The organism is Variovorax sp. Root434 (assembly GCF_001426595.1).
GTDB lineage: Bacteria > Pseudomonadota > Gammaproteobacteria > Burkholderiales > Burkholderiaceae_C > Variovorax.
Map to the genome: position 1 here is coordinate 56,931 of NZ_LMEK01000028.1, position 54,815 is coordinate 111,745.

Annotated in this window: 57 protein-coding genes (2 of these 57 cut by a window edge); 34 read left to right on the forward strand and 23 right to left on the reverse strand. The window is 67.6% G+C overall.

What is annotated here, in order from left to right; all coding sequences use genetic code 11:
* The 3 genes in view from ASD05_RS27775 to ASD05_RS27785 are tightly spaced (at most 15 nt apart) and all read right to left on the reverse strand, a layout consistent with a single transcriptional unit that may run on beyond the window.
* Positions 1-363: the 5' portion of a CaiB/BaiF CoA transferase family protein gene (locus ASD05_RS27775; protein ID WP_056599537.1), read on the reverse strand. Its footprint begins 819 nt before the window's first position; only the first 363 of its 1,182 coding nucleotides appear in the window; its start codon is at positions 361-363; the stop codon falls past the left edge of the window.
* Between the two features lie 15 nt (positions 364-378).
* Positions 379-1,275: an FAS1-like dehydratase domain-containing protein gene (locus tag ASD05_RS27780; RefSeq protein WP_056599540.1), complete on the reverse strand. Its 897-nt coding sequence runs from the start codon at positions 1,273-1,275 to the stop codon at positions 379-381.
* Between the two features lie 9 nt (positions 1,276-1,284).
* A complete protein-coding gene (locus tag ASD05_RS27785; RefSeq protein WP_056599543.1) occupies positions 1,285-2,265 on the reverse strand; it encodes a tripartite tricarboxylate transporter substrate binding protein in 981 nt (326 codons plus the stop codon).
* A gap of 130 nt (positions 2,266-2,395) precedes the next feature.
* On the opposite strand from ASD05_RS27785, the gene ASD05_RS27790 reads away from it, so the two are divergent.
* Positions 2,396-3,307, forward strand: coding sequence for a LysR family transcriptional regulator (locus tag ASD05_RS27790; RefSeq protein WP_056599545.1), 912 nt, complete (start codon positions 2,396-2,398; stop codon positions 3,305-3,307).
* Between the two features lie 456 nt (positions 3,308-3,763).
* Here ASD05_RS27790 and ASD05_RS27795 read toward each other — a convergent pair whose 3' ends face one another.
* Genes ASD05_RS27795 through yghU form a run of 3 tightly spaced genes read right to left on the reverse strand, consistent with a single transcriptional unit; the run spans position 3,764 to position 5,655 of the window.
* On the reverse strand, positions 3,764-4,177 hold the full coding sequence (locus ASD05_RS27795; protein ID WP_157610317.1) for a hypothetical protein: 414 nt from the start codon (positions 4,175-4,177) through the stop codon (positions 3,764-3,766).
* A 9-nt stretch (positions 4,178-4,186) separates the two neighbouring features.
* A complete protein-coding gene (locus ASD05_RS27800) occupies positions 4,187-4,777 on the reverse strand; it encodes an NADPH-dependent FMN reductase (RefSeq protein ID WP_056599551.1) in 591 nt (196 codons plus the stop codon).
* Positions 4,774-5,655: a glutathione-dependent disulfide-bond oxidoreductase gene (gene yghU / locus ASD05_RS27805; RefSeq protein ID WP_056599554.1), complete on the reverse strand. Its 882-nt coding sequence runs from the start codon at positions 5,653-5,655 to the stop codon at positions 4,774-4,776. Before yghU ends, ASD05_RS27800 begins: the two co-directional genes overlap by 4 nt.
* A gap of 31 nt (positions 5,656-5,686) precedes the next feature.
* On the opposite strand from yghU, the gene ASD05_RS27810 reads away from it, so the two are divergent.
* Positions 5,687-6,319, forward strand: a complete 633-nt coding sequence (locus ASD05_RS27810; protein WP_056599557.1) for a glutathione S-transferase family protein — start codon at positions 5,687-5,689, stop codon at positions 6,317-6,319.
* A 31-nt stretch (positions 6,320-6,350) separates the two neighbouring features.
* Here the strand turns inward: ASD05_RS27810 and ASD05_RS27815 are convergent, their stop codons facing one another.
* On the reverse strand, positions 6,351-7,529 hold the full coding sequence (locus ASD05_RS27815) for an acetyl-CoA C-acetyltransferase (RefSeq protein ID WP_007833100.1): 1,179 nt from the start codon (positions 7,527-7,529) through the stop codon (positions 6,351-6,353).
* A 43-nt stretch (positions 7,530-7,572) separates the two neighbouring features.
* On the reverse strand, positions 7,573-9,324 hold the full coding sequence (gene phaC / locus ASD05_RS27820; RefSeq protein ID WP_056599903.1) for a class I poly(R)-hydroxyalkanoic acid synthase: 1,752 nt from the start codon (positions 9,322-9,324) through the stop codon (positions 7,573-7,575).
* A 113-nt stretch (positions 9,325-9,437) separates the two neighbouring features.
* On the opposite strand from phaC, the gene ASD05_RS29860 reads away from it, so the two are divergent.
* A complete protein-coding gene (locus ASD05_RS29860) occupies positions 9,438-9,764 on the forward strand; it encodes a hypothetical protein (protein ID WP_082572444.1) in 327 nt (108 codons plus the stop codon).
* On the opposite strand, the gene pgeF is transcribed toward ASD05_RS29860, so the two are convergent.
* Together pgeF and maiA are read right to left on the reverse strand one after the other, a co-directional pair.
* Positions 9,693-10,454: a peptidoglycan editing factor PgeF gene (pgeF, locus tag ASD05_RS27825; RefSeq protein ID WP_056599560.1), complete on the reverse strand. Its 762-nt coding sequence runs from the start codon at positions 10,452-10,454 to the stop codon at positions 9,693-9,695. The genes ASD05_RS29860 and pgeF overlap by 72 nt on opposite strands.
* 5 nt (positions 10,455-10,459) lie before the next feature.
* On the reverse strand, positions 10,460-11,098 hold the full coding sequence (maiA, locus tag ASD05_RS27830; RefSeq protein ID WP_056599563.1) for a maleylacetoacetate isomerase: 639 nt from the start codon (positions 11,096-11,098) through the stop codon (positions 10,460-10,462).
* A 141-nt stretch (positions 11,099-11,239) separates the two neighbouring features.
* Between maiA and ASD05_RS27835 the strand changes: the two genes are divergently transcribed.
* From ASD05_RS27835 to ASD05_RS27850, 4 genes are all read left to right on the forward strand, one after another.
* Positions 11,240-11,941: a fumarylacetoacetate hydrolase family protein gene (locus ASD05_RS27835; RefSeq protein ID WP_056599566.1), complete on the forward strand. Its 702-nt coding sequence runs from the start codon at positions 11,240-11,242 to the stop codon at positions 11,939-11,941.
* Positions 11,942-11,958: 17 nt separating this feature from the next.
* Positions 11,959-12,510, forward strand: coding sequence for an NUDIX hydrolase (locus tag ASD05_RS27840; RefSeq protein WP_056599569.1), 552 nt, complete (start codon positions 11,959-11,961; stop codon positions 12,508-12,510).
* 14 nt (positions 12,511-12,524) lie between these two features.
* Complete coding sequence (locus ASD05_RS27845; RefSeq protein WP_056599572.1) at positions 12,525-13,007, forward strand: CreA family protein; 483 nt, start codon at positions 12,525-12,527, stop codon at positions 13,005-13,007.
* A 154-nt stretch (positions 13,008-13,161) separates the two neighbouring features.
* Positions 13,162-13,668, forward strand: a complete 507-nt coding sequence (locus ASD05_RS27850; RefSeq protein ID WP_007833081.1) for a murein hydrolase activator EnvC family protein — start codon at positions 13,162-13,164, stop codon at positions 13,666-13,668.
* Between the two features lie 88 nt (positions 13,669-13,756).
* On the opposite strand, the gene ASD05_RS27855 is transcribed toward ASD05_RS27850, so the two are convergent.
* Both ASD05_RS27855 and ASD05_RS27860 read right to left on the reverse strand, forming a co-directional pair.
* Positions 13,757-15,385: a phospholipase D family protein gene (locus ASD05_RS27855; RefSeq protein ID WP_056599575.1), complete on the reverse strand. Its 1,629-nt coding sequence runs from the start codon at positions 15,383-15,385 to the stop codon at positions 13,757-13,759.
* A 93-nt stretch (positions 15,386-15,478) separates the two neighbouring features.
* The gene (locus ASD05_RS27860; protein ID WP_042673331.1) at positions 15,479-15,709 is read right to left on the reverse strand and encodes a hypothetical protein; all 231 of its coding nucleotides are present in this window, start codon (positions 15,707-15,709) and stop codon (positions 15,479-15,481) included.
* A 160-nt stretch (positions 15,710-15,869) separates the two neighbouring features.
* Between ASD05_RS27860 and alkB the strand changes: the two genes are divergently transcribed.
* A complete protein-coding gene (gene alkB / locus ASD05_RS27865) occupies positions 15,870-16,553 on the forward strand; it encodes a DNA oxidative demethylase AlkB (RefSeq protein ID WP_056599578.1) in 684 nt (227 codons plus the stop codon).
* Between the two features lie 158 nt (positions 16,554-16,711).
* On the opposite strand, the gene ASD05_RS27870 is transcribed toward alkB, so the two are convergent.
* Complete coding sequence (locus ASD05_RS27870) at positions 16,712-17,776, reverse strand: LacI family DNA-binding transcriptional regulator (protein ID WP_056599581.1); 1,065 nt, start codon at positions 17,774-17,776, stop codon at positions 16,712-16,714.
* A 114-nt stretch (positions 17,777-17,890) separates the two neighbouring features.
* Here ASD05_RS27870 and ASD05_RS27875 point away from each other — a divergent pair, with 114 nt between their 5' ends.
* The 6 genes from ASD05_RS27875 (at position 17,891) to ASD05_RS27900 (ending at position 24,374) form a co-directional block, all read left to right on the forward strand.
* Positions 17,891-18,910 carry a TRAP transporter substrate-binding protein gene (locus tag ASD05_RS27875; RefSeq protein ID WP_056599585.1) on the forward strand — a complete coding sequence of 340 codons (1,020 nt, stop codon included), beginning with the start codon at positions 17,891-17,893 and terminating at the stop codon, positions 18,908-18,910.
* A gap of 6 nt (positions 18,911-18,916) precedes the next feature.
* Positions 18,917-20,812: a TRAP transporter large permease subunit gene (locus ASD05_RS27880; RefSeq protein ID WP_082572446.1), complete on the forward strand. Its 1,896-nt coding sequence runs from the start codon at positions 18,917-18,919 to the stop codon at positions 20,810-20,812.
* Positions 20,813-20,849: 37 nt separating this feature from the next.
* Positions 20,850-21,389 (forward strand): VOC family protein, encoded by a 540-nt coding sequence (locus tag ASD05_RS27885; RefSeq protein WP_056599589.1) that lies wholly within the window; start codon positions 20,850-20,852, stop codon positions 21,387-21,389.
* A gap of 5 nt (positions 21,390-21,394) precedes the next feature.
* A complete protein-coding gene (locus ASD05_RS27890) occupies positions 21,395-22,663 on the forward strand; it encodes a ribulose-bisphosphate carboxylase large subunit family protein (RefSeq protein ID WP_056599592.1) in 1,269 nt (422 codons plus the stop codon).
* Positions 22,660-24,003 carry a four-carbon acid sugar kinase family protein gene (locus ASD05_RS27895; RefSeq protein ID WP_056599595.1) on the forward strand — a complete coding sequence of 448 codons (1,344 nt, stop codon included), beginning with the start codon at positions 22,660-22,662 and terminating at the stop codon, positions 24,001-24,003. Before ASD05_RS27890 ends, ASD05_RS27895 begins: the two co-directional genes overlap by 4 nt.
* 164 nt (positions 24,004-24,167) lie before the next feature.
* Positions 24,168-24,374: a hypothetical protein gene (locus ASD05_RS27900; protein WP_200955512.1), complete on the forward strand. Its 207-nt coding sequence runs from the start codon at positions 24,168-24,170 to the stop codon at positions 24,372-24,374.
* 30 nt (positions 24,375-24,404) lie between these two features.
* Here the strand turns inward: ASD05_RS27900 and ASD05_RS30885 are convergent, their stop codons facing one another.
* Positions 24,405-24,869 carry a hypothetical protein gene (locus ASD05_RS30885; protein ID WP_235508132.1) on the reverse strand — a complete coding sequence of 155 codons (465 nt, stop codon included), beginning with the start codon at positions 24,867-24,869 and terminating at the stop codon, positions 24,405-24,407.
* 15 nt (positions 24,870-24,884) lie between these two features.
* On the opposite strand from ASD05_RS30885, the gene ASD05_RS27910 reads away from it, so the two are divergent.
* From ASD05_RS27910 to ASD05_RS27925, 4 genes are all read left to right on the forward strand, one after another.
* Positions 24,885-26,558, forward strand: a complete 1,674-nt coding sequence (locus ASD05_RS27910) for a hypothetical protein (protein WP_056599601.1) — start codon at positions 24,885-24,887, stop codon at positions 26,556-26,558.
* A gap of 105 nt (positions 26,559-26,663) precedes the next feature.
* Positions 26,664-27,620, forward strand: a complete 957-nt coding sequence (locus tag ASD05_RS27915) for a S1C family serine protease (RefSeq protein WP_056599603.1) — start codon at positions 26,664-26,666, stop codon at positions 27,618-27,620.
* Between the two features lie 65 nt (positions 27,621-27,685).
* A complete protein-coding gene (gene kdsA, locus ASD05_RS27920; protein WP_056599606.1) occupies positions 27,686-28,531 on the forward strand; it encodes a 3-deoxy-8-phosphooctulonate synthase in 846 nt (281 codons plus the stop codon).
* Between the two features lie 10 nt (positions 28,532-28,541).
* Complete coding sequence (locus tag ASD05_RS27925) at positions 28,542-29,375, forward strand: alpha/beta hydrolase (protein WP_235508133.1); 834 nt, start codon at positions 28,542-28,544, stop codon at positions 29,373-29,375.
* Positions 29,376-29,395: 20 nt separating this feature from the next.
* On the opposite strand, the gene ASD05_RS27930 is transcribed toward ASD05_RS27925, so the two are convergent.
* Positions 29,396-30,049 (reverse strand): alpha/beta fold hydrolase, encoded by a 654-nt coding sequence (locus tag ASD05_RS27930; protein WP_056599610.1) that lies wholly within the window; start codon positions 30,047-30,049, stop codon positions 29,396-29,398.
* A gap of 237 nt (positions 30,050-30,286) precedes the next feature.
* Between ASD05_RS27930 and ASD05_RS27935 the strand changes: the two genes are divergently transcribed.
* Together ASD05_RS27935 and fusA are read left to right on the forward strand one after the other, a co-directional pair.
* Positions 30,287-30,787 carry a GNAT family N-acetyltransferase gene (locus ASD05_RS27935; RefSeq protein ID WP_056599613.1) on the forward strand — a complete coding sequence of 167 codons (501 nt, stop codon included), beginning with the start codon at positions 30,287-30,289 and terminating at the stop codon, positions 30,785-30,787.
* 113 nt (positions 30,788-30,900) lie between these two features.
* The gene (gene fusA / locus ASD05_RS27940; protein ID WP_056599616.1) at positions 30,901-32,961 is read left to right on the forward strand and encodes an elongation factor G; all 2,061 of its coding nucleotides are present in this window, start codon (positions 30,901-30,903) and stop codon (positions 32,959-32,961) included.
* Positions 32,962-32,963: 2 nt separating this feature from the next.
* Here fusA and ASD05_RS27945 read toward each other — a convergent pair whose 3' ends face one another.
* From ASD05_RS27945 to ASD05_RS27965, 5 genes are all read right to left on the reverse strand, one after another.
* Positions 32,964-33,401: a CBS domain-containing protein gene (locus tag ASD05_RS27945; RefSeq protein ID WP_056599619.1), complete on the reverse strand. Its 438-nt coding sequence runs from the start codon at positions 33,399-33,401 to the stop codon at positions 32,964-32,966.
* Between the two features lie 45 nt (positions 33,402-33,446).
* Positions 33,447-34,502 (reverse strand): 2-oxoacid:ferredoxin oxidoreductase subunit beta, encoded by a 1,056-nt coding sequence (locus ASD05_RS27950; protein ID WP_056599622.1) that lies wholly within the window; start codon positions 34,500-34,502, stop codon positions 33,447-33,449.
* Positions 34,499-36,340 (reverse strand): 2-oxoacid:acceptor oxidoreductase subunit alpha, encoded by a 1,842-nt coding sequence (locus tag ASD05_RS27955; RefSeq protein WP_056599625.1) that lies wholly within the window; start codon positions 36,338-36,340, stop codon positions 34,499-34,501. The genes ASD05_RS27950 and ASD05_RS27955 overlap by 4 nt, the downstream gene beginning before the upstream one ends.
* Before the next feature lie 2 nt (positions 36,341-36,342).
* A complete protein-coding gene (locus ASD05_RS27960) occupies positions 36,343-38,142 on the reverse strand; it encodes an FAD-dependent oxidoreductase (protein ID WP_056599628.1) in 1,800 nt (599 codons plus the stop codon).
* 116 nt (positions 38,143-38,258) lie between these two features.
* On the reverse strand, positions 38,259-38,927 hold the full coding sequence (locus tag ASD05_RS27965) for a TetR/AcrR family transcriptional regulator (RefSeq protein ID WP_056599631.1): 669 nt from the start codon (positions 38,925-38,927) through the stop codon (positions 38,259-38,261).
* 134 nt (positions 38,928-39,061) lie between these two features.
* On the opposite strand from ASD05_RS27965, the gene ASD05_RS27970 reads away from it, so the two are divergent.
* A complete protein-coding gene (locus ASD05_RS27970) occupies positions 39,062-39,847 on the forward strand; it encodes an SDR family NAD(P)-dependent oxidoreductase (RefSeq protein WP_056599634.1) in 786 nt (261 codons plus the stop codon).
* A gap of 38 nt (positions 39,848-39,885) precedes the next feature.
* Here ASD05_RS27970 and ASD05_RS27975 read toward each other — a convergent pair whose 3' ends face one another.
* Positions 39,886-40,698, reverse strand: coding sequence for a class I SAM-dependent methyltransferase (locus ASD05_RS27975; RefSeq protein ID WP_056599638.1), 813 nt, complete (start codon positions 40,696-40,698; stop codon positions 39,886-39,888).
* A gap of 179 nt (positions 40,699-40,877) precedes the next feature.
* Between ASD05_RS27975 and ASD05_RS27980 the strand changes: the two genes are divergently transcribed.
* From ASD05_RS27980 to ASD05_RS27995, 4 genes are read left to right on the forward strand one after another with little or no spacing between them, the layout of a single operon-like run.
* Complete coding sequence (locus ASD05_RS27980; RefSeq protein ID WP_056599641.1) at positions 40,878-42,098, forward strand: HTH domain-containing protein; 1,221 nt, start codon at positions 40,878-40,880, stop codon at positions 42,096-42,098.
* A 43-nt stretch (positions 42,099-42,141) separates the two neighbouring features.
* Complete coding sequence (locus ASD05_RS27985) at positions 42,142-42,822, forward strand: PQQ-binding-like beta-propeller repeat protein (protein WP_056599644.1); 681 nt, start codon at positions 42,142-42,144, stop codon at positions 42,820-42,822.
* A 1-nt stretch (position 42,823) separates the two neighbouring features.
* The gene (locus ASD05_RS27990; protein WP_056599647.1) at positions 42,824-43,624 is read left to right on the forward strand and encodes a DUF899 domain-containing protein; all 801 of its coding nucleotides are present in this window, start codon (positions 42,824-42,826) and stop codon (positions 43,622-43,624) included.
* A gap of 34 nt (positions 43,625-43,658) precedes the next feature.
* On the forward strand, positions 43,659-44,282 hold the full coding sequence (locus ASD05_RS27995) for a hypothetical protein (protein ID WP_056599650.1): 624 nt from the start codon (positions 43,659-43,661) through the stop codon (positions 44,280-44,282).
* On the opposite strand, the gene ASD05_RS28000 is transcribed toward ASD05_RS27995, so the two are convergent.
* A complete protein-coding gene (locus tag ASD05_RS28000) occupies positions 44,279-45,184 on the reverse strand; it encodes a LysR family transcriptional regulator (protein WP_056599653.1) in 906 nt (301 codons plus the stop codon). The two genes, ASD05_RS27995 and ASD05_RS28000, sit on opposite strands and share 4 nt — an antisense overlap.
* A gap of 75 nt (positions 45,185-45,259) precedes the next feature.
* Here ASD05_RS28000 and ASD05_RS28005 point away from each other — a divergent pair, with 75 nt between their 5' ends.
* The 7 genes from ASD05_RS28005 to ASD05_RS30565 all read left to right on the forward strand — a co-directional run bounded on the left by ASD05_RS28005 (position 45,260) and on the right by ASD05_RS30565 (position 51,238).
* A complete protein-coding gene (locus ASD05_RS28005; RefSeq protein ID WP_056599656.1) occupies positions 45,260-46,129 on the forward strand; it encodes an HpcH/HpaI aldolase/citrate lyase family protein in 870 nt (289 codons plus the stop codon).
* 56 nt (positions 46,130-46,185) lie between these two features.
* Positions 46,186-47,160, forward strand: a complete 975-nt coding sequence (locus ASD05_RS28010) for a tripartite tricarboxylate transporter substrate binding protein (protein ID WP_056599659.1) — start codon at positions 46,186-46,188, stop codon at positions 47,158-47,160.
* 26 nt (positions 47,161-47,186) lie between these two features.
* Positions 47,187-48,380: a CoA transferase gene (locus ASD05_RS28015; protein WP_056599662.1), complete on the forward strand. Its 1,194-nt coding sequence runs from the start codon at positions 47,187-47,189 to the stop codon at positions 48,378-48,380.
* Positions 48,381-48,384: 4 nt separating this feature from the next.
* Entirely contained in the window at positions 48,385-49,257 is an 873-nt protein-coding gene (locus ASD05_RS28020; protein ID WP_082572448.1) for an amidohydrolase family protein, read from the forward strand.
* Positions 49,258-49,280: 23 nt separating this feature from the next.
* The gene (locus ASD05_RS28025; protein WP_056599664.1) at positions 49,281-50,243 is read left to right on the forward strand and encodes a tripartite tricarboxylate transporter substrate binding protein; all 963 of its coding nucleotides are present in this window, start codon (positions 49,281-49,283) and stop codon (positions 50,241-50,243) included.
* A 152-nt stretch (positions 50,244-50,395) separates the two neighbouring features.
* Complete coding sequence (locus ASD05_RS28030) at positions 50,396-50,959, forward strand: thioredoxin family protein (RefSeq protein WP_056599667.1); 564 nt, start codon at positions 50,396-50,398, stop codon at positions 50,957-50,959.
* 120 nt (positions 50,960-51,079) lie between these two features.
* Positions 51,080-51,238, forward strand: a complete 159-nt coding sequence (locus ASD05_RS30565; RefSeq protein ID WP_200955513.1) for a hypothetical protein — start codon at positions 51,080-51,082, stop codon at positions 51,236-51,238.
* On the opposite strand, the gene ASD05_RS28035 is transcribed toward ASD05_RS30565, so the two are convergent.
* Complete coding sequence (locus ASD05_RS28035) at positions 51,202-51,945, reverse strand: response regulator (RefSeq protein WP_056599669.1); 744 nt, start codon at positions 51,943-51,945, stop codon at positions 51,202-51,204. The genes ASD05_RS30565 and ASD05_RS28035 overlap by 37 nt on opposite strands.
* Positions 51,946-52,170: 225 nt before the next feature.
* Between ASD05_RS28035 and ASD05_RS28040 the strand changes: the two genes are divergently transcribed.
* A complete protein-coding gene (locus ASD05_RS28040; RefSeq protein WP_082572450.1) occupies positions 52,171-53,553 on the forward strand; it encodes an ATP-binding protein in 1,383 nt (460 codons plus the stop codon).
* A 150-nt stretch (positions 53,554-53,703) separates the two neighbouring features.
* Positions 53,704-54,815, forward strand: the 5' portion of a protein-coding gene (locus ASD05_RS28045; RefSeq protein ID WP_056599676.1) for a cytochrome c biogenesis protein DipZ. 622 nt of this gene lie beyond the right edge of the window; the window shows 1,112 of its 1,734 coding nt (coding positions 1-1,112); its start codon is at positions 53,704-53,706; the stop codon falls past the right edge of the window.

Genomic DNA, 54,815 nt, shown 5'->3' on the forward strand with positions numbered 1-54,815 from the left:
GCAGACGATGAGCCGCGGATGCTTCGCCTGCAGCGCCTCGGCGCCGAGCCCCATGCGCGCCGAGGCACCGGGCGCGAGGTTCTGCACCAGCACATCGGCATCGGCCAGCAGCTCCTGCAGCACCGCGAGCGCGGCGGGCTGCTTGAGGTCGAGCGTGAGGCTTTCCTTGGAGCGGTTCACCCACACGAAGTGCGAGGCCTCGCCGGCCACGCGGGCGTCGTAGGCCCGCGCGAAGTCGCCTACCTCGGGGCGCTCCACCTTGATGACCCGGGCGCCGAGGTCGGCCAGCTGGCGGGTGCAGAACGGTGCGGCAATCGCGTGTTCGAGCGAGATGACGGTGATGCCGTCCAGGGGTCTTGTCATGTGTTCCTTCTCCTGTCAGGCCAGCACGGCCGTGGCCTGCATCGTGAGCCAGCCGTCGGCGTCCTCGCCCCAGAGGCTGAATGTCTTTCCATCGGCGCCCGGCTTGCCGTGCACGCGGAACGGCGCGATGTCGAAGGTCGGGCGCACGGCGCGGAATTCGAAGCGCGCCAGCTGCGCGCCCGGCACGTTGCGGCGCAGCAGGTCGACCAGCAGCGTCGCAATCAGCGGGCCATGCACGATCAGGCCCGGGTAGCCTTCGACCTGCGTCACGTAGCGGCGGTCGTAGTGGATGCGGTGGCCGTTGAAGGTAAGCGCGGAATAGCGGAACAGCAACACGTCGTCGGGCGCGATGTCGCGGCTGAAGGCGGCATCTTTCGGCGCGGGCGTGGGCGGCGGGGCCTTCTCGCCAGGCGCGGCGGCGGCGCGGTAGACGATGTCGTGTTCCTCGGTCAGCGCGAGGCCGCGCTCGTTGTGCACCTCATGGCGCACGAGCACGAACACCAGTTCGCCGGTGCGGCCCGCCTTGTGCGCGACCGAGGCGATGGTCGAGGTGCGCTCCACCTTGTCGCCGACCTGCAGCGGATTGCCCGCCTCCCAATTGAGCCGACCGCCGGCCCACATGCGGCGCGGCAATGGCACGGGCGGCAGGAAACCGCCGCGCTTCGCATGGCCGTCGTCGCCGATCTCGGACTGGCGATGGTGCGGCAGGAAGTAGAGCCAGTGCCACAGCTCGGGCAGGCGCGTGCCGGCCTGCGGCAGCGGATCGTCGCGGTCGAGCGTCGCGGAGAGCGCGCGCACGGGTGCGGCCGTGATGTCGTCGACCAGCGTTTCGCTGCGGCCCTGCCAGGCTTGCAGCCTGGCCAGCGCCTCGCTGTCGATCATGGAAGGCGTCGCGTGGTTGTCGTTGCTCATGGGCTTCCTTCAGTCGACCGCGGCGCCGGAGGCCTTGACGATGCGCGCCCACTTGGCGAGATCGCCCTGCAGCAGCGCCGCGAACTGCTCGGGAGAAGTCGGCGCCGCGATCTCGACGCCCTGCTGTTCGAGCTTGTCGCGCAGGTCCTTCGAGGCGAGCGCCTTGCGCGTGGCTTCCTGCAGCGCCGCCAACACGTCGGCCGGCACGCCTGCGGGTGCGAACAGGCCGATCCACAACGTCCCGTTGTAGCCGGGCACCGCCTCGGCGATGGTGGGCACGTCGGGCAGCACGGCGGAGCGCTTGTCGCCGCTCACGGCCAGCGCGCGCAGCTTGCCGGCCTTGATGTGCGAAAGCGCCGAAGGCAGGCTCGCGAACACGATGGGCAGTTGCCCGCCCAGCACGTCGTTGAGCGCGGGCGCCACGCCCTTGTACGGCACATGCTGCAGCGAGATGCCGGCCATGCTGTTGAGCATTTCGCCGAGCAGGTGGTTGAGCGTGCCGTTGCCGGCCGAGGCGTACTGGTAGTTGGCGCCCTTCTGCCGCGCGAGCTTCAGGAACTCCGCGAAGTCCTTCGCCGGGAACGTGGGGTTGACCAGCAGCACGTTGGGCACCGCGCCGATCAGGCCGACGGGCCTGAAGTCCTTCACCGGGTCGAAACCCGGATTCCTGTACAGCGCCGGGTTGATCGCCTGGCTGCTGCTGATGGTCATGAGCAGCGTGTAGCCGTCCTTCGGACCCTTCGCAACCAGCTGCGTACCGATGTTGCCGCCCGCACCGGGACGGTTGTCGACCACCACGCTGGCGTTGTTCATCACCTCGCCGAGCTTCTGGCCCACGAGGCGCCCGATGATGTCGTTGGTGCCGCCGGCGGCCTGCGGCACGACCAATGTGATGGGGCGCGAGGGGTAAGGCTGGGCGCTCGCCGGGCCCGTCGGGATCAGAAGCGCTGCAGCAGCCAGCGACAGCAGCGCGCGTACGCGGAATCTCATGTGTGGTGTCTCCATGGCCGCATGGTCGTTCGCCCTCCTCCTGCGCGCAATCTGCGATTTCGGAACCCAGCCTTCTGCATTTCCGAAGGCTCGGCGCATAACACGAAGGCTCGGCGCATAACATCGCCTCATGCTTTTCGACCTCACCGACCTGCGGCTGTTCGTGGCCACGGCCGAACTCGGCAACCTCACGCGGGCCGCCGAGCGCCAGCACCTGTCGCTGGCCGCCGCGAGTGCGCGCATCAAGGCGCTGGAAACGCAGGCGGGCCTGCAGCTGCTGCAGCGAGAAGCCCGCGGCGTGCGGCTGCTGCCGCCGGGCGAAGCCTTCCTGCACCATGCGCGCCTCGTGCTGCACCAGACCGAGCAGCTGCGCGCCGACCTGCTCGAATACGGCGGCGGCCTGCGCGGCCACCTGCGCGTGTTCGCCAACACCACGGCGGTGACCGATTTCCTGCCCGAGATCCTGCCCGGCTTCCTCGCGCACAACCCGCGCATCAACGTCGACCTTCAGGAAAAACCGAATGCTCAGATCCCGCGTGGCGTGCTCGACGGCCGCGCCGACATCGGCATCGTCGCGGGCCGCGTTGACACGCTAGGCCTGGAGGCGATCCACTTCAGCACTGACCGGCTGGTGCTCGTCACATCGCGCAAGCACCGCTTCGCGAAGCGCCGCAGGATCGCCTTCGCCGAGACGCTCGACGAGGACGCCATCGGCATGCAGCAGGGCAGCACGCTGCAGACCTTCCTGGCGCAGATCACCGACAACCTCGGCAAGCGGCAGAAGCTACGCATCCAGCTCGGAAGCTTCGATGCGATGTGCCGGATGATCGGCAGCGGCGTGGGCATTGGCGTGGTGCCGGAGTCGGCGGCGCGGCGCAACCAGGAGAGCATGCAGCTCGCGCTGATCGACCTCAGCGACGCATGGTGCGTTCGCGAGCGGTATCTGCTGGTGCGCAACCGGGCGGCACTGCCGGTCTATGCGCAGGCGCTGGTCGAAACCTTGTGCCGGCACTACGCCGAACAGCAGGCCGAAGAAAACTGAGCGCGGCAACCCCGAAAAACAGGGACTTGCAGGCGATTGCCGAACAAACCGAGCCCGTCCCCATTTTCCGTGGACAACTTTGGGGGTAACTCACGAGGAGCCTTGCAAAACAGATTTAAGTCGTTGTTTTACAAGGGTATTCCTTAGTTTGCTCAAAATTTGGGCGGTGAACAACTTTGACCACCAAAACCGCTTCGCTGAGCCTGCGAACAGACGCTGGAACCACTTTTCACGGTTTTCCGTGAGCGAAAAAACGCTGTCAGGTCAGCAGCTTGCGGCCGGAATGTGGAAAACCGGCTTCTTCCCCATTTTCCGTGCACAACTTTGGGGATAACTCATGAGGAGCGTTGTAAAAGCAATGTAAGTCATTGTTTTATAAAGGCATTCCACACTTTGCCCAAAAAATGGGCGGTGAACAAGATGCCGTTGGCAGCAGGTGCCGGCGGCAGAAATCTGCTAGCGCAGGGAATAGACGCCGTTCGCCCAGAACGCGCCGGCGGCGGTCTGAAGCGAGACCGTCACTTTCCTTCTTTGCGGATCGACTTGCACATCACCGCCCGTGACCGGCACGACAGCGGAAGGGAACGGACTCTCATCGGTGAGAACGATCTGCCCAGCTTCATAGCGCGCGGCTGCGACCGGCCTTTCAGGCAGGCGAATCGATAGCGACGCGACCTCCCCATACAGGAAGCCGCTGTGGCCAGAGATCGCCCAGTTTCCGGTTGGCGCCTTCAATGAAATCAGGTGAACCGGCTCCCTGTCTGCGCGGCAACTGCAATCGAACGTGGCATACCGCGTCGGGAAGGAAATGCAACCCGACAGCAAGAGCAGGAACAAGAGAGCGGCGACGAACGGCCAGCGCACACTCACGGCCATCGATCAGTAAGGTGGCGCCTTGCGCGCCCGCTGCGCGCGCGCCGCCTCGGTCCACCAGGCCAGATCGTCGGCAAAACGGCCAAAGGAGCGCTGCAGCGACTCGCCCGCTGGCCCCGTCGGCTTGCCGGCGGCATCCAGCGTCTGCGAGATCGGCCCGACGGCCAGCGTGCTCGACACGACGACCATGCCCATCTCCGACAGGATCGAATGCCACACCGTGCCGGAGCGCACGCCCGAGAAACGCCCCGCCGAATAGCTCGCGATGGCCGCGGGCCGCCAGAACCACTCTTCGAGGAAGTGGTCGGTCAGGTTCTTCAGGCCCGGCTGCGGGCCCCAGTTGTATTCCCCCGTGACGAAGACGAAGGCATCGGCCGTGCGGATCTTTTCGGCCAGCGCTTCCATCGCCACCGGCGCGGTACCCTTGGGATATTCCTTGTACATGCGGTCGAGCATGGGCAGGTTCACCTCCTTCGCGTCCACCAACTCCACATCGTCGCCCCGCGCGCGAAGGCCGGAGACGATGTAGTCCGCCAGGCGCACGCCCATGCGATCGGAACGGTACGAACCGTAGAAGACCAGGATCCTGTCGCTCATCGCTGTTCCGTTTCGAGCTTGTCCTGGGTGCGGGTCCCGAAGTCGCCTGCGTCGTGGCGTTCATGCAGTTGGCTCGAAGGCTGGCCCCAAGCCCGATTGACCATGCGGCCGCGCTGCACCGCCGGGCGCTGCGCGATCTCGTCGGTCCAGCGCAGCACGTTCTTGTACTCGCCCACCTGGAGGAACTCGCCCGCCTCGTACAGCTGCCCCTTAGCGAGCGTGCCGTACCAGGGCCAGACGGCCATGTCGGCGATGGTGTACTCATTGCCCGCCAGGTAGCGGCTCTCGGCCAGCCGGCGGTCGAGCACGTCGAGCTGGCGCTTGGTCTCCATGGCGAAGCGGTCGATGGCGTATTCGATCTTCGTGGGAGCGTAGGCATAGAAATGCCCGAACCCGCCGCCCAGGTACGGCGCGCTGCCCATCTGCCAGAACAGCCACGACAGGCATTCGGCACGGGCCGCCCGCTCCGTCGGCAGGAAGGCATTGCCGAACTTCTCGGCCAGGTACTGCAGGATCGCGCCGGACTCGAACACCCGGATGGGCGTAGCGCCGCTGCGGTCCATCAGCGCGGGGATCTTGGAATTCGGGTTCACCGCCACGAAGCCGCTGCCGAACTGGTCGCCTTCGCTGATGCGGATCAGCCAGGCGTCGTACTCGGCGCCGGTGTGGCCCAGCGCCAGCAGTTCTTCGAGCATCACCGTCACTTTCACGCCATTGGGCGTTGCCAGCGAATAGAGTTGCAGCGGATGCTTCCCTACCGGCAGGTCTTTCTCATGGGTGGCACCCGCGATCGGGCGATTGATGTTCGCGAAGCGGCCGCCGCTTTCCTTGTTCCAGGACCAGACGGTGGGCGGCGTGTAGGCTGTCGTGCCATTCATGCGATGAGTTCCAAAGGAAGTTGGACAGACGATGATCATTCTCTACGACTGCGCCACCGCGCCGAGTCCGCGGCGCGCCCGCATCCTGCTTGCCGAAAAGGGCATTGCCCATGAGACGGTGCAGGTCGACCTGGCACATGGTGAGCAATTGGGCGCGGCCTACCGCGAGCTCAATCCGCAATGCACGGTGCCGGCGTTGCGCACCGAGGAAGACGGACTGCTGACCGACAACGCTGCCATCGCAGTCTGGCTGGAGGCCCGCTACCCGGAGCCACCGCTGATGGGCCGCACGCCGCAGGAAAAGGCCGAGATCGCCAGCTGGAACTGGCGCATCGAATTCGAAGGCCTGCTGGCCATTGCCGAGACGCTGCGCAACGGTTCGCCGGCCATGGCCAATCGGGCGCTGCCCGGCCCTGTGGACTACGCGCAGATTCCCGAACTGGCACAGCGCGGGCTGGCACGTGTGCAGCATTTCTTCGAGACGCTGAACTCGCGGCTGGCCGGCCGCGAGTTCGTCGCCACCGACCGGTTCAGCCTGGCCGACATCACCGCCGTGGTGGCGGTGGACTTCGCCCGCGTGGTGCGGGTCAAGCCCGGGGAACAGCACCCCGAGCTGCTGCGCTGGCGCGCTGCGATGGCGCAGCGCCCGTCGATGTCGCGCTGAGCGGCAACGACGGCGCGCCGGGCGCCGTGGATCAGCGCTCGATGGTCAGCGCCACGCCCATGCCGCCGCCGATGCACAGCGAGGCAATGCCCTTCTTGGCGTTCTGGCGCTGCATTTCGTGCAGCAGCGTCACCAGGATGCGGCAGCCCGACGCGCCGATGGGGTGGCCGATGGCGATGGCGCCGCCGTTCACGTTCACCTTGTTCACGTCCCAGCCCATTTCACGGTTCACGGCGCAGGCCTGCGCGGCGAAGGCTTCGTTGATCTCGAGCAGGTCGAGGTCGGCCGCCTTCCAGCCAGCGCGCTGCAGCGCCTTGGTCGATGCAGGCACCGGGCCCATGCCCATGATGGCCGGGTCGAGGCCGGCGGTGGCGTAGCTGGCGATGCGGCCCAGCGGCTTCAGGCCGAGTGCGGCGGCCTTCTTGGCCGTCATCACCATCACGGCGGCTGCCCCGTCGTTCAGGCCCGAGGCATTGCCCGCGGTCACGCCGCCGGCCTTGTCGAAGGCGGGACGCAGGCCGGCCAGGCCTTCGGCGTTGGTCTTGCGGTTGATGAATTCGTCCTTGTCGAAGACGACGGGGTCGCCCTTCTTCTGCGGAATGCTCACGCCGACGATTTCGTCCTTGAACTTGCCGGCGTCCTGCGCGGCGGCGGCCTTGGTCTGGCTGCCCAGCGCCAGCTCGTCCTGCGCGGCGCGGCTGATTTCGTACTTCTTGGCCACGTTCTCGGCCGTGATGCCCATGTGGTACTGGTTGTAGACGTCCCACAGGCCGTCCACGATCATGGTGTCGACCATCTTCCAGTCGCCCATGCGCTGGCCGTTGCGCGAGTTGGGCAGCACGTGGGGCGCTGCGCTCATGTTTTCCTGGCCGCCGGCGATGACGATCTCGCTGTCGCCCGTGGCCACGGCCTGCGCCGCCAGCATCACGGCCTTCAGGCCCGAGCCGCACACGGCGTTGATGGTGAGCGCCGGGGTTTCCTTGGCGCCGCCGCTCTTGAGCCATGCCTGGCGCGCGGGGTTCTGGCCGGCGCCGGCCGCCAGCACCTGGCCCATGATGGCCTCGCCGACCTGCTCGGCCGTGAGGTTCGCGCGGGCAATCACTTCCTTGATCACGAGGGCGCCCAGCTCGGTGGCGGGAATGCCGGCGAGCGAGCCGCCGAACTTGCCGACCGCCGTGCGTGCAGCCGAAACGATGACGATGTCTTCCATGAGGTTCTCCGTTGAAGTGATCTGAAATTCGAGGTGAGAGGGATCAGGCGCGAGCCTTGACGTAGCGGCCCGGCGCCGGCTCGATGGCTTTGTAAGCCTTGCCGTTGCCGTAAGCCTTGGGCGCGGGGATCTGTTTGCCCGCGTGGCCCTGGAGCCATTGTGCCCAGTCGGTCCACCAGCTGCCGGGATGCTCCTGCGCGCCGGTGAGCCATTCGGCCTGCGTCTTCGGGAACTTGCCGTCGTCGCGGATCCAGTGGCTGCGCTTTTTCTTGGCGGGCGGGTTGATCACGCCTGCGATGTGGCCCGAGGCGCCCATGACGAAGCGCTTCTTGCCCGGCAGCAGCTGCGTGGAGGCATATGCGCCGCCGATGGGAACGATGTGGTCTTCGCGCGAGCCGTAGATGTAGGCCGGGATGTCGATGTTGCCCAGGTCGATCTTCTGCCCGCATACCGTGAGCGCATTCGGCTTGGCCAGCTTGTTCTCGTGGTACGTGTTGCGCAGGTACCAGGCGTAGAACGGGCCCGGCAGGTTGGTCGCGTCGCTGTTCCAGTACAGCAGGTCGAAGGGCGGCGGGGTTTCGCCCTTCAGGTAGTTGCCGACCACGTAGTTCCACACGAGGTCGTTGGGCCGCAGGAAGCTGAAGGTCGAGGCCAGGTCGCCGCCCGGCAGCAGTCCGCCCTTGCCGAGCTGCATTTCGCGGTACGCCACCATCTGCTCGTCCACGAAGATGTCGAGGATGCCGGTGTCGCTGAAGTCGAGGAAGGTGGTCAGCAGCGTGACCGATGCGGCCGGCTTCTTGCCGCGCGCCGCGAGCACGGCCAGCGCGGTGCTCAGGATGGTGCCGCCCACGCAGAAGCCCAGCGTGTTGATCTGGTTGCTCCCGCTGATCTCCTGCACCGTGTGGATCGCCTTGATGGCGGCGTTCTCGATGTAGTCGTCCCAGGTGGCCTTGTCCATCGACTCGTCGGGGTTGCGCCAGCTCACCACGAACACGCGGTGGCCCTGCTCGTTCGCATAGCGGATCAGCGAGTTCTCGGGCTGCAGGTCGAGGATGTAGAACTTGTTGATGCACGGCGGCACCAGCAGGAACGGCCGCTCGTACACCTTGGCGGTGAGCGGCTTGTATTCGAGCAGCTGGAAGAACTCGTTCTCGAACACCACGGCGCCTTCGGTAGTGGCCACGTTGCGCCCCACCTCAAAGGCGCTCTCGTCGGTCATGCTGACGTAGCCCTGCTTCATGTCGTGCAGCAGGTTCTGGATACCCTTGGCGATGCTCTCGCCCTGCGTGTCGATGGCCTTCTTCTGCGCTTCGGCATTGAAGGCCAGCGAGTTGCTGGGCGACGAGGCGGCCATCCACTGCTCGACCGCGAAGCGCAGGCGCGCCTTGGTCTTTTCGTCGGCGTCGATGGCCTCGGCCATGCCGAGCATGGTGCGGCCATTGAGCAGGTACACGGCCGCCGAGAAGGCCGACAGCGGGTTGCTGCCCCAGGCGTCGCCGGCGAAGCGCTTGTCGCCTTCGGGCTTGGCGCCGAAGCCCTGGCGCCAGAGTTCGGTGGCTTCCGCCATGTACTGCTGCTGGATGGACTGGAGCTTTTCGGGGTCGATGGAGAATTTGGGCAGCTCGGGCATCTTCGCGGCCTGCGGCAATTGCCATAGCGGCGTGCCGCCGCCGTTGAAGGCCGAAGCCCCTTGCGCGGCGGACTGCCGGAAAGCTTCCAGCGCCTGGGTCCATCCCTCGGTCATTGCCTGCTGGAAGGGCGCGAACGCATCGGCCCCCGTGGCTTGTTGCTTCATCATGTCTCCTGGTCCTCGCCTGAGTCGAAACGGATGGCTTGCGTGTTTTGAGTATCCTGCATTTCACGGGGCCCTCACAACGCCGCTTCCTTGCTTACCAACTGAAACTACTTGTGTTTATCCATCTGATCGTCATCGGTTGGTTGTATGTCGCCCTGATGATGGCGGTGGCCGAGGCCACCAACACCACAGGCACGGTGCTGGGCGCCATCTTCACATTTCTTTTGTACGGATTGGTGCCGGTGGCACTGGTGGTTTACCTGATGGGCACTCCCGGTCGCCGCCGCGCAATGAGGCAACGCGAGGCCGAGGCACAGGAAGCCGCCCGGCGTGCCGCAGCCGAGAAAGCGGCGGCGCCGGCCGCAGGCTCAGGCCTTCTTCCAGACCAGGGCGGCGAAGCGGCCGCTGACGCTGTCCCGCCGGTGCGAAAAGAACCTTGAGGGATTGGCGACGGTGCACCAGCCGTCGCTCCCGTCGTTGCCATGGACGGCCTCGATACCCACTGCGCGCAACCGCTGGCGCGCCAGTGCGGGCAGGTCGGCCAGCCATTTCCCGGCGGCAGCCGCGGGCCTGAAGCAGGAGGCCGCTTCGGGCGCATGTGCCTCGAAGGCAGCCCTGACCTCGGGGCCGACCTCGAAGGCCCTGGGCCCGATGCACGGGCCCAGCCAGGCGATGACGCGGGCCGCGCCATCGGCCTCGAAGGCCTTGGCGGTCTGTTCGAGCACCCCGCCCGCAAGCCCGCGCCAGCCGGCATGCGCGGCCGCCACGCGGTGGCCCGCTTCATCGGTGAAAAGCACGGGCAGGCAATCGGCCACCATGATCGTGCAGGCCAGGCCGTCGGCAGTGGCCGTGCAGGCATCGCCAACGGTGCCGTCGCGCACCGCGTCCTGTGCGGCGTCGAGCGAGACGACGCCGGTGCCGTGCACCTGCTGCAAGAAGACCGGACGCGCTGCGATAGCCGCGCGCAAGCGGTTCCGGTTCTCCGCTACATGCGCGGGCTCGTCGCCCACGTGGTCGCCGAGGTTCAGGCTCTCATAGCGCCCCTGCGAAACCCCGCCGTCGCGCGTGGTGCACACGGCCCGCACGTTCGGCGGCGCGGGCCAGTCGGGTACGAGCCAGTGCTCGTTCATAGAGCTCAGGCTTCCGCGTCGGGCGCCTGCGAGGGCTGAGCGCGCTGGAACGCGTCGAGATCCATGCAGGCCTCGAAGGCGGCCATGGTGCGCGGCAGGCCGCTGAAGTCGCAGTCGAAGCGGCGGCCGTTGAAAATCTGCGGCACCAGGCAGCAGTCGGCCATGGTGGGCGTGTTGCCCCAGCAATAGATGCCGGCGGGGTGCTGCGCAAGCTGGCGTTCGAAGGCCAGCATGCCGTCGCGCACCCAGTGGCGGTACCAGGCGTTCTTGGCCGCGTCGTCGAGCTTCAGCTCTTTCACGAGGTACTTGAGCACGCGCAGGTTGTTGAGCGGATGGATCTCGCAGGCGATCGACTGCGACAGTGCGCGCACGTGGGCGCGGCCCACCGGATCGGTCGGCAGCAGCGCCGGCTCGGGGTGCACTTCGTCGAGGTATTCGATGATGGCCATCGATTGCGAGAAACGCTCGCCCTCGTCCTCCAGCAGGGGCACCAGCATGTCGGCCGAGATGGCGGAGTAAGGGCCGGTGCGGTGATCGCCGCGCGCGATGTGCACGGGGATGTACTCGTAATCGAGGCCCTTCAGGTTGAGGGCGATGCGCACGCGGAACGAGGAGGAGGAACGGAAGTAGTTGTGCAGCTTCATGATTCCCCAAGCATAGCGCTCCGTCACGGGCGCGGCATGGCCCTGCAGCGCGCCGTCCCGGCCGGCTTCTATTGTGGACCTCCCGCCTCTGGCACACTGCCGGTCTCCCGCTTAGGTTTCGCTGAAAAAGGACACGTCGCAATGGCTTCCGAGTTCATCTTCGCCCCGCCCGCCACCGTCTCGGTGCCGGTGGCCGGCCAGCCCGCCCGCTTCCCGGTGCACCGCATCTACTGCGTGGGCCGCAACTACGAAGATCACGCCAAGGAAATGGGCTTTACCGGCCGTGAGCCGCCCTTCTTCTTCATGAAGCCGGCCGATGCGCTGGTGGTGGTCGACGCGGGCCAGACCGGCACCATGGCCTACCCCTCGCTCACGAAGAACCTGCATCACGAGATCGAGCTGGTCGTGGCCATCGGCACGGGTGGCAAGAACATCCCGGCGGCCGATGCGCACAAGCACATCTACGGCTACGCCGTCGGCCTCGACATGACGCGCCGCGACCTGCAGAACGACATGAAGAAACAGGGCCGTCCCTGGGACATCGGCAAGAGCTTCGAGCAGAGCGCGCCCATCGGCCCGATCGTGCCCGTGGCGCAGGCCGGCAATGCGGAAAAGGCCGAGATCTCCCTGCAGGTGAACGGCACCGACCGCCAGCGCAGCAACGTGGGCAAGCTGATCTGGAACGTGGCCGAAACCATCGAGCACCTGTCGGCGGCGTGGGAGCTGCAGCCCGGCGACCTGATCTTCACGGGCACGCCCGAAGGCGTGGCCGCGGTGGTGGCCGGAGACACGCTCGTGGGCGAAGTCGCGGGCCTGCCCAAGCTGACCGTCAAGATCGCCTGAAGACGGCAGCCGGTTCCATGCTCCTGCGCGTACCCATCAAGCATTGCAAGAACTGCGGCACCGCGGTGGTCTACCGCGTGCCGGACGACGGCGACACCAAGCAGCGCGCCGTCTGCCCGGCCTGCCACACCATCCACTACGAGAACCCGCTGAACGTGGTGGGCACCATCCCGGTCCTGGGCGACAAGGTGTTGCTGTGCAAGCGCAACATCGAACCGCGCTGGGGCAAGTGGACGCTGCCGGCCGGCTTCATGGAGCTCGAGGAAACCACCGCCCAGGGCGCGGCCCGCGAGACCGACGAAGAGGCCGGCGCCAACTACGTGATGGAAGGTCTGTTCTCCGTCATCAGCGTGGTGCGCGTGGGCCAGGTGCACATGTTCTACCGGGCCCGGTTGCTCGACGACAGGTTCGACCCAGGCCACGAGACCATCGAGGCCAGGCTCTTCGCCGAAGAGGAGATTCCCTGGGACGAGATCGCCTTTCGCACCGTGCGCGAGACGCTCGAGCACTATTTCGAGGACCGGCGCCGCGGCAGCTTCGACCGCGTCCACACGTTCGACATCGTCTGAACCCGCAGCGCCCCATGACACTTCGCTCCACCCTGCTTCGCGCCGCGATCGGCCTCGGATTCATCCTGGCCGCGACGGCGCAGGCGGAAACCGTGGGCGATGTCGACACCGCCTTCAAGCTCATCGGCCCGGACCACAAGATCGTGATCGAGGCCTACGACGACCCCAAGGTCAGCGGCGTGACGTGCTACGTCTCGCGCGCCAAGACCGGCGGGCTGGCCGGCGCCTTCGGCGTGGCCGAGGACAAGGCCGAGGCCTCCATCGCCTGCCGCCAGGTCGGCCCGGTGAGCATCACGCAGCCGCTGCCCAAGCGCGAGGAGGTCTACAGCGAGCGGCTGTCGGTGCTCTTCAAGCGCCTGCGCGTGGTGCGCATGGTCGACCCGAAGCGCAACACACTGGTCTACCTGACCTACTCCGACCTGCTGATCGACGGTTCGCCCAAGAACAGCGTGACGGCGGTGCCCATCGACCGCGGCACACCGATCCCGCTCAAGTAGCGCCCGGGGCCGATGGCCCCTTCACAGCCGGTTGCTCTTTCGCGGGGCGCCGTCGCAGCAGTTTGCTAGCATCGCCCGCGTGGCCTCCCCCCGCGGGCCGCGGCGAGCCAGATCGCCGGAACCCTCCGCAACGAAACCGTTCCAACACAGCGCCATGCATCTTCAGACTTTTGTTTCCCGTATCGCCGCCCTGGCCCTGGTTGCCGCGAGCCTCGCGGCCTGTACCACCACCGACCTCAACGCGCCGCGGCCAGGCCCCTCGGTCACTCCCCCCGTGCAGAGACCCACCGCGATGTTCGTGCGCCCCGCCACCGGCGCGACGCTGGCGCGCTTCGACGGCGTGCGCACCAAGGGCATCGACATCGCCGGCAACCTGGGCGATCCGGTCGTCGCCTCGGCCGACGGCCGCGTGGTGTACGTGGGCGGCGAACTGCCGGCCTACGGCAACATGATCATCGTCAAGCACAACGAGACCTTCCTCACCGCCTACGCGCACCTGCAGACCATCCTGGTGAAAGAGAACCAGGTGGTCCGACAGGGCGAGAAGATCGGCGAGATGGGCAAGAGCAACGCCGACCGCGTGAAGCTGCGCTTCGAGATCCGCAAGAACGGCACCGCCGTGAACCCCGAGCCTTATCTCAACGGATTGCTTCAGCAATGACAGGCGGCGCCCGGCGCCCATGAAAAAAGCCCCTCGCGGGGCTTTTTTGCTTTCAGGGCGCGTCATGCCGAAGCCCTGGCCTCGCCGGCTAGAGCAGGCTCTCGGGCACCAGCGGCGCCAGCAACTCCAGCTTCCAGCGCGACCAGAAATCCGTTTCGGGCTCCTGGTGCAGGATGGTGTCGGCCGCGTCCCCCGTGGCCGGGCTCACCCACTCGATGGCGCCCGTCGGTCCCAGCTGCAGCTGATACGCGCCGTCCAGCCGGATGAAGCCGATCAGGCTGGTGAGCTGTTGGGCGATCTGCGGGCTGAAGATGAAGATGCCGACCTCGGTGTTGTGCAGCATCGAACGCGGATCGAAGTTCATCGAGCCGATGAACACGATCTTGCGGTCGATCACCGCCGACTTGCCGTGCAGCCGGCCGCTGGCCGAGCCGTACATGCCGAAGCGCTTGGTCTGCTCCACCCGCTTGGGGCTCAGTTCGTACAGCTCGACGCCCAGGCGCAGCATCTCCTCGCGGTAGCGGCGGTAGCCGATGTGCACCAGCGACTCGTCGGTGGCCGCCAGCGAGTTGGTGACGATGCTGTAGGCCACGCCGTTGCCGCGCACGAGGCGGATCGTTTCCATGCCGCCGCGGCCCGGAATAAGGTAAGGCGTGGTCTGCATGATCTCGTTCTCGGCGCCGCGCAGGTAGCGCCGCACGTTGTAGAGCACGCTGTCCTTCGATTCGTCGGCGGGCAGGCCGCGCGCTTCGTCCGTCGGCGCGAGCGCCTTGGCCGGCGCGTCGGCGTAGGCCTCGGCGCGCGCCCAGACCAGCTTGAGCGCGCCCGCGTCCAGGTCCTTGGCCAGCGGGTTGTTGCCCAGCAGGTCGGTGGAGGCGGGCTCCTCGGGGTGCAGCTGCTCGGGGCCGGTGGTCAGTTTGTCGAAGCGCTCGCGCAGCTGCTGCGGCGTTTCGCCCGTGGCGGGCACCAGCGATTCGATGGGGTAGACGTATGGGCTGCTCCAGTACATGTCGAACAGCGACGACAGCCTGGGCACCACGGCGCCGGCCACCAGCGTGTCGATGTCGATGAAGTTCGAGCCTCCGTCGCGCAGGAAATACTCGTTGGCCATGTTGCGCCCGCCCATGACGCCGATGACGTTGTCCACCACATAGAGCTTGTTGTGCATGCGGCGATGCACGCGGTCGAAGTCCAGTATCGACCAGGCCCAGCGCGTGCCGAAGCGGCCGCGCCCCGCGGGGAACGGGTTGAAGAACCGCACCTCGACGTTCGGATGCGAGGCGAAGCTGGCGAACAGCGGATCGGCGCCGGCCGTGTAGAGGTCGTCCACCAGCAGCCGCACGCGCACGCCGCGGTCGGCCGCATCGCGCAGGGCGCGCAGCAGGTAGCGGCCGGTCTCGTCGTTCTGCACGAGGTAGTACTGCACGTCGATGGAGCGCTGCGCGCGGCGTGCGAGCTCGATGCGCGCGTGCAGCGAAAACTGTGGCATGGGCAGCAGCCTGAATCCGCTCAGCGGCTCGCCGGGCGGGGCGGCCGCCTGCACGAGGCGGCCCAGTATGGTGTCCGCACCATCGCTGATTGCCACGGAGGGTTTGCGCTGCACGTCGGCAGGCAGTCCGGCGCAGCCGGCCATGCACAGCGCAACGATGCCAAGCAGCAGCCACGCCAGCCACCGGGCGCACGGTTCGTCGGCAGCCCGACAGGGGAAATTCGGCATGAAAAAGAGAGGTGGGTTGGAGCGTGGATCGAAAAGCTCGCGGTTTCTACCACGCGCCTGCCCAACGTGCTGCGCCGCCGATCGCGTTCGGGTTCAATGCCCGCGCGTCGGCTCCCATTGCCTGACGAAGTGATCCGCCCGCAGCGTGGCCCGCTCTACCGCCGCATCCCACGACAGCTGCTGGGTGATCACCAGGGCACAGCGCGGAATGCCGCCCAGGCTCAGCTCGCAGATGCCGGCGTAGGTGCCGCTGGGGGTGCGCATGAGCTCGATCCAACCCGTCCAGCCTTCTGGAACGCTGAGAGCGACTCGAGCGCTGGCCATGATCAATACACCCTACCCCTTTTGTAACGCAGTGCCAAGAATTGAAACCCTAAGCACTACAAATGTCCGACAGGCGGAGACTAAAGGCAGCACTGTCGAACAGCATCCCTCGAATATGGGGGCCGGCACATACCTCCGCTTTTCAGCAAAGATCGAGTGCATGAACACAAAGACGATTTCCGCAGCGGGCGGGCCGGCCACCCTCGCACTGTTCGACGACCCGCCGCGCGAGGGGCGCGAACGGCTCGGGCCCGGGGCCTTCGTGCTGCCCGGCTTCGCCCTGCCCTTCGTCGATGCGCTCCTGCCGGCCATCGAGGGGCTGGCGGAACGCGCGCCGTTCCGCCACCTCGTCACGCCCGGCGGCTTCACCATGTCCGTCGCGCTGACCAACTGCGGCGCCCTGGGCTGGACCAGCGACCGGCGCGGCTACCGCTACAGCGCCACCGATCCCGACACCGGCAAGCCGTGGCCCGCCATGCCCGAGCCATTCACGCGGCTGGCGCGCGAGGCGGCCTCGGCAGCCGGTTTCGACGGCTTCGCGCCCGACGCCTGCCTTGTCAACCGCTATGCGCCCGGCGCACGCCTGTCGCTGCACCAGGACAAGGACGAGCGCGACTACGGCGCCCCCATCGTCTCGGTGTCGCTCGGCATGCCCGCCGTGTTTCTGTTCGGTGGACTGGCGCGTGGCGACAAGGCGGTGCGCATTCCTCTGATGCATGGCGACGTGGTGGTCTGGGGCGGCGAAGACCGGCTGCGCTACCACGGCGTGCTGCCGTTGAAGGACGAACCGCATCCGCTGCTGGGCGCGATCCGCATCAACCTCACATTCCGCAAGGCGGGGTGACATGCATGCAGGCGACCGGCAAGACAGCAGAGGCACCGATGAGCTTGCTCGCGCACTTCGTACCGTCGTGCTGATGGAGGCCGGCCACGTGCTCGACCGTGGTCCGCGTGACAGGTGCTGGCGCGGCAGCCTCTGCTGCAGCGCACGACCGCGCCAGCCTAGGGCAGGTTCTCCCTGAAGATCACCTGGCTGCGCGTGGTCTCCACGCCGCTGAGCGCTTCGCGCTTGTCGCGCAGGTTGGTGAAGATGCGCACGCAGTTCATCAGCGTGGTGTGCGGGCTCTGCGTGATTACCGCGTCCATGCTGCCGTCGATCAGCAGCGCGCGCGTGTCGGGCGTGAGCCCATGGCCGATGAACACCACCTTCTGCTCGCGCCCCGCCTCCTTCAGCGCACGCGCCACGCCGTCGGATGCGCCGCCGATGTTGTAGATGCCGCCCATGTCGGGATGCTGCTCCAGCAGAGCGCGCGTCTGGCGATGGTTCTTGTCGGCGTCGTCCTGGCCTTCGCGCAGGCCCACCACTTCCAGCCGCGGAAACATCTCTTCGATGACGTGCAGGAAGCCGGCCTCGCGCTCCTCGTGCGCCTTGTAGCTCAGGCTGCCTGCAATGAGTGCGACCTTCGCGGCACGCGCGCCGATGAAGCGGCCGATGAGATAGCCCGCCGTGCGCCCGGCCGCACGGTTGTCCAGCCCCACGAAGGCCACTCGCTCCGAGTTCGACAGGTCCGAGATCAGCGTGACCACCGGCAGCCCGCGCGCCGCCAGCGCCGCCACCGCTTCGCGCACCGCGGGGTGCTCCAGCGCCATCATCGCGATGCCGTCGCAGCGCTGGCCATGGCGCCGCAGCGCTTCCGCCAACTCGTGCGGATTGAAGCTCTCGATGAACACCGTGCGGCACTGCACGTTGAACGGCGCCCAGTGCTCCTGCGAATAGCCCACCATGTCGCCCAGCATGCGGATGAAGCGGTTGGTGCCGGCCGGCAGCAGGAACACCAGCCTGAGAGGCGGCGGCGTGAGCGCGGCATAGAGCTCGGGGCCCGGCAGGTAGTCGAGCTCGCCCGCGGCCTTGAGCACGCGCTGCACCGTGGCATCGCGCACGCCGGGCCGGCGGTTAAGCACGCGGTCGACGGTGGCGGTCGACACCTGCGCCGCAAGGGCGATGTCGACCACGCGTGCACGGCGCGCATCCGCAGGTGCGGAAGAAGGCGAAGGGTTATCCCGCATACATCAAAAACCATCAATCTTAGGTTTGACCCGGATCATGCCTGCTTTTATCTTCGATGGACCCCGAATACAAGGATGCATCAAATTGCATCAATCGCTTCACGGAGACAAGACATGACATCGCTGACCCGCCGCAGTGCCCTGCGCACGCTTTCCGCCCTTCCCGCTGCCGGCATCGCCGCGGCGCTGCCGCGCATCGCGCGCGCCGCGGAGTTCTCGTACAAGTACGGCAACAACCTGCCGCTGACGCATCCGCTGAACATCCGCGCGCAGGAGGCGGTCGACCGCATCGCCAGGGAAACCCAGGGCCGGGTCGAAATCAAGATCTTCCCCAACAACCAGCTGGGCGGCGACACCGACATGCTCGCGCAGGTGCGCTCGGGTGGCATCGAGTTCTTCACGCCCTCGGCGCTGGTCATCGCCACGCTGGTGCCGGTGGCCGCCATCAACGCCGTGGGCTTCGCGTTCAACGACTACGCCCAGGTGTGGGGCGCGATGGACGGCAAGCTCGGCGCGCACGTGCGCGGCGCCATCGCCAAGTCCCGCCTCTACGCCTTCGAGAAGATGTGGGACAACGGCTTTCGCCAGACCACCAGCAGCAAGGCCGCGGTCACGAATGCCAAGGACATGGACGGCCTGAAGATCCGCGTGCCCGTGAGCCCGCTGTCGATCTCGATGTTCAAGGGCCTCGGCGCCGCGCCCGCGAGCCTGCAGTTCAGCGAGGTGTATTCAGCGCTGCAGACCAAGATCGTGGACGCACAGGAGAACCCGTTGCCCATCATCCAGGTGGCCAAGCTGTTCGAGGTGCAGAAGTTCTGCTCGCTCACCAACCACATCTGGGACGGCTACTGGTTCGTTGCCAACGGCCGCGCCTGGGACGCCCTGCCCGACGACCTCAAGACCATCGTGGCGCGCGCCATCAACGACGCCGGCATGCAGCAGCGCGAAGACATCAGGAAGCTCAACGAGTCGGTAGTCGGCGACCTGCAGGCCAAGGGCCTGAGCATCAACCGCCCGGCGGCCGACAGCTTTCGCGCCAAGCTGCGCGAGTCGGGCTTCTACGGCGAATGGAAGGGCCGCTTCGGCCCCGAGGCCTGGGCGCTGCTCGAAGGCGCGGTCGGCAAGCTGGCCTGATCGTCCATGGTGCACGAATCCACTTTCGAGGCGGCGCCGTTCGCGGGCGCCGGGCCGTCCGCCAATGCGCTGAGCGGCCTGGCCGGGCGCGCCGACCGCGTGCTCGGCGGCGCCGTCGAGGCCGTGGCCGCTCTGCTGGTGCTGGCCGAGATCTGCGTGCTGTTCGCGGGCGTGGTGTCACGCTATGTGTTCCATGCGCCGCTGGTGTGGTCGGACGAACTCGCGTCCATCCTGTTCCTGTGGCTCTCGATGCTGGGCGCCGTGGTGGCGCTGCGGCGCGGCGAGCACATGCGCATGACGGCGCTGCTGCAGAAAGTGCGGCCATCGACGCGCGCCATGCTCGACGCCTTCGCCATCGCGGCGTCGGTCGCGTTCCTGGTGCTGATCATCTGGCCGTCTATCGACTACGCGCACGAGGAGTCGTTCATCGTCACGCCCGCACTCGAGGTCAGCAACGCATGGCGCGCAGCGGCCATCCCGGCCGGCGTCGGCATCATGCTGGCGATGGCGCTGCTGCGCCTCGTGCGGGTGTGCACGGGCCGGCAGATCGCGGTCGCGGTGCTCGGCATGGGCACGCTGGTGGCGGCCTTCTGGCTCGCGGCGCCGCTGTTCGCGACGCTCGGCAAGTTCAATCTCGTCATCTTCTTCGTGGTGGTGGTCGCGGCCACGGTGCTCTCGGGCGTGCCGATCGCGTTCTCGTTCGCGCTCGCCACCTTCGGCTACCTCGCGCTCACCACGCGCACGCCGCTGCTGGTGATGGTGGGCCGGCTCGACGAGGGCATGTCGCACCTGATCCTGCTCGCGGTGCCGCTCTTCATCTTCCTGGGGGCGCTCATCGAGATGACGGGCATGGCGCGCGCCATGATCCAGTTTCTTGCGAGCCTGCTGGGCCACGTGCGCGGGGGCCTCTCTTACGTGCTGATCGGCGCCATGTACCTGGTGTCGGGCATCTCGGGCTCCAAGATCGCCGACATGGCGGCCATCGCGCCAGTGCTGTTCCCGGAGATGGTCAAGCGCGGCGCGAAGCCCGGCGACCTGGTGGCGCTGCTGTCGGCCACCGGCGCGCAGACCGAAACCATTCCGCCGTCGATCGTGCTGATCACCATCGGCTCGGTCACGGGCATCTCGATTGCCGCGCTGTTCACGGGCGGCCTGCTGCCGGCCGTGGTTCTGGGCGCCGCGCTGTGCGCTGTGGTGTGGTGGCGCTACCGGCGCGAAGACCTGAGCGGCGTGCAGCGCCACAGCAAGCGCGAAATCGGCAAGCTGCTGCTGGTCGCGCTGCCGGCCGTGCTGCTGCCCTTCGTGATCCGCGCCGCCGTGGTCGAGGGCGTGGCCACCGCCACAGAGGTGTCGACCATCGGCATCGTCTACTCGGCCATCGTCGGGCTGGTGGTGTACCGGCAGTTCGACTGGAAGCGGCTCAAGCCGATGCTGATCGACACCGCGTCGCTCTCGGGCGCGATCATCTTCATCGTTGGCTGCGCCACGGCCATGGCCTGGGGCCTTACGCAGTCGGGCTTCTCGCAGGACCTGGCGCGCGTGATGGGCGCCCTGCCCGGCGGCGCCTACGGCTTCCTGGCCGTGTCGATCGTGGCCTTCATCGTGCTGGGCAGCGTGCTCGAAGGGATTCCGGCCATAGTGCTGTTCGGGCCGCTGCTGTTTCCCATTGCCAAGGCGGCGGGCCTGCACGAGGTGCACTACGCGATGGTCGTCATCTTCGCGATGGGCATCGGCCTGTTCGCGCCGCCTTTCGGCGTGGGCTACTACGGCGCCTGCGCGGTGAGCAAAGTCAATCCCGACGAGGGCATCAGGCACATCTGGGGCTACATCGGCGCGATGCTGGTCGGCCTGGTGATCGTCGCCGCGTTCCCGTGGTTCTCGACCGGGTTCCTGAAATTCTGAACGCAACAACACACACACATCCACGGAGCCAACCGCAATGAGTCGATTCCTCGGCGAGATCCGCCAACTGGGCTATGTCGTGCACGACATCGAGGCCGCCATGGACTACTGGAGCACCACGCTAGGCGTGGGCCCCTGGTTCTACAACCCCAGGGTGCCTATCCGGAACTACCGCTACAACGGCGAGGCGCACGAGCCGCACAACTCGGTGGCGCTGGCCAATTCGGGCTACGTGCAGGTCGAACTGATCCAGACGCGCAACGACGTGCCCTCGATGTACCGCGACTTCCTCCAGGCTGGCCGCACCGGGCTGCAGCACGTGGCCTACTGGACCGCCGACTACGACGCCGACCTCGCGCGCCTCACCGCGCAGGGCTTCAGGCCCGTGATGAGCGGTGAGGTGGGCGAGCGCGGGCGCTTCATCTACTTCGACACCGAATACCATCCGGGCACCGTCATCGAGCTCTCCGAGGTGGCGGGGCCGAAGGGCAGGATGTTCGACCTGATCCGCAGCGCCTCCGAGGGCTGGGACGGCAGCGAACCGGTGCGGCCCTTTCCCGATCTGAGCAAGCTGTGAGCGCGATGACGCCCGAACGCATCCGCGCGCGCTATCTCATCGAGACGCCGCATGACCCGGCCGCCGTGGCCGAGGTGATGGCGGGCGAGCAATCGTGCGGCACCTTCACGCGCGTCGAGGGCGAGACCGATGCGCTGCGCGAACGCGCGCGCGCCACGGTCGAGGCGATCACCGAACTGGAACCGGCCGGCGTGCCTTCGCTGCCCAATGCCCTGCTCGAGCGCAAGGGCGCGAAGGGACCGTGGCGGCGCGCGCATGTCGACATCACGTTTCCGGTGGCGAACATCGGCGCCAACCTGCCGACGCTGGCCGCGACCGTGTCCGGCAACCTCTACGACCTGGGCGAGGTGACGGGCCTGCGGCTCCAATCGCTGCACCTGCCGGCCACGTACCGCGCGCAATTCGAGATGCCGCGCGTGGGCATCGCCGGCACACGCCGTGCGACCGGCGTGGCGAGCGGCGCTCTGGTTGGCACCATCATCAAGCCCAATGTGGGACTGTCCGCGAACGAGACCGCCGAGCTGGTCGCAAGGCTCTGCGCCGCGGGCGTCGACTTCATCAAGGACGACGAAGTCTGCGCCGACCCCGCGCACGCGCCGCTCGCCAAACGCGTGCCCGCCGTCATGGCCGTGGTGCGCGCGCACCAAGAGCGCACTGGCAAGCATGTGATGGTGGCCTTCAACATTACCGACGAAACCGATGCGATGAAGCGGCATGCCGACCTCGTCGAACGCGAAGGCGGCTCGTGCGTCATGGCCAGCCTGAACTGGTGCGGGCACTCGGGCATGCAGACGCTGCGCCGCCACACCGGCCTCGCGCTGCACGGCCACCGCAACGGCTACGGCGCGCTGTCGCGGCATCCCCTGCTGGGCATTTCATTCCAGGCCTACCAGACGCTCTGGCGACTGGCGGGCGTGGACCACATGCACGTGCACGGGTTGCAGGGCAAGTTCTCGCAGCCCGACAGCGAAGTCATCGAGTCGGCGCGCGACTGCTTCACGCCACTGGCCGATGCTGCGGACGACCGCGTGATGCCGGCGTTTTCCTCCGGCCAGTGGGCCGGCACCGTGCCCTCCACGTGGCAGGCCATCGGCAGCGACGACCTGCTCTTCATGGCCGGCGGCGGCATCCTTGCGCATCCCGGCGGCGCCGCCGCGGGCGTCACGAGCATCCGGCAGGCCTGGTCGGCCGCTCGCGCCGGCGTGCCGCTCGCGGATGCCGCCAGGGAGCAGCCCGAGTTGGCCGGCTCGCTCGCCTTCTTCGGCAAGCCATGAGGCCGGCTCCGGCGGTCGTCTACTACGGCGACGATTTCACCGGCGCGACCGACACCCTCGGCACCGCGGCGCGCGCGGGGCTGCGCGCACTGCTGTTCCTGAAGACGCCGGATGAGGCCCGGCTCGCACGTGCGGGCGCCCTTGACGTGCTCGGCATCGCGGGCGCCGCACGCGCCATGACGCCCGAGGAGATGCAGGCCGAGCTGCGACCGGTGGAGGCGCTGTTTCGCTCGCTCGGTGCGCGCGTGCTGCACTACAAGACCTGCTCGACCTTCGACAGCGCGCCGCACATCGGCTCCATCGGCGCGGCGGTGCGCTTGCTGCGCGCCGCCGTCGAGCAGCCGTGGACCGCGATTGTCGGCGGGCAGCCCAACCTCGGTCGCTACTGCCTCTTCGGCAACCTCTTCGCGGCAGCGGGCAACGGCGGCGAGGTCTTCCGCATCGACCGTCATCCGACGATGAGCCGGCACCCTGTGACGCCGATGGACGAGGCGGATCTGCGAATGCATCTTGCGAAGCAAGGGCTGGCGGATGTGCGCTGCATGCCGTTCACGGCGGCATCGCGCGGCAGCGACGCGCTCGACACGGCGCTGCGGCAGGCACTGCACTCGCCGCCCGCGGACGCCGTGCTCTTCGACGTGGTGGATGCGTCGCAACTTGGGGCCATCGGCGATGTGTTGTGGGCGCGTGCGCAAGAGTCGACCTTGCTCGCAGTGGGGCCGAGCAGCGTGGTGGACGCGCTGTCGACGGCCATGCCTCCTTCGCGCGAAGAACTGCAACGGCGACGCAACGGTGCACGGGTTGCGCAAATGAGCCTGACGCCGGCATCAGGCCCTGTGCTGGTGCTGGCGGGAAGCCTGTCGCCCGTGAGCGCGCGCCAGGTCGCGGCAGCCGTTTCGTTCGATACCGTATGGCTCGACGCCCCGAGGCTGGCGCAGCGCGACGATGCCACCTTGACTGGCCACGCCGATGCGATCGCCGGAAGCCTCGCACGCGGGCGCAACGTGTTGGCCTGCACCCGCACGCCCGGCACCATGCCGTCAGGTGGCGGGCTGGACGCGCAAGCCCTCGCACGCGCCGGCGGGGACCTGCTGGCGAAGGTGCTTGCCGCAACGCCGCTGAGGCGCATCGGCATCGCGGGCGGCGACACCTCCAGCCACGCCGTGCAGGCGCTCGACGCGTGGGGCCTTTCCTACATCGCCGACATGGGCGCGGGCGCATCGCTGTGCAGAGTCCACAGCGACGACGCGAAGCTCGATGGCATGGAGATCATGCTGAAAGGCGGACAGATGGGGACGGACGATGTGCTCGAGCGGCTGGTGCACGGCGGCATCGCCTGAACCAGGGGACGCGCAAATTAACATTTAGGTGTTCATATTGGTTTGATCAAAGTTCTGCGAGCGTGGACGTCTGCGCCCACGCGTTGTCACCGGAGCCCTGCGCCGCAACAACCGTCGCCAACGACCTACAGACAAGTCCCCCCCGCCACGCCATGTTTCAAGCCATGACACACCCCATCGAACTCACCATCGTGGAGCCGCTGCCGGGCGCCTTTGTCTGGCAGTTGCTCGAAACCGACGACGCAGGTGCGCACCCGCGCGTGCTGCGCAGGGCTTACGACGCCGCGGAAAGTTATGAACTGGCGCTCTCGGCCGGCCAGCGCGCGCTGCAAAGCGAGATCCGGCACCGCGCGCCTGCCGGCCGCGGTTGAGTGGAACGCTACGCCTTCCAGCCCTGGGGCTCAGGCGTGCAATGCGAAGTCGTCGACCGTGAGCGTGATGGTGCCGTGCTGCCCCGCTTGGGCTTGGTAGCGGGCGATCGCCACGGGCTCGATGACATGGAAGTACCGCTTGCACGTTTCCAGCAGGCCATCGCCCATTTCGCGTGCGCCGAATTCGTCGTGCAGGGTTTCCTCTGAAATCTGCGCGACGACGCGCGGCCCGCCAGGGCCTTCGGGGTAGAAGGCAAATCGCACGCTCGCCGTGTCGAAGCAATAGATGCCTTCGAAGTTCATCTCTGGTGTCTCCTTGTGAAGCGGCGGCGATTGGACGCGTGCGCAGCGGCGATAAGGAGCGGAAATCAGCGCATCTCCGTGCAGGACATTTCCTACAAACAAGAGGGAGCGCGCTTGCATCCGGAAACGGTTCCGGCCTCTGTTGCGCAGCGTCGATGCAGCGAAGATCAGGCCTCCAATTTCCTCGCTCACGGAGCATCTGATTCGATGATGACCACCACGATCACGCGCCCTGCACTTCGATGCGCCGCTGCCTCCGCCCTCGCCGCCTCGCTCCTGCTGGGCGCCTGCACCGGCACCAGCGAGGCCCAGCGCCAGGCCACCGCCAGCACGCCGCCGCCCACCGATTGCACCGCTTGGGTCGGTGTCGACCGCAACGCCATGATGGGCGGCTACCTGCTGCCGCAAGGCCAGAAAAACAGCACAGGCACCAAGGTCTGTGTGCCGGTACTGGCGACGGCCAACCGCGCGCCCGCCGGCTATGCGGGCGGCGACTATCACATCGGCGAATTCACCGACGACAAGCTCAAGGCCCGCTGGCGCGCCTGCAAGGAAGACCCGGCCTGCTTCAAGCGCGTCGACGCGCAGATGCAGCGCTGGCTGCCGCCCAACAAGGAGCGCGCCACGCGCTCGACCGGCGTGGTCGACCCTTCCGGCAAGATCGATCCGGACGGCCAGGTCGACCTGAAGCAGATCCGCCGGCCCGCGTTCTTCGCCAAGGCGCCGTACCGCGAGGGCATCGCCGAGGCCGACGCCCGCACCTACATCGTCGAATTCACCGCGCCGCGCGACACCTTCGAGCGCATCGACCTCAAGATGACCGGCGACATCAAGCTGCGCGGCTGGTACATCGAAGGCGCCGGCGTCGATGACGGCAAGGGCAGGAAGGTGCGCGCGCTGGCCATCATGGCGCCGGGCGGCGGCGGGCAGCTCACGGCCATCCAGCATCCGGACGAAGCTGCGTACCGCATCGACGAGAAGACCGGCAAGACCGTGCCCATCAGTTTTCCCAACGCGACCACCGAGACCATGGGCCAGCGCTGGTGGCGCGAGAACCTGTACGCGCTCAACCAGGCCGGGTTCGACGTGCTGGCCTACGACCGGCGCGGCGAAGGGCTGTCGGGCGGCTTCAGCGACACCAACACGCTGGAGCAAGGCGAGGACGTGTTTCGCGCGCTCGCCGCGCTGGACACCGGGCGCGGCCTGCGCATCCTCACGCCGAAGGGCGAGGTGCTCGAAGGCAACGCCACCCGGGGCCGGCTGCTGGCGGGCATGGCGTCGAGCGAGATTCCGCTGGTGCTCGGCGGCTATTCGCGCGGTTCGATGTCCACTGCGTGGGCCATGACCCGCAACTACGTGGCGCAGTGCAGTTTCGACATGCCCGAGCCCAACTGCACGCCGCCCAAGGGCCTGCGGAACATCCGCGGCGCGATATTGCTGTCGTCGTTCGCCAGCGGCGCGGGCTACGTGGGCGATTCGCCCGACCTGGCCGACCGCAACCTGTTTTTGGGCGGCATGGCGGCCGAGCATCACATCGTGTTCTATCCGAACTCGTCCACGCTCGCGGGCATGGACCGCTGGCCGGCGGCCTTCTTCGGCAAGGGCCTGTGGGACCGCGCGGAAACGCTCGAAGGCACGGTGGCCGCCTACAACCGCATCCGCGGCGTGAAGGAGATCGTGCTGGCGCGCGGGCCGCATTCGATCGAGACCTGGCCCGCCTCCGACCAGGCCTACCTGCGCGAGCGCATGGTGGTGTTCGCGAAGGCGGTGATCGTCGGCGGGCGCACCATCCCGGGCGCTCGGCCCTGGAAGGACTTCAAGTCGCTGGTCGCGACCACGCCGGACTCGTGGGAGCCGTCGTCGCGGCCCAAGGCGCCCTGAGCCGCCATCGCCCCCCGCTTGCCGGGGCGCCCGCAGCGGCCGGGTTGAAAACCTCCGGCACGCCGCCACCTCCTCTGGGATCCAGGCGACTGAAAGAGGTGCTCCATGGGCGCGCGCGACGAATTCATTCTTGACTCCTACTCGGCCACCGTCACGCGGGTGGCGCACACCGCCAGCGCGGCAGTCGCGCACATCAAGGTCCGCAAGGCCGCTCAGCGCGGCAACGCAGCCTCCCACGGCAGCGGCTCGGGCTTCCTGTTCACGCCCGACGGCTTCTCGCTCACCAATGCCCACGTGGTCGAGGGCGCGAGCGAGTTGCGCGCGGCGTTCGCCGACGGCACCGAAAGCATCGCGCGCCTGGTCGGGCTGGACGCCTCGACCGACATCGCAGTGCTGCGCATCGAGTCGCACCCGGGGGCTTTCCTGCCGCTGGGCAGCTCGGCCACCCTGCAGCCCGGCCAACTGGCCGTGGCGGTCGGCAACCCGCTCGGCTTCGACTTCACCGTGACCGCGGGCATCGTGAGTGCGCTGGGGCGCAGCCTGCCGGCGCGCGGCGGCCGGATGATCGAGGACGTGATCCAGACCGACGTGGCCCTCAACCCCGGCAACTCGGGCGGCCCGCTGCTCGACAGCGCGGCGCAGGTGATCGGCGTGAACACGGCGGTGATCCCTTCGGCGCAAGGCCTGAGCTTCGCGGTGGCCATCGACACCGCGCGCTGGGTGGCCGGCGAGCTGATGCGCCATGGCGCGGTGCGCCGCGGCAAGCTGGGCGTGCAGTGCGCGGCTGTGGCGCTGCCCAGGCGCTGGGTGCGCGAGAACGAATGGCCCGTGGCCACCGGCGTGCGCGTCGTCGAGGTGGCGGCAGGCTCGGCCGCGGCGCGCGACGGGCTGCGCAGCGGCGACATCCTCGTCGGATGCGACGGGATACCGCTTGCCCAGCTGTCCGACCTGCTCAAGCGGCTGGCGGGCGAAGGGTACGGGCGGCCGCTGCTGCTCAAGCTGCTGCGGCCGGTGGCCGGCACGCTGACGCCGTTCTACATGACGGTATCGCCGGCAGGCTGAAATGAAGACCGGCCGACGCAACGACAATAGCTGCCTGCAGTGAAGCCCCCGTCCAGGAGAAAACCTTGTCCACCGTCACCATCACCCCTCAAGTCAAAGCCGGCAACGACGCCCCCTTCGTTCTCTTCGGCGGCGTCAACGTTCTCGAATCGAAGGACCTGGCGCTGCGCTCCGCCGAGGAGTACGTGCGCGTCACGCAGAAGCTGGGCATTCCCTACGTCTTCAAGGGCAGCTTCGACAAGGCCAACCGCTCTTCCATCCACTCCTACCGCGGCCCCGGCCTGGATGAAGGACTGAAGATCCTGCAGGCCGTGAAAGACAGCTTCGGTGTTCCCGTGCTGACCGACGTGCACGAGATCGCGCAGGCGGCGCCTGTCGCGGAAGTGGTCGACGTGCTGCAGCTGCCCGCCTTCCTCGCGCGCCAGACCGACCTCGTGGTGGCGCTGGCCAGGACCGGCCGCGTCATCAACATCAAGAAGCCGCAGTTCCTCAGCCCGTCGCAGATGCTCAACATCGTCGAGAAATTCAAGGAGGCCGGCAACGACAAGCTCATCCTGTGCGACCGCGGCACCTGCTTCGGCTACGACAACCTCGTGGTCGACATGCTGGGTTTCGGCGTCATGAAGAGGGTCACGCAGAACCTGCCCGTCATCTTCGACGTGACCCATGCGCTGCAGCAGCGCGAAGCCGGCGCCGCCGCATCGGGCGGCCGCCGCGAACAGGTGGCCGACCTGGCGCGCGCCGGCATGGCGGTCGGCCTGGCCGGCCTTTTCCTCGAAGCCCACCCGGACCCCGCGCAGGCCAAGTGCGACGGCCCGAGCGCGCTGCCGCTGGACAAGCTCGAACCCTTCCTGGCGCAGATCAAGGCGCTGGACGATCTGGTCAAGTCGTTCGCGCCCCTGAATATCTGAAGAGCCAATCTTGTCATCCAAAGTCTCCCGCATTGCCCTGTCGGCTTCGGCCGCCGCCATCGGCGGCATCGCGGCGTACTGGACCCTCCTCGCGACGCGCCAGGGGCACATCCTGTTCAACGCCCGCAAGCTCCCCGTCGTCCACCTGTCGGACGACTTCTCCACCTACTCCCACACCGTGCCGGGCGGGATGGTCCGCGGGTATGTCTACCACCCCCAGGGTGAAGACTCGCTGCAGGACCTGTTCGTCTATTTCGCCGGCCGCGGCGAGGACGTGCGCGCCACCGCGCAGATGCTGCACTGGCTGCCCAAGGGCTTCGGCTTCGCCGCGATCAACTACCGCGGCGTAGCCGACTCGCAGGGCCATCCATCCGAGATTGCCTCGGTGGAGGACGCGGCCCAGTTCGCCAACCACCTGCGCCGCGCCTTTCCGCAGGCGCGCCTGCACGTCGTCGGCCGCAGCCTGGGAACTGGCGTTGCCATCCAGCTCGTGGCGCTGCAGGACTTCGAGAGCCTGCAGTTGGTGACGCCCTACGACTCGATGCTGGAGATTGCGAAGAAGCGGTTCCCGCTCGTGCCGCTGTCGCTGTTGCTGCGGCACCAGTTCAACTCGCTGGAGCACTCCAAGGAGGTCGCCGCGAAAACCCAGGTGCTGCTGGCGGAGCACGACGACGTTGTCGTGCCCGAGCGCTCGCAAAAGCTCATCGCCGCATGGCCCACGCCGATCAGCGTGCAGACGGTTCCGGGGTCGAACCATCACAGCATCATGGGGCTCGAAGCGACCTGGCTTCATCTCATCGACTTTGCGTTGACGGCGATTCTTCCGGAGCCGAAGGCGGCTTAGGGCCTGTAGGCCCGGCTTTCCTACACGTACTTCAAAAGAATCCTCGCGAGAGCTTCGGGGGCCAGCCGCGGAACATCGTGTGCGCAGTCGAGGCGATGCGTGGCCCATTCAGGGTCCAGCCGCAGGCGTTCGTACAGCTCGACGAACGGGCTTCCTTCCCATCCACACGCGGCGATGAAGGCTTTGCTTCGGACGTTGCGCCAGTTGCCGGTCAACTTGATCGCCTGCAGGAAGGTAGCGATCGGATGGGGACGGCATCGCCTGTCGAGATGGGCCGGCGGCGCGCAAGTCAATCCATCCGCAGCCGCGCCCGCTATGAAACGCTCCCGGTAGCTCGGCGTGGCGAGCGCCCAGACCGATGCACCGTTGTCCGGCACATAGGCATCGGCGTAAACGATGGCCTTGATGCGCGACGGCTCCTTGTCCGCCGCGCCGGTGATGACCATTCCCCCATACGAATGACCGACAAGAACGGCACTCGCATCGCGCCCGCGAACCGCTTGGACCACCTCGTCGATATGACTGTCGAGATTGGCGCCATCCGCGGGCTCGTCGCCCAGCCCCGAGAGAGTGAGCGCCTGGACTTCATGGCCTGCGCCTGACAGTGCATTGCCGACAGCTTCGAATGCCCAGGCTCCGTGCCAACCACCTGGCACCAAAACGAATCTTGTCATCCAGTTTGCCCTCTCGATTACGGCTGCCACGCAGGCATGGAGCCATCGGCCGCAGCATGTTCGCAGTGCACTCATTTTTGCTTGGGCGATCGCGTTCCCGCAAATTGGTGTCGATGGCCCTGGTCCGAACGGGACGAGAAGGAGCGCCACCGCCGTGCTGTCAGAATTGCCGCCCGCCCAGCTTCCGGACTTCTCGCCGCGACCTCCGCCCACCGGAGCGGCAACAAGGACAACCGCATGCACGTCGAATTGGTCCCCGAATCCCGGCACGAGTCATTGATAGATCTGCTCTGCGAGCTGCATGCCTTCTACAACGAAGGATCTGCAGTTTCCCGGGAGCTCGTGAGAGAACACCTCCTCGGAAACCTCCTGGCCACCGGGTCGTCCCAGCGCCTGGCCGTGGCTTCGAGCGAAGACGGCGCGGTGCTCGGCCTGGCAGCCATCGCACTGGTTTATTCGCTGGTCGATTTCACGCCCGACAAGCGCAAGCATTGCCAGATGAAAGAGCTCTATGTGCGGTCGTCGCATAGAAGCCGTGGAATCGGCAAGGCGCTCATGTCGTGGGTGGCCCGGTACGCGGTCGAGAACGGTTGCTGCCGCATCGACTGGCCCGTGAAGGCATCGAACGCCCGGGGAATCTCCTTCTACGAGAGCCTCGGTGCCGAGCTGGTTGCCGAAAGGCTCGCCTACAGGCTCTCCGAGCCCTCGTTGAGCCGGCTCGCCAATGCCGTCAAGTAGCACCGGCTTGCGCTGACACGTTCAATCCCGTACGCTGGCCTGGCGTCCACGCGCAGCACCCGAGCCCTTGCGGGCCGCCGGGCCGGCCTTGCGGACGTGAAGGAGTCCACGCCATGCCAAGCCGATCGAACGGCCCCACGGCCGAAATGGAAGCAGTGCGAACGCTGGCGCTCGTCGGTGCCGCGGCCGCCGGCAAGAGCTCCCTTGCCGAGGCCTTGCTGTACAAGGCTGACGCCATCGCAGCGTGCGGCAGCATCGAGCGCGGCAGCACCGTCAGCGACTACGACCCGCTGGAGCGCCGCATGCTGCACTCGCTCAACGCATCGGTGATGCACCTCAAGCATGCCGGCACGCGCGTCCACTTCATCGACACGCCCGGCGGCCCCGACTTCCTTGGCCAGAGCCTGCCGGCGCTGGAGGCGGTCGAGACGGCGGCGGTGGTCATCAATGCCGCCACCGGCATCGAGCCGATGACGGTGCGCATGATGGAGTACGCGGCCTCGCGCCACCTCGCCCGCATGATCATCGTCAACAAGATCGACTCGCAGGGCGTCTCGCTGGCGCGCCTGCTGGCCGACATCCAGGCCACCTTCGGCCGCGAATGCCTGCCGCTGAACCTGCCCGACGGGGTCAGCAAGCAGGTGGTGGACTGCTTCTTCAACCGCTTCGGACAGTCCGACTTCGGCCCCGTCGAAGCAGCGCACCGCGCGCTGGTGGAGCAGGTGGTCGAGGTCGATGCGGCCTTCGTCGAGCGCTACCTGGAAGAGGGCGACATGGATCCGGCCGAACTGCATGCGCCGCTCGAACAGGCGTTGCGCGAGGGCCACCTGATCCCGGTCTGCTTCGTCTCGGCGCGCAGTGGCGCGGGCGTGGCCGAGCTGCTCGACGTGATCGTCAAGCTGCTGCCCAACCCCACCGAAGCCAACCCGCCGGACTTCCTGGTCGGCGAAGGCGCGGATGCCAAGCCGATGCAGGCCCGGCCCGACCCGTCGCTGCATGTGCTGGCGCATGTGTTCAAGGTCATGGGCGACCCCTATGTCGGCAAGCTCGGCATCTTTCGCGTGCACCAGGGCACGGTCGCGAACGACAGCCTGCTCTACATCGGCGACGGCCGCAAGCCCTTCAAGGTGGGCCATCTGTTCATGCTGCAGGGCAAGGACCATGTGGAGGTGTCGCGCGCCCTGCCGGGCGACATCGTGGCGGTGGCGAAGATCGAGGAACTCCACTTCGACGCCGTGCTGCACGACGCAGCCGAGGACGACCACGTCCATCTCGCGCCGCTGGAGTTTCCGGTGCCGGTGCACGGACTCGCCGTGGAACCCGCGCGCCATGGCGACGAGCAGCGCACCTGGGAGATCCTCGGCAAGCTCGCGGCCGAAGACCCTTGCCTGCGCATCGAGCACGTGGCCGCCACCAACGAAACGATCCTCTACGGCCTCGGGGAGCTTCACCTGCGCACGGTGCTCGAGCGCCTGCGCGAGGTGTACCGCTTCGAGGTCCGGACACGGCCGCCACGCATCGCCTATCGCGAGACGGTGGCCGCGCCGGCCATGGGCCATCACCGCCACAAGAAGCAGACCGGTGGCTCCGGCCAGTTCGGCGAAGTCTTTCTGCGCATCGAGCCGCTGGCGCGAGGCGCCGGCTTCCAGTTCGATGACGAGGTCAGGGGCGGCGCGATACCGAGCCAGTTCATCCCCGCGGTCGAGAAAGGCGTGCGCGAGGTGCTGCAGGGCGGCGTGATCGCCGGCTACCCGGTGGTCGATGTGCGGGTGGTGGTGTACGACGGCAAGCACCACAGCGTCGACAGCAAGGACATCGCCTTCGCGACCGCGGGCCGCAAGGCCTTCATGGCGGCGGTCCGCGAAGCCAGGCCGGTCGTGCTGGAGCCGATCGTCCAGATCGAGATCGTCGTATCCGAGCATTCGGTGGGTGACATCACGAGCGACCTGTCGTCGCGGCGCGGCCTGGTCACGGGCACGTCGGCCATGGGAATCGGCAACGTGGTCGTTCGCGGGCAGGTGCCGATGGCGGAGCTGGCCAGCTACCAGTCGCGGCTGAATGCGATGACCAGCGGCCAGGGCCGCTACACCATCGCGCTGTCGCACTACGAAGCCGTGCCGCCGGCAACGCAACAGGCGCTGATGGGCCAGTTCCAGGTGCGCGACGAGGCTTAGGCTTAGCCCAGAGCGTCGTTCACCTGCTCGCGGAACTCGCTCAGGCTGACTGCGGCGCCGATTTCCCGCGGCAGCGCATCGCGCACCGAGAACACGCCGAGCACCTTCGCTCCCGCCACCAGCGGCAGGTGGCGAAAGCCGCGCTCGAGCATGAGCACCACGGCATCGGACACCAGCGTTTCGGGCGGCACGCAGATCGGGTTGGGCGTCATGACTTCGCGCACCGCGGTGTGATCGGGATCGAGTCCCCGGGCCAGCACCCGGGTCATCAGGTCGCGCTCGGTGAGGATGCCCAGCAGGGTGTCGGGCAGCTCCATGACGAGCACGCTGCCGCAATTGGCCCGGGTCATCACGCAGGCAGCATCGCGCACGCTGGCCTGCGGACCCAGGCTGACCACATGTGTGCGCGAGATGGATTGGAAAACGGTGCGCTCGGCCATGGTGCGCCCTCCGGAAGTAGCGTGAATGGTGCCGCCGGCTTTCGCTCAGCGCAAGGAGTCGTTGAGCCGCTCCAGCGCCTCGGCGCCGGGGCACAGCTGGGCCGGCCCCAGCGCGTTGAGCGGCCGGTCGCTGGTGTTGAGCGCCGTGTGCAGGTCGGTGGCCAGCGGATCGACATAAAGCAGTCCGGTGACCACTTCGCCCATCTCCTGGTGCCGTTGCATGTAGGCCATTGCGGCATAGCGGTCGCCGGGGTTGTAGTCGGAATGCAGGCTGCGCAGGCGCAGCAGCGTGCCGTCGTGCTGGCGCACGTCCACCACTTCGCCCGCCCCCATGTCGACGGTGATTTCCTCCCGCCCGCTGATGAAGTCGATGCGGCTCACCGCCTCGTTGTGCTCGCGCACGTAGTCGTAGCTCTTGGTGCTGCCGGGGTGGTTGTTGAAGGCCACGCAGGGGCTGATCACGTCGATGAAGGCAGACCCGCCGTGGCTGATCGCGCCCTTGATCAGTGGCACAAGTTGCGCCTTGTTACCCGAAAAGCCCCGCCCCACGTAGCTGGCGCCCAGTTGCAGTGCCATGGCGACGAGGTCCACCGGGCTGTCGCTGTTGACGACGCCCTTCTTGCTCCTGGAGCCCTGGTCGGCCGTGGCCGAGAACTGGCCCTTGGTCAGGCCGTAGACGCCGTTGTTCTCCACGATGTAGGCCATGCGCACGCCGCGCCGCATGGCGTGGGCGAACTGTCCCAGGCCGATGGACGCCGAATCCCCGTCGCCCGAGACGCCCAGGTACAGCAGGTCGCGGTTGGCCAGGTTGGCGCCGGTCAGCACGCTGGGCATGCGGCCATGGACGGTGTTGAAGCCGTGCGATGCACCGAGGAAATAGTCCGGCGTCTTGGAGCTGCAGCCGATACCCGAGAGCTTGGCCACGTGATGCGGTTCGATGTCCAACTCCCAGCAGGCCTCGATGATGGCGGCGGAGATCGAATCGTGGCCGCAGCCGGCGCACAGCGTGGAGATCTTGCCCTCGTAGTCGCGCCGCGTGTAGCCGACCTTGTTGGTGGTCAGCGTCGGATGGCGCAGCCGGGGCTTGGCGAGATAGGTCATGCAAGTTCCTTCGTGCCGGTGCTGCCGGATGCATGCGTCTGCACGTGCGAGCTGATCGCCTGCACGATGAAGCGCGCGGTGATCGGCGTGCCGTCGAAATGCAGCACGCGCACGAGCCGGGCTGGGTCGGCGTCCAGTTCGTTGACCAGCAGGTTGCGCATCTGCGCGTCGCGGTTCTGCTCGACCACGAACACCTTGTCGTGCTGCGCCAGGAACTGCACCACGCTGTCCGGAAAGGGAAAGGCGCGCAGCCGCAGTGCATCGAGGTGGATGCCGCGCTCTTCCAGCGCCTGCAGCGCCTCATGCATGGACGGGCTGGTCGAGCCGAAATAGATCACGCCGAGCGCGGTCTTCTGGGCGGCAGGCCGCAGCACCGGCTGCGGCACCAGCGTTGCCGCGGTCGCGAACTTCTTCAGCAGCCGCTCCATGTTGTAGATGTAGTCGGGGCCGCGCTCCGAATACCGGGCATAGGCGTCGCGCGTCGTGCCGCGCGTGAAGTAGCTGCCCTTGGTCGGGTGCGTACCCGGCAGCGTGCGCCACGGGATGCCGTCGCCGTCGACGTCCTTGTAGCGGCCGAAGTCGCGGCCCGACTCGAGTTCTTCCGCGCTCATGACCTTGCCGCGGTCGTAGGCCTTGCTGTCGTCCCAGGCGAAGGGCTCGCACAGGCGCTGGTTCATGCCGATGTCGAGGTCGGTCATCAGGAACACCGGTGTCTGCAGCCGGTCGGCCAGGTCCAGCGCCGCCGCCGCTTGGTCGAAGCATTCGTGCGGGTCCTCGGGGAACAGCAGCACGTGCTTGGTGTCGCCGTGCGAGGCATAGGCGCAGGACAGGATGTCGGCCTGCTGCGTGCGCGTCGGCATGCCGGTGGAAGGGCCGCCGCGCTGCACGTTGATCAGCGTGATCGGGATCTCGGCAAAGTAGGCCAGCCCGATGAACTCGGCCATCAGCGAAATGCCCGGCCCCGAGGTCGCCGTGAAGGCGCGTGCACCATTCCAGCCGGCGCCGACCACCATGCCGATCGAGGCCAGTTCGTCTTCCGCCTGCACGATGGCGAAGCGGTGCTGGCCCGTGGCCGGGTCCACGCGGAATTTCGTGCAGTACTTCTGGAAGGCCTCGGCCACCGAGGACGACGGCGTGATCGGATACCAGGCCGCGACCGTGGCGCCGCCATACACGCAGCCCAGCGCCGCGGCGCTGTTGCCGTCCACGAAGATCCGGTCGCCCACCCGGTCGGCTCGCCGCACCTGCAGCCCCACGGGCTCGCGCAGGTTCTCCCGCGCGAAGTCGCAGCCCAGGTGCAGCGCCTGCACGTTGGAGGCCAACAATTTTTCCTTGCCCTTGTACTGCTCGCCGAACAGCTTCTCGACCACTTCCGGCTCGATGCCGAGCAGGATCGCCAGCGCGCCCACATAGACGATGTTCTTGAACAGCTGGCGCTGGCGCGGGTCCTGGTAGACCGCGTTGCAGATCTCCGTCAGCGGCATGCCGATGACGCGGATGTCGTCGCGGAACTTCGATGGCGGCAGCGGCCGCGTGCTGTCGTAGAAGAGATAGCCACCGGGCTCCAGTTCGGCCACGTCGGCGTCCCAGGTCTGCGGGTTCATCGCCACCATCATGTCGGTGCCGCCACGCCGCCCGAGATGGCCCTGCTCGGTCACTCGCACCTCGTACCAGGTCGGCAGGCCCTGGATGTTGCTCGGGAAGATGTTGCGCGGGCTCACCGGCACACCCATGCGCAGGATGGCCTTGGCGAACAGCTCGTTGGCCGAGGCCGAACCCGAACCATTGACGTTGGCGAACTTGATGACGAAATCGTTGACCGCCTCTATCTGCTTCATGCTCATGCGGCCACCCCCTGCCCTGCCGGCGTCATCTTCAGCAGGAACTTCTGCATGTCCCACGCGCCGGTGGGACAGCGCTCGGCACACAGGCCGCAGTGCAGGCAGACATCTTCGTCCTTGACCATCACGCGGCCCGTCTTGAGCCCGCCGGAGACGTACAGGTCTTGCGCCAGGTTCAGTGCCGGCGCCTTGAGCCGGGGCCGCAGTTCGGCTTCGTCGCCGTTGTCGATGAAGTTGATGCAGTCCATCGGGCAGATGTCCACGCAGGCATCGCATTCGATGCAGGCGGCCTCGGTGAACACGGTCTGCACATCGCAGTTCAGGCAGCGCTCGGCCTCCTTGAAGGCGGTGGCGGCGTCGAAGCCAAGCTCAACCTCCACGCGGATGCTCGCCAGCGCCATCTCGGCCTTGGCCCACGGCACCTTGTAGCGCAGGTCGTTGGAGGTGTCGTTGCCGTAGCTCCATTCGTGGATGCCCATCTTCTGCGACACCAGGTTGGTCATGGGCGCGGGCCGGACATACACCGGTTCGGCACGCAGCAGCTTGTCGATCGACACTGCCGCCTCATGCCCGTGGGCCACGGCCGTGATGATGTTCCTGGGCCCCAAGGCCGCATCGCCACCGAAGAACACGTTGGGTATCGTCGACTGGAAGCTGTTCTTCTCGAGCACCGGCAAGCCGGACTTGTCGAAGTCGATGCCACTGTCGCGCTCGATCCACGGAAAGGCGTTTTCCTGGCCCACCGCGACCAGCACCTCGTCGCATTCGAAGTACGCATCCGGCGCGCCCGTCGGCACCAGCGTACGGCGGCCCTGGCTGTCGTATTCGGCCCGGACGATTTCGAAACGCATGCCCAGCAGCTTGCCTTCCTCGTGCACGAAGGCCTTGGGCACATGGAAGTCGATGATCGGAATGCCTTCGTGCTGGGCGTCTTCCTTCTCCCAGGGCGAGGCCTTCATTTCGTCGAAGCCGCTGCGCACGATGACCTTCACGTCGGTACCGCCCAGGCGGCGTGCCGACCGACAGCAGTCCATCGCCGTGTTGCCGCCGCCCAGCACGATCACACGCCGGCCAATGCTGCTGACGTGGCCGAAGGACACCGAGTTCAGCCAGTCGATGCCGATGTGGATGCTGGCCGCTGCCTCCCGGCGCCCGGGAACGTCCAGGTCGCGCCCGCGCGGTGCGCCGCAGCCGACGAAGATCGCGTCCCATCCCTGCGCCAGCAATGCCTTCATCGAATCGATGCGCTCGCCGCCGCGGAATTCGACGCCCAGGTCGAGGATGTAACCCGTCTCTTCATCGATGACCGACTCCGGCAGGCGAAAGCGCGGTATCTGCGTGCGGATGAACCCGCCGGCCTTGGCCTCGCCGTCGAACACCGTCACTTCGTAGCCCAATGGCGCGAGGTCGCGCGCCACGGTGAGCGAGGCCGGCCCCGCACCGACGCAGGCGACCCGCTTGCCGTTCTTCGGTTCGGGCTTCGGCATGCGCGCGCGCACGTCTTCCTTCATGTCGGCCGCCACGCGCTTGAGGCGGCAGATCGCCACCGGCTCGGGTTCCTTCGTGTTGCCTTCTTCCACCCGCCCGCGCCGGCAAGCAGGTTCGCAGGGCCTGTCGCAGGTGCGCCCCAGGATGCCGGGAAAGACGTTGGACACCCAGTTGATCATGTAGGCGTCGCCGTAGCGGCGCTGCGCGACCATGCGGATGTATTCAGGGACGGGGGTGTGCGACGGACAGGCGTACTGGCAATCGACAACCTTGTGGAAGTAGGCCGGATCTGCAATGTTGGTGCGTTGCAATGCGTGTCTCCTGGCAAGCCTCCCTCGACCCCGGAGGGGCCGGCATGCGGCTTTGCCGCCAGTATGCGCCGCACTGGCGGGCGCACGGCCTTGGTGGAATCCCGCAGCGCTCCGGGCTATGCCTTGGTGGCCAATCCCCGCATCAATACCAGCAATGCGTGTTCGAGGTCTTGCTCGAAGTCGTAGCGCAGGCTCTCGAGGCCGGGTTGCTCGATCACCTGCGCCGAAACCTCCGCCGGGTTGCTCAGGGGCCATAGCCCGATGATCAGCGGCAGCGCGTGCCGGACCAGACCTTCGAAGGCCTGCACCGGCACGGTGGGCAGGCGAGCATGAAAATCCTGCGCCGTCTGTTGCCGCACTGCGTGCAGGTTGCGCTTGAATTCGACCATGCGTTCGAACGATACGTTGCGCTCGAGGATCGACGGCAGGATGCTGGTCAGCCGGCAAAGCAGCGGCCGAGCGGCAATGGATGAGGAGAAGGCGCGGGCGATGTGTTCGATGGTCGAACTCCTCTTGCCGCCACGAGCCAGTTCCACGCCGAGTTCGGCATGCCACCCCACGAATTCCTCGACGAGCACATCCATCAGCACCGCCTCGCTGCTTTCGAAGTACCGGTAGACGTTCGATTTGGTCATCTGCGCCTGGCGCGCGAGTTCGTTGATCCCCAGATCGAGGACGGTGGGGCTCTGGCGCAGCATCTCCCGGGCGGTGGCCAGCAGGTGACGGCGGCGCTCTTCCTTCTGCTCGGCAGAGCGGGCGCGCACGTAAGAGGTCGGTGAGTTCATGGGGTGATTCAACAATACCTTCATCAAAAGACCATTGGTCTGCTATATTGCAGACCAGTGGTCTCCAATCTTGCCAGAAAGCAACGATGCCGACCATCGCATCAGCTTCACTGTGATTTCAAAAGGCAAACATCATGGCTACCAACGACGACTCATGGGTTCTCATCACCGGCGCCTCCAGCGGTTTTGGCGAAGAGTTCGCAAGGCAATATGCGGCAAAGGGACACCCGCTGGTTCTGGTTGCACGCCGGCTCGACCGGCTCCAGGCATTGGCCGAGTCGCTGCACCGGAAATACGGCGTCAAAGTCGTGGTGGAGCAGGTCAACCTGTCGGACGTGGCCGCAGTCACCGGGTTGCACGCGCGCCTTCGCGACCGCGCAATCGCCGTCGATATCCTGATCAACAACGCCGGCCACGGCCTGCAGGGGCCGTTCCTCGATACGCAGATAGATGGCGCGCTGGACATGGTGCAGCTCGACATTGCGAGCCTTACCGCCATGACCAGGCTCTTCGGCCAGGATATGCGCGGGCGGGGCCGTGGAAAGATACTGCTCGTCGCCAGTTTGCTGGCGTACTACGGCGTGGAGAACATGGCGGTGTACGGCGCGGCCAAGGCCTACGTGCTGCGCCTTGGCGATGCGTTGCACCGCGAGTTCAAGCGTGACGGGGTGACCGTAACCTCGCTGTGCCCAGGCATGTCGGACACCGGATTCGCACAGGCCGCCAAGCAGAAGATCACGTTTGCGCTGAAGCTTCTGATGATGAAGCCGGAACCGGTCGTGCGGGCGGGGATTCGTGCGCTGCATGCGGGCCGTATGAGTGTTGTTCCAGGCTTCAACAACAAGGCTGCCGCAGCCATGGTGTGGGCAACACCGAGATGGCTGCACCAGGCCATCTTTGCGCGCATCATGAACGGCTGACCGCTCGCGCTTGCAACAGCCTTGCGCCGGGACCTCTGCTATCCCTTCGCAACGATCACGTGCGCCTGTATCTTGCCGGCCACCGGGCCTTCGCCATGGCGGCTGGCGATCGCCTGCGTTGCGCGGTCCGTCGCGAGTTGAAGCAAGCTGGCGTCGCGCGCCTCGATTTCATTGCGCAGAGGCGTTCCCTGGCAATAGGCGGTGGCGACCTCGCGTGCCGAGGGCGCGCGACTCACCTCCTCGCGCGTCTCGATCGCGATGTCGGTGAACCCTGCGCGGCTCACATCCTCGCGGATCAGTGCGACATCGTGATAGCCGTGCGGCGTGCGGGCAAGGAATCGCGGAGGGTCGTTCGGAAACATCGCGGCGACGGCGTTGGTGACGTCGTCGGCAAAGGCGTTCTCTTCGATGCGGTCCCAGACATTGAAGACGAAGCGCCCGCCAGGCCTCAGCACACGACGCGCCTCGGCGTAGCCGGCGACCCGGTTGGGGAAGAACATCGCGCCGAACTGGCAGCAAACGACATCGAACGAGGCATCTGCGAACGGCAGGCCGAGCGCATCCGCCTGCCGCCATTCGATGCGGTCGTCGGGCCCCTGGCGGGCGGCGGCATAGTCGAGCATGGGCTGGTTGAGGTCGGTCACCACATAGCGCGCGTCGGCGCGCAGTCTTGGCGCAAGCGCGCGCGTGACCACGCCGCTGCCGGCGGCCGTTTCAAGCACCGAGCCGGGCGAGAAGGCAGCGACGCGCTGCGCCATGTCGGCGGCATAGGCCTCGAAGATCAGGGGGACCATCAGCGTGTCGTAGAACTTCGGGATCGAACCCGCGAACACCTTGTCGCTCTCAGCCATGGGATCTCCTTGAAAGCTCCGAACGGCACCCTTGATCACTCGTTCATGAGCGGGCCGGTCCTCCCCGACGAGTCCACCGCGTGGTGGGGCACCCGCGACGGTGCCGCCATGGTGGCCGCGCCTGCCGGCCTCGTCAACGTCGTCGTCCTGCGGTCTCCCCCTCAAGGTAACCTGTCGCCATGGATTCCCTCATCGCCGCCTCCGCCCGCGCCCTTGCCGCCGGCGATGCACTCGGCGCCCTCAAGCGGATCGCCCTGCGCGACGATCCGCCGGCGCTGGCCCTGCGCGGCATCGCCATGGCGCAGCTCGGAGAACACCCCCGCGCACGCGAGCTGCTGCGGCGCGCCGCGCGCGACTTCGGCGCCCATGAAGAGCTGTCGCGCGCCCGCTGCATCGTCGCCGAGGCCGAGGTCGCACTGGCCATGCGCGACCTCGGCGGCCCCCCGCGCCCGCTGACGGCGGCGGCAGCCACGCTGGAGGCGCACGACGATCACGCCAACGCATTGCAGGCGCGGCTGATCGCGGCGCGCCGGCTCCTGCTGCTCGGCCGCCTCGACGAAGCCGCCGCCGCACTGATGCACCTCGATGCGCGCGGCCTGCCGCCAGCGCTGGGGGCGGTGGCCGAACTGACCTCGGCCGAGCTGGCGCTGCGCTCGCTGCGCATCGGCCCGGCCCAGGCCGCACTCGAACGCGCGCACGAAGCGGCCGGCCGCGCGCGTGTGCCCGCGCTGCTGGCCGAGGTGGCAGAGGCGCGTGCGGCCTTCGAGCGACCCGCCGCGCGGCGCCTCTTCGCGGATGGCGAGCAGGCACTGCGCCTCGACGAAGTGGCCGCCCTCCTCGCCTCGAACGCGCTGGTGGTCGACGCCTGCCGCCGGGGCCTGGGCGCTGGCGACGCATGGCTGCCGCTGGCTCGGCGGCCGATCCTGTTCACGCTGGCACGCACGCTGGCAGAAGCGTGGCCCGCAGACGTCGACCGCGAAGCCCTGATCGCATCCGCCTTCCGCACCCACCGCCCCGACGAAACGCATCGCGCGCGGCTGCGGGTCGAGATCGGCCGCCTGCGCGCGCTCGTCACCGCGCTGGCGGGCATCGAGGCCACGCCGCGCGGCTTCGTGCTCAGGCCGCATGGCGAGCGCACCGTCGCGCTGCTGGCGCCGCCCATCGACGGCGACCAGGCCTCGCTGGTGGCGCTGCTGTCCGACGGTGCGGCGTGGTCGACCTCGGCGCTGGCGCAGGCGCTCGGGGCCAGCCAGCGCACGGTGCAGCGCGCCCTCGCCGAGCTGGAGGCCGAAGGACGGGTGCGCTCCATCGGCCAGACGCGGGCGCGCCGCTGGCTGTCGCCGCCGCTGGCGGGATTCACGACGATCTTGTTACTCCCCGCTGCGCTGCCGTTTGAATAAAGTTGTCTCCAGGCACCGATCCACGGCGCTACAGGAGCCAACAATGACCAGCAGGAAGAGCAAGGACACAACCCAACCCACGGTGCGGCCGGCCGAGATCGTGCGCGAGTACGGCCCCTTCGCCGGTGCCAGCAGCATCGCCGGCGTGACCCATGACGGCCAGCGCGTCTGGGCCGCCACCGGCACCAAGCTGGTGGCCTTCGACCCCGCCAGCGGCGAGACCACGCGCACGCTCGACACCGCCTGCGACGCCGGCACCGCCTTCGACGGCACGCACCTCTACCAGATCGCCGAGTCGCGCATCGACAAGATCGACCCCGCCACCGGCAAGGTGCTGGCGTCGATCCCCACGCCCGGCCACGGCTACGACTCGGGGCTCACCTGGGCCGAGGGCAGCCTGTGGGTGGGGCAATACCGCGACCGCAAGATCCATCAGATCAACCCCGAGACCGGCGCCATCGTGCGCACCATCGAGTCGAACCGTTTCGTCACCGGCGTGACCTGGGTCGACGGCGAGCTGTGGCACGCCACCTGGGAAGCCGAGGAAAGCGACATCCGCCGGATCGACCCGCAAAGCGGCGCCGTGCTCGAGCGGCTCGAGATGCCGCGCGGCGTCGGCGTGAGCGGGCTCGAATCCGACGGGGCCGACCTCTTCTATGCCGGCGGCGGCGAGAGCGGAAAGGTCCGCGCCGTTCGCCGTCCCCACAACCCTACGGAGCACTGACATGACCGGCCTCGCCACCACCATCAAGAACCCCGCCATCGAGCCGGGCCTCGCGAACCATCCCGTCGTGTCCGGCGAACGATGGCTCGCCGAGCGCAAGGCACTGCTGGCACGCGAGAAGGAGCTCACGCACCTGCGCGACCAGATCGCCCGCGAGCGCCGCGCACTGCCGTGGGAGCGCGTGCAGAAGAACTACCTCTTCGACACGCCCGCCGGCCAGCGCACGCTCGCCGGACTCTTCGAAGGCCGGCGCCAGCTGCTGGTGCAGCACTTCATGTTCGGTCCGGGATGGGAGCAGGGCTGCCAGAGCTGCTCTTTCATGGCGGACCACACCGACGGCATGAACGTGCACCTGGCGCACCGCGACATCACGCTGGTCGCCATCTCGCGCGCACCGCTGGCCGAGATCACGCGCTTTCGCGAGCGCATGGGCTGGCAGTTCAACTGGGTGTCGTCGAACGGCAGCGACTTCAACCGGGACTTCCACGTCAGCTTCACGCCCGAGGACCGCGCCGGCGGCGAGGTCTACTACAACTACGGCATGCAGCCCTTCCCGCAGGAGGAAGCGCCCGGCATCAGCGTGTTCTACAAGGACGACGCGGGCGAGGTGTTCCACACCTACTCGACCTTCGGCCGCGGCGTGGAAGTGATGATGGGCGCGTACAACCTAATGGACCTCGTGCCGGAAGGCCGCGGCGAGCGCGACGTGCCCTACAAGATGGAATGGGTGCGCCACCACGATCTGTACGAACCGCAGCCCGACGCGAAGGCTGCCGGATCGTGCTGCTCGGAGCACCGCTGAAGCGCGAGCGGCCCTGGCGCGTGGAGACGACATCATGGCAAGCCTCTGGCCATGGCTGGCGGTCGCGGGGGTCGGCGCCCTTCACGGGCTGAACCCCACCACCGGCTGGATGTTCGCCGCCGCCTGGGGCGTGCGGACGCGCGACCGGAAGCAGGCGCTGCGAGCCCTGCTGCCGATCGCCATCGGGCACGCCGCATCGGCCGCGCTCGTCGCCGCCGCGGTGGCGCTTGGCCTGTCGATGGATGGCGTGATGCTGCAGGTGCTGGTGGGCGGGCTTCTTGTCGCCGTCGCGGTGCATCACCTGCGGCGCCGCAATGCAAGGCATGCGCGGGCAGCGGCCGGGAATGCCGGGCTCGCGCTCTGGTCTTTCATGATGTCCACCGCGCACGGCGCGGGGCTGATGCTGGTGCCGGCGCTGATCCCGCTGTGCATGGGCGGCGCACCGGCTGCCCGGGAGATCACCGCGTCGGGCTCACTGCTGCTGGCGCTGGCGGCCGTCGGCGTCCACACCGCGGCGATGCTCGTCGTCACCGGCGTGATCGCCATTGGCGTTTGCCTTGGCTTCAACGCCGTCCGTGCTACCGCTTCTTCGCCAGGCGGAGATCCGGCGACCGACGATCTCGCACACCGGCATCGATTCGCCGGGAGCGAGAACTAACGGGCGGCCGATCCGCGAGCCCCGCTGCCCTTGCCGGCAATGACAAGCCCCGCGCTCTCGACGAATCCGTGGATCAATTTCAGCCGCGGCGACGCGCGCGGCCACAGGACGCCGAAGCGCCGGGTCTCCGAGGGCAATGGCAATGGAATCTTGGCGACGCGCTGCCCGTCGAGCAGCGGCGATGCGATGTCGGGCACGATCGACACGCCAAGGCCGCGGTCGACCATCATCGCGATGGCCAGCAGCGAACTGAGCTCGAAGCGCTCCTGCGGCACGATGCCCGCCGCGCGCAGGTAGCGGTCGGCCTGCTTGCCGCCGCCGAGGTTGCGGTCGTAGCGGATGAGCGGTGAAGTTCGCAGCAGCTCGTGCGGGTCGCGCCGCGCGAGGCGGCTGGGCGCGAGCAGCACCAGCGGCTCCTCGCGCAGCAGCGCCCAGTCGAAGGTCTTCGCGAGCGCGAACGACGGATACAGGCACACGGCCGCGTCGAGCTCGCCCTGCTGCATCGCCTTGTAGAGCGTGGCGGTGGTGCCCGACTGCAGGAACACCTTGACGCCCGGATGCGTCTTCACGAAGCGCGCGAGGATGTCCGGCAGCAGGCTGTGAATGGCCGTATTGATGGTGCCGATGACCAGCTCGCCGCTGGCCGCTTCGCTGCCGAGCATCGCCTTGATGTCGCTCACATCGCGCAGCAGCGTGCGGGCCCGCTGCACCAGCCGGTGCCCCGCCTCGGTCGGCTGCACCGTGCGGCCGGCGCGCGCGAGCAGCGGCGCTGCGAGTTCGCGCTCGAGCGCGCGGATCTGCTGCGCCACCGCGCCGGGCGTCAGGTCGAGCCGGCGTGCGGCCTCCGACATCGAGCCCGATTCCACCACCAGAAGAAAGCTTTGCAGGTAGGCCGTTTCCATGAAGATAGATTTTCTACGATGTGATAACAGGGAACGGCTGTTTTTCTCCTCTCATGAACTGCGGACACTGCATCCATGAGAAGCAAACTCTTCGTTCCCGGCACCCGCCCAGAGCTGTTCGCCAAGGCACTGACCAGTGCGGCGGACGCCATCTGCCTCGACCTGGAAGACGCGGTGTCCGAGCCGCGCAAGGACGAGGTGCGCGAAACCGTGCGCAAGTTCCTCGAAAGCGGCGAAGCGGCCGCGTCGCACAAGACGCTGATCGTTCGCATCAATGCCATGGACACGCCGCACTTCGAGCGCGACGTGGCAGCGGTGGCGCAAGCCGGCGTGCACCTGATCAACCTGCCCAAGCCGCAGAGCCCGGCACATGTGCGCACGGCGGCCGAGGCCATCGAGCGCGCGGAGCGGGCCAACGGTGTGCGCGCGCCCATCGGCCTGCTGCTGAACATCGAGACACCCGCTGCCCTGCGCACGGCCGCCGAGCTCGCACTGGCGCATCCGCGCGTGGTGGGGTTGCAGCTGGGGCTGGGCGACCTGTTCGAGCCACTGGGCATCGCGCGGCGCGAGCCCTCTGCGATCCGGCAGGCGATGTTCGCGGTGCGCATCGCAGCCGGCGAAGCGGGCCTGTATGCCTACGACAGCGCCTTCGCGGACATCCGCGACGCCGAGGGCTTTCGTGCCGAGGCGATGCTCGCGCGCGACCTCGGCTTTCTCGGCAAGACCTGCATCCACCCGAGCCAGATCGCCATCGCCAACGAAGTGTTCCGACCGACCGACGAAGAAATCGCGCACGCCCGCAAGGTGGTCGAGGCGGCGCGAGAGGCCGATGCCAAGGGCGTCGGCGCCTACGTGGTGGACGGAAAGATGATCGACACCCCTTTCGTGATCCGCGCGCGCGCCATCGTCGAGAGCGCACGCAGCCTGGGGCTGCTGACCAGTTGAGCCTGGGGCTGCTGCCCGGCTGAGCTTCCCTATTCAAAAAGAACCGGAGACAAAAAATGCGTATCCCTTCATTCCTTCGTCCGCTCGCGGTGGCCTCGGCCGTCGCACTCGCCGGCACCGCGTTCGCACAGGCCACCTATCCCACCAAGGCCATCACGATCGTCGTGCCCTACCCGGCCGGCGGCTCGAACGACACCTTCGCGCGCCAGGTCGCCAAGGAACTCGGCGATGCGCTCAAGCAACCCGTGATCATCGACAACCGCCCCGGCGCGAGCGGCAACACCGGCACCGGCCAAGTGGCCAAGGCGGCGCCGGACGGCTACACGCTGGTGGCCGTGTCCTCCAGCATGACGACCAACGCGGCCGTGCAGTCGAAGCTGCCCTTCGATCCGGTGAAGGGCCTCGCGCCCGTGGCCATGTTCGCCAAGGGCCCGTTCATCGTCGCGGTCAACAACGAGTTTCCCGCGAAGACGCCGGCCGAGCTGATCGGCGCCATCAAGGCGAAGCCGGGCCAGTACAACTACGCCTCGTCGGGCTCCGGCAGCGTGAACCAGTTCGGCACCGAGCTGCTCAAGGCCAAGGTGGGCGACCTGCAGATCGCGCACATCCCCTACAAGGGCATGGGCCCGGCCGTGACCGACCTGGTCGGCAACCAGACGCAGCTGTTGATTTCCAGCGGCCCCTCGCTGCTGCCGATGGTGCGTGCCGGCAAGCTGCGCGCCGTGGGCATCACGAGCTTGAAGCCCAGCCCCATCGCACCCGATCTCACGCCGATGGCCACGGCCGTGCCCGGCTACGAGTTCGAACTCTGGTGGGGCCTGCTGGCACCGGCGGGCACGCCGGCCGATGTGGTCGCGAAGCTGAACGGAGCCGTCAACCAGATCCTGGCAAGGCCCGAGATCACCGCCAACTTCCTGCGCGAAGGCGCGATCGCCACCCCGCTCACGCCGGCGCAGTTCGGCACCGTCATCGCCGAGGACGTGGAGCGCTGGAAGAAGCTGGCGAAGCAGCAGAACATCACCGCCGATTGAGGAAAGAAAGAAGGAAAGAAAAGCCTATGAGCACCACCGTCCCCGACGACGCGTCCCTGCCTGTCCGCCAAGGCCCCGCCGGGCCGTTGAGCGGCCTGCGCGTGCTCGACCTGAGCGCCTACATCGCAGGCCCCTACGGCTGCTCGCTGCTGGCCGACCAGGGCGCGGAGGTCATCAAGATCGAGCCGCCCACCGGCGACAACCTGCGCAAGTACCCGTCGTCGCTGGAGGCCGAGAGCCGCGCGTTCGTCGGCGTCAACCGCAGCAAGCTGGGCGTGGTACTCGACCTCAAGAACCCGCAGGACCTTGCCGCGCTGATGGCGCTGGTGCGCACGGCCGACGTGCTGGTGCACAACTTCCGCCCCAGCGTGCCGCCGCGCCTGGGCATTGCCTACGACCAGCTGAAGGCCGTGAACCCGCGCCTCATCTACTGCGCCGTGACGGGCTACGGCGAGACGGGGCCGCTGCGCGAGAAGGCCGGCTACGACCAGGTGCTGCAGACCATGACCGGCATGTGCGCGCTGCAGGGCAAGCGCGGCGAGCCGCCCGAGATCATCTACGGCTCTGTGGTCGACTACTACGCGGCCGCGCTGGTCGCCGCGGGCGTGGCCTCGGCGTTGTACGAGCGCGAGAAGAGCGGCGAAGGCCAGTTCGTCGGCGTGTCGCTGCTGCGCTCGGCGCTCACGATGCAGTCGGCGCGCATGGTGTGGGCCGAGGGCGAGCCGAAGGACGTGGGACGCGACATGCGTTCGGGCGGCATCACAGGCATCCACCCGACCCGCGAAGGGCACATCTACATCTCGGCCAACACGCCGCATTTCTGGCAAGCGCTGTGCGCCAAGGTCGGGCTGCAGGAGCTGGCCGGCGACGAGCGCTACGACTCGGTGCGCAAGCGCGCGCAGCATTTCGCGGAGATCGTTCCGAAGCTTCGCGCCGCGCTGGCCGAACGCACCGCGCTCGAATGGGAAGAACTGTTCGGCGAGGACGTGCCCTGCGCCGCGGCCCGCACGGTGGAAGACATGTTCGACGACGAACAGGTGCTGGCCGAGGACATGGTCGCGAACTTCGCGCACCCTACGCTGGGCTCGTACCGCGGCTTCACCCGTCCCGTGAAGTTCGGCCGCACGCCCGGCCCCGAACCCTTCGCGGCGCCCACGCTGGGCCAGCACACGCAGCACGTGCTGGCCCCGAAAGCGGCCGCCAACCACACGGGCGACTGAGCCCATGCGCGCCGATCTCGTGGTGCCGCACAGCAGCGGCACACGCAAACCCGCCGATGCGGCGCCCGAAGACGCCTGCGACGCGCACATGCACGTGTACGACCGCCGCTTCGCGCTGCACGGATCGCCCGACGCCATGCTCGACCATGCCACCGCCGGCGACTATCGCCTGCTGCAGCGGCGCATCGGCACGCAGCGCACGGTGGTCGTGCAGCCGCGCGTGCACGGCACCGACAACAGCGTGACGCTGGCGGCCATCCGCGAACTGGGCGCGCAGCACACGCGCGGCGTGGCGGTGGTGCGGCCCGATGTGAGCGACGCCGAACTCGAACGGCTGCACGCGGGCGGCATCCGCGGCATCCGCTTCACGCTGTACACACCGACGAATGCAGCGACGGACTTCGGCATGGTCGAGCCGCTGGCGCACCGGGTGCATGCGCTCGGCTGGCATGTGCAGCTGCACTGGAGCGCCGACCAGATCGCAGAGCACGCGGCGCTGGTCGCGCGGTTGCCTTGCACCGTCGTCTTCGACCATCTCGCGCGCATGCCGCAACCCAATGCACAGGCGCATCCCGCGTTCGAGGTGGTGCACCGGCTGCTCGACAACGGCCGCACCTGGATCAAGCTGTCCGGCGCGTACCTCGACTCGCGGGTCGGCGCGCAAGGCGGCTATGCCGACACCGTCGCGCTCGCGCGGGCGTGGGTGATGCAGGCCGAACGCGTGGTGTGGGGCAGCGACTGGCCGCATCCCACCGAGCGCACCGCCAAGCCCGACGACGCGCAGCTCTTCGACCTGCTGAGCCGGTGGGTGCCCGACGAAGCGCAGCGCCGGCGCGTGCTGGTCGACAACCCGGCGCGGCTCTACGACTTTTCCTGAACCACAAGATCCGAGACATCGATATGAACAAGCGACTCCTGAAATCCGTCGCGGCGCTGGCCGCCTGCGCCGCTCCACTGCTGGGCTGGGCCGCCTGGCCCGACAAGCCGATCCGCATGGTGGTGCCGTATGCCGCGGGCGGCGGAGCCGACAACACCGCGCGCATCGTCGCGCAGCAGATGAGCACTGCGCTGGGCCAGCAGATCGTGATCGACAACAAGCCGGGCGCGGGCGGTGTGATCGGCGCCGACAACGTGGCCAAGGCGGCGGCCGACGGCTACACCGTGCTGTACGACGCATCGGCGTTCTCGGTGAACCCCTCGCTGCGCAAGCTGCCCTTCGACGCGGCGAAGGACTTCATTCCCGTGTCGCTGGTGGCCACGGCGCCGCAGATCCTCGTGGTGCCGGCGACCGCGCCCTACAAGACGGTGCCGGAGTTCATCGACTACGCACGCAAGAACCCGGGCAAGCTGAGCTTCGCGTCGGCGGGCGGCGGCACCGGTTCGCACCTCGCCGGCGAGGCATTGAACGAGCAGGCGAAGATCGGCCTGATGCACGTGCCCTACAAGGGCGGCGCGCCCGCGCTGACCGACGTGATGGGCGAGCAGGTGTCGGCCTACTTCGGCAACGTGGCCTCGACGCTGGGCTACGTGAGGAGCGGCAAGCTGCGCGCGCTGGGCGTGAGCTCCATCAAGCGCGTGCCGGGGCTGCCCGACGTGCCGACGCTGGCCGAGTCGGGCCTGCCGGGCTACAACGTCGTCGAATGGAACGGCGTGTTCCTGCCCAAGGGGACGCCGGTCGACATCGTGCAGAAGCTGGGCAAGGCGGTGCAGGCGGCGGTCGCCGATCCGGCCGTGCGGCAGAAGCTGCTGCAGCTGGGCCTGGAGCCCGCGGGCACCGCGCCTGAAGCGTTCGCAAAGTTCGTGCAGGACGAGACGGCCAGGGTGAGTGCGCTGGTCCGCTCGCGCAACATCAGGGTCGATTGACCACGCACGTCCGCGCGGGATGTGAAACGTAGTGTGTGGGGTTCGTCCCGCGGATACAGAGGCATACGCATTTCGCTCCGCGGCGGGGTGGCCCGGCGAAGAATCGGCTCCGTTCACAGACGAACGCCCGTCACTCTTCCGAAGGAACCGCCATGCGCTTTCGCTCTCCCGCCCTCTTCTTCGCCGTCGCCGTCGCGGCCTCTGCGGCAGCCCTCACGCTGACCTTTGCCGCGCCCTCGCCGCTGGGCGGCGATGTTCCGGCCGGCGAGGCCATGCCCGCGCCGGAGTTCCAGAACATCGACACCTGGCTCAACTCGCCGCCGCTGAAGCTGAGCGAGCTGCGCGGCAAGGTGGTGCTGGTCGACTTCTGGACCTACACCTGCATCAACTGCCTCAACCACCTGCCCTACGTGAAGGAGTGGAACGAGAAGTACAAGGACAAGGGCCTGGTCGTCGTGGGCGTTCACACGCCGGAGTTCGCGTACGAGAAATCGACGAAGAACGTGAAGGACGCCATCGAGCGTCTGCAGATCAAGCATGCCGTGGCGCAGGACAACAGCTATGGCACCTGGAAGGCCTTCCGGAACCAGTACTGGCCGGCCGTGTACCTGATCGACAAGCAGGGGAAGATCGTCTATTCGCACTTTGGCGAAGGCAGCTACGGCACTACCGAGAAGAAGATCCAGGCGCTGCTGGCTGAGCCTTCTGGGACTTGAGACGGCGCATTAGTTCGGGGTGCGATCACGACGACGGGGGACATTCGCGGAGGGGAGCACCCGGTGCCATTCGCACGCCCCCAAAACACAAGCAATCCCAACACAAGACAAACAAGAAAAATGAACAAGCTCTGGTTCGCCCTCCTCTTCCTCGCAGGCGGCATCTCGCAGGAAATCCGCAACCCGCTGAACTGCCAATGCATCCCCGCCCGGCAGCCGCAGCAGCCTCGGCCGCACAGGCGTCAGTCGAGCGCCTCGACCGCCGACGAGAAGACGTAGCCCTCGCTGCGCACCGTCTTGATGTAGCGCGGCTCGCGTGCGTCGTCCCCCAGGCGCTGGCGCAGGCGGCTCACCAGCAGGTCGATGGAGCGCTCGAAGAGCTCCGCCTCGCGACCTTGGGTGAGGCTCAGCAACTGGTCGCGGCTCAGCACCTTCTGGGGATGGTCGAGAAACACCATCAGCAGCCGGTACTCCGCGCCGCTGAGCGCCACCATCACGCCGCTGTCGTCGATCAGGTTGCGCGCGGTGGTGTCGACCTGCCAGTCGCCGAAGGCCAGCGTCGAGGCCGACTCGGTGGAGCGCATGTTCGGCGGCAGCATGCGCGTGCGGCGCAGCACCGAGCGGATGCGCGCCAGCAGCTCGCGCGCGGAGAACGGCTTGGCCAGGTAGTCGTCGGCGCCCATCTCCAGCCCGAGGATGCGGTCGGCCTCCTCGCTGCGGGCGGTGAGCATCAGGATGGGCGTGGCCTTGTACTTGCCCGTGCGCAGGTCGCGGCACAGCGTGAGCCCGTCTTCGCCCGGCAGCATCAGGTCGAGGATGATGAGATCGAAAGGCCCCGACTCCTCGAGCGCCGCGCGCATGTGCCGACCCGTGGGTACCGTCACCACCCGCAGGCCGTTCTTGACCAGGTAGGTGGAGAGCAGTTCGCGGATTTCCCGGTCGTCGTCGACGATGAGGATGTGATCGGAGGTCTTGGGAATGTTCATGGCAGTGCGGTGATGCGCCCGCGGGGCGACGGGCAGGTGCAATGTAGCCCGTACAGATGAAGGATCGGGCGGTTTTGTATACCCGTGTATCCGGCGGACGGGGCGACCACACTATGTTGCTTGCACGGGCGCGACGGGTAATGTTGTATGTCGGTCCACGCGGCCCAACACACTGGAATACAAAGCGGCGCGCCTTGGAGCGGGACCGGGTCTATAAACCTGTCCATGCCTACTTCCGCCGCCAGCCTTCCCGCCGACATCGCCCCGGCCTCCTCCGCCCCCATGGGCCTGCGCCGGCTGCTGCCGCGCTCGCTGTTCTCGCGGGTGACGCTGATCATCGTCGTCGGGCTGGCCATCGCGCAACTGCTGACTTTCATGGCCATCGGCTACGAGCGCGGCATCGCGATGCGCGAGCTGATGATGATCGGCATCGAGCGCGACATCGCCAGCTCGGTCGCCATCCTCGACCGGCTGCCGGCCGCCGAACGCGAGGGCTGGCTGGCGCGGCTGGAGCGGCGCAACTACCGTTTCGTGCTCGGCGGGAACGCGCAGGGCAAGGCGCCCGACACGCCGTCGTCGCAGCAGTTCGCGACCGCGATCGCCGACGCGATGCGCCCCTTCGAGATCGTGAAGATCGGGCAGGTGAGCAACCCGCCGCAGGGCCTGCAGATCCAGGTGCGCCTGTCGGACGGCTCCTCGGTGGTGGTGCATGCACGGCGCGTGGACATGCCGGTGTCGAGCTGGGTGATGTGGCTGCTGTGGGCGCAGCTGCTGGTGCTGGCGGTGTGCGCCTGGTACGCGGTGCGGCTGGTCACGCGGCCGCTGGCGCAGCTGGCAGATGCGGCCGACGAGCTGGGCCCCGACCTGAAGGGCCAGCAACTGGCCGAAGAGGGGCCGACCGAGGTGAAGCACGCGGCACGCGCCTTCAACGCGATGCAGAAGCGCATCGCCGGCTACATGGCCGAGCGGGTGGAAATACTCGCGGCCATCTCGCACGACCTGCAGACGCCCATCACCCGCATGCGGCTGCGCACCGACCTGATGGACGACGGCCACGACCGCGACAAGTTCCGCCAGGACCTCGACGCCATGCACACCCTGGTGCGCGAAGGCGTGACCTACGCGCGCACGCTGCACGGCGCCACCGAGCCGCCGCGCCGCATCGACGCCGACGCGCTGTTCGAGAGCATGGTGGCCGACTACGAGGACTCGGGCGAGCAGGTGCTGCTCGAAGGCCGCGTGGGCGAGCCCATGGTGACGCGGCCGAACGCGCTGCGGCGCATCCTGACGAACCTGATCGACAACGCGCTGAAGTTCGGCACCGACGTGCGGCTGCAGGTGCACGCAGACGCCGGCAACCGGCTGACGCTGGCCGTGGTCGACGACGGCCCCGGCATTCCGGCCGACCAGCTGGAGAACGTGCTCAAACCCTTCTACCGCGTCGAGGGCTCGCGCAACCGCAACACCGGCGGCACCGGGCTGGGCCTGGCCATCGCGCAACAGCTGGCGACGGCGATGGGCGCGGAGCTCACATTGCGCAACCGGGACGAAGGCGGGCTGGAAGCCCGGCTGACCATGAATACCAACGCGGCCGCGCCACCGGACTGAGCCGGCTGCGCGGCGGCAGCCGCTGCAGCACCACCGACCGAAGAAGAAAGAGAAGAGCGGCTCGCATGGCGAGACCGTGATGGGCTCCGCTCGCTCTCGACTTCCCATTTCAGCCCTTCATCGACAACATTCACCGACCGGAATCCGATCATGCTGCTCCTCATCGTTGCCTACCTCGGTGGCGTGCTCACCATCCTGAGCCCCTGCATCCTGCCCGTGCTCCCCTTCGTGTTCGCGCGCGCCGACCGGCCGTTCCGCTCCCACGGCCTGCCCATGCTGCTGGGGATGGCGCTGGCGTTCTCGGCCATTGCCACGCTCGCGGCCGTGGGCGGCGGCTGGGTCGTGGCGCTCAACCAGTACGGGCGCTATGCCGCGATTGCGATGCTCGCGGTGTTCGGCGTGACGCTGCTGTTTCCGTCGGTGGCCGACCGGTTGAGCCGGCCGCTGGTGGCGCTCGGCTTGAGGCTGGCAGGGCCTGCACCGGAAACAAAGGCGTCGGTGTTCTCGCCGCTGTTGCTGGGAGTCGGCACGGGGCTGCTGTGGGCGCCCTGCGCGGGGCCGATCCTTGGACTGATCCTGACGGGCGCGGCGCTCAACGGCGCAAGCATCGGCACCTCGCTTCTGCTGCTGGCCTACGCGGCCGGTGCATGCACCTCGCTGGCGGCCGCGCTGCTCTTCGGCGGGCGGCTGTTCTCGGCGATGAAGGGCTCGCTGCGCACCGGCGAATGGGTACGGCGTGCAGCCGGCGTGGCCGTGCTCGCGGGTGTAGGCGCCATCGCGCTGGGGCTGGACACCGGGCTGCTCAGTCGCCTGTCGGTCGGCACCACTTCGGCCCTGGAGAAAGCACTTGTGGAGAAGATCGACATGCCAATGCCAGTCCCCGTGCCGTTGTCGCAACCTCGCGCACCGGCGCTGCCCGACGAAGGCGGCCTTCCTTCGCTCGCGGGCGCCACCGAATGGCTGAACTCCGCCCCGCTGACCGCCGAGAGCCTGCGCGGCAAGGTGGTGCTGGTCGACTTCTGGACCTACTCGTGCATCAACTGCCTGCGCACCCTGCCCTACGTTCGTGCCTGGGCCGAGAAGTACAAGGACGCGGGGCTGGTGGTCGTCGGCGTGCATGCGCCGGAGTTCGCGTTCGAGAAGCAGCCCGCCAACGTGCGCCGCGCGACGAAGGACCTGGGAATCGGTTTCCCCGTGGCCATCGACAGCGACTACGCGATCTGGCGCGCCTTCGGCAACCAGTACTGGCCGGCGTTCTACAT

Excerpts from the sequence above, each read along its gene's own strand:
- ASD05_RS27990 (WP_056599647.1), top strand. The coding sequence starts at position 42,824 with ATGACCGGCCTCGCCACCACCATCAAGAACCCCGCCATCGAGCCGGGC.
- ASD05_RS27910 (WP_056599601.1), top strand. The coding sequence starts at position 24,885 with ATGATGACCACCACGATCACGCGCCCTGCACTTCGATGCGCCGCTGCC.
- ASD05_RS27955 (WP_056599625.1), bottom strand. The coding sequence starts at position 36,340 with ATGAAGCAGATAGAGGCGGTCAACGATTTCGTCATCAAGTTCGCCAAC.
- ASD05_RS28025 (WP_056599664.1), top strand. The coding sequence starts at position 49,281 with ATGAACAAGCGACTCCTGAAATCCGTCGCGGCGCTGGCCGCCTGCGCC.
- pgeF (WP_056599560.1), bottom strand. The coding sequence starts at position 10,454 with ATGAACGAGCACTGGCTCGTACCCGACTGGCCCGCGCCGCCGAACGTG.
- fusA (WP_056599616.1), top strand. The coding sequence starts at position 30,901 with ATGCCAAGCCGATCGAACGGCCCCACGGCCGAAATGGAAGCAGTGCGA.
- ASD05_RS27975 (WP_056599638.1), bottom strand. The coding sequence starts at position 40,698 with ATGGCTGAGAGCGACAAGGTGTTCGCGGGTTCGATCCCGAAGTTCTAC.
- ASD05_RS27895 (WP_056599595.1), top strand. The coding sequence starts at position 22,660 with ATGAGGCCGGCTCCGGCGGTCGTCTACTACGGCGACGATTTCACCGGC.
- ASD05_RS27945 (WP_056599619.1), bottom strand. The coding sequence starts at position 33,401 with ATGGCCGAGCGCACCGTTTTCCAATCCATCTCGCGCACACATGTGGTC.
- maiA (WP_056599563.1), bottom strand. The coding sequence starts at position 11,098 with ATGAAGCTGCACAACTACTTCCGTTCCTCCTCCTCGTTCCGCGTGCGC.
- ASD05_RS28030 (WP_056599667.1), top strand. The coding sequence starts at position 50,396 with ATGCGCTTTCGCTCTCCCGCCCTCTTCTTCGCCGTCGCCGTCGCGGCC.
- ASD05_RS28020 (WP_082572448.1), top strand. The coding sequence starts at position 48,385 with ATGCGCGCCGATCTCGTGGTGCCGCACAGCAGCGGCACACGCAAACCC.
- ASD05_RS27870 (WP_056599581.1), bottom strand. The coding sequence starts at position 17,776 with ATGCGGGATAACCCTTCGCCTTCTTCCGCACCTGCGGATGCGCGCCGT.
- phaC (WP_056599903.1), bottom strand. The coding sequence starts at position 9,324 with ATGAAGCAACAAGCCACGGGGGCCGATGCGTTCGCGCCCTTCCAGCAG.
- ASD05_RS27930 (WP_056599610.1), bottom strand. The coding sequence starts at position 30,049 with ATGACAAGATTCGTTTTGGTGCCAGGTGGTTGGCACGGAGCCTGGGCA.
- ASD05_RS27875 (WP_056599585.1), top strand. The coding sequence starts at position 17,891 with ATGACATCGCTGACCCGCCGCAGTGCCCTGCGCACGCTTTCCGCCCTT.
- ASD05_RS27845 (WP_056599572.1), top strand. The coding sequence starts at position 12,525 with ATGACACTTCGCTCCACCCTGCTTCGCGCCGCGATCGGCCTCGGATTC.
- alkB (WP_056599578.1), top strand. The coding sequence starts at position 15,870 with ATGAACACAAAGACGATTTCCGCAGCGGGCGGGCCGGCCACCCTCGCA.
- ASD05_RS27790 (WP_056599545.1), top strand. The coding sequence starts at position 2,396 with ATGCTTTTCGACCTCACCGACCTGCGGCTGTTCGTGGCCACGGCCGAA.
- ASD05_RS27780 (WP_056599540.1), bottom strand. The coding sequence starts at position 1,275 with ATGAGCAACGACAACCACGCGACGCCTTCCATGATCGACAGCGAGGCG.
- ASD05_RS27995 (WP_056599650.1), top strand. The coding sequence starts at position 43,659 with ATGGCAAGCCTCTGGCCATGGCTGGCGGTCGCGGGGGTCGGCGCCCTT.
- ASD05_RS27785 (WP_056599543.1), bottom strand. The coding sequence starts at position 2,265 with ATGAGATTCCGCGTACGCGCGCTGCTGTCGCTGGCTGCTGCAGCGCTT.
- ASD05_RS28005 (WP_056599656.1), top strand. The coding sequence starts at position 45,260 with ATGAGAAGCAAACTCTTCGTTCCCGGCACCCGCCCAGAGCTGTTCGCC.
- ASD05_RS27840 (WP_056599569.1), top strand. The coding sequence starts at position 11,959 with ATGCTCCTGCGCGTACCCATCAAGCATTGCAAGAACTGCGGCACCGCG.
- ASD05_RS28010 (WP_056599659.1), top strand. The coding sequence starts at position 46,186 with ATGCGTATCCCTTCATTCCTTCGTCCGCTCGCGGTGGCCTCGGCCGTC.
- ASD05_RS27965 (WP_056599631.1), bottom strand. The coding sequence starts at position 38,927 with ATGAACTCACCGACCTCTTACGTGCGCGCCCGCTCTGCCGAGCAGAAG.
- ASD05_RS28035 (WP_056599669.1), bottom strand. The coding sequence starts at position 51,945 with ATGAACATTCCCAAGACCTCCGATCACATCCTCATCGTCGACGACGAC.
- ASD05_RS28040 (WP_082572450.1), top strand. The coding sequence starts at position 52,171 with ATGCCTACTTCCGCCGCCAGCCTTCCCGCCGACATCGCCCCGGCCTCC.
- ASD05_RS27970 (WP_056599634.1), top strand. The coding sequence starts at position 39,062 with ATGGCTACCAACGACGACTCATGGGTTCTCATCACCGGCGCCTCCAGC.
- ASD05_RS27810 (WP_056599557.1), top strand. The coding sequence starts at position 5,687 with ATGATCATTCTCTACGACTGCGCCACCGCGCCGAGTCCGCGGCGCGCC.
- ASD05_RS27855 (WP_056599575.1), bottom strand. The coding sequence starts at position 15,385 with ATGCCGAATTTCCCCTGTCGGGCTGCCGACGAACCGTGCGCCCGGTGG.
- ASD05_RS27800 (WP_056599551.1), bottom strand. The coding sequence starts at position 4,777 with ATGAGCGACAGGATCCTGGTCTTCTACGGTTCGTACCGTTCCGATCGC.
- ASD05_RS27880 (WP_082572446.1), top strand. The coding sequence starts at position 18,917 with ATGGTGCACGAATCCACTTTCGAGGCGGCGCCGTTCGCGGGCGCCGGG.
- ASD05_RS27935 (WP_056599613.1), top strand. The coding sequence starts at position 30,287 with ATGCACGTCGAATTGGTCCCCGAATCCCGGCACGAGTCATTGATAGAT.
- ASD05_RS27885 (WP_056599589.1), top strand. The coding sequence starts at position 20,850 with ATGAGTCGATTCCTCGGCGAGATCCGCCAACTGGGCTATGTCGTGCAC.
- ASD05_RS30565 (WP_200955513.1), top strand. The coding sequence starts at position 51,080 with ATGAACAAGCTCTGGTTCGCCCTCCTCTTCCTCGCAGGCGGCATCTCG.
- ASD05_RS27815 (WP_007833100.1), bottom strand. The coding sequence starts at position 7,529 with ATGGAAGACATCGTCATCGTTTCGGCTGCACGCACGGCGGTCGGCAAG.
- ASD05_RS27900 (WP_200955512.1), top strand. The coding sequence starts at position 24,168 with ATGACACACCCCATCGAACTCACCATCGTGGAGCCGCTGCCGGGCGCC.
- ASD05_RS28015 (WP_056599662.1), top strand. The coding sequence starts at position 47,187 with ATGAGCACCACCGTCCCCGACGACGCGTCCCTGCCTGTCCGCCAAGGC.
- ASD05_RS27950 (WP_056599622.1), bottom strand. The coding sequence starts at position 34,502 with ATGACCTATCTCGCCAAGCCCCGGCTGCGCCATCCGACGCTGACCACC.
- ASD05_RS27860 (WP_042673331.1), bottom strand. The coding sequence starts at position 15,709 with ATGGCCAGCGCTCGAGTCGCTCTCAGCGTTCCAGAAGGCTGGACGGGT.
- ASD05_RS27835 (WP_056599566.1), top strand. The coding sequence starts at position 11,240 with ATGGCTTCCGAGTTCATCTTCGCCCCGCCCGCCACCGTCTCGGTGCCG.
- yghU (WP_056599554.1), bottom strand. The coding sequence starts at position 5,655 with ATGAATGGCACGACAGCCTACACGCCGCCCACCGTCTGGTCCTGGAAC.
- ASD05_RS27850 (WP_007833081.1), top strand. The coding sequence starts at position 13,162 with ATGCATCTTCAGACTTTTGTTTCCCGTATCGCCGCCCTGGCCCTGGTT.
- ASD05_RS27915 (WP_056599603.1), top strand. The coding sequence starts at position 26,664 with ATGGGCGCGCGCGACGAATTCATTCTTGACTCCTACTCGGCCACCGTC.
- ASD05_RS28000 (WP_056599653.1), bottom strand. The coding sequence starts at position 45,184 with ATGGAAACGGCCTACCTGCAAAGCTTTCTTCTGGTGGTGGAATCGGGC.
- ASD05_RS27890 (WP_056599592.1), top strand. The coding sequence starts at position 21,395 with ATGACGCCCGAACGCATCCGCGCGCGCTATCTCATCGAGACGCCGCAT.
- ASD05_RS27980 (WP_056599641.1), top strand. The coding sequence starts at position 40,878 with ATGGATTCCCTCATCGCCGCCTCCGCCCGCGCCCTTGCCGCCGGCGAT.
- ASD05_RS27985 (WP_056599644.1), top strand. The coding sequence starts at position 42,142 with ATGACCAGCAGGAAGAGCAAGGACACAACCCAACCCACGGTGCGGCCG.